Raw genomic sequence first — 56013 nt, forward strand, 5'->3', positions numbered from 1 at the left:
ATCTTCATAAACGTTCACGCGGAAGAGGGAGGTATGACATCGACTGCGCTGTCGAGTGCGATGACGCTGTACGGTGCGCGGACACTCACCCTCTCGCAGGCGGCAACTCAGGCCGGACTCAGCGAGGCGTCGTTCGTCCGACAGCTCGAACGCCGTGGCATCGAGGTGCCCGAAGCCGAGCGCCCGACGGCCGCCACGAACGAGCCGGTTGCTCGCGCCGACTAACACACGCTTTTTATCGGAGTCTGTTCCGTCCCTACGTCTCCGGCGGAACGAGATGTACCGCGTCGCCGTGTTTGAACGCGAGCACCGTCTCCGCGTCCGCGTCGACGAACGAGGGATTCGGCACCGTGCGCGCCGCGTACGTCTCCGGGTCGAGCACCTGGATCGCGTGGTCGTCTTCGACAGTCACGACGGTCGTCTCACTCGCGTCCTCGCGCGTCCCGAGCCGCGTCGCCTCGGGCGCGGCCCCCGCCTCGAACGAGGACGCGTACGACGCGCCGGTCGCGAGCCGCACGCCACTCAGCCGCCCGGAGACGCCGGTGACGAGCACCGGGCCGTCACCGTCGTTCGGATCGAGTATCTCACCGGGGGCGTACCGCGGGAGCCGCACCGCGAACGTCACCCGATACACCTCGTTGCCGTCGCCGTCCTCGGTGACGAGCGTCGGATACGACTCGTAGCTGCCGCCGAGTTCCGTCGTGATCTGCGTCGCGACGTTCTGTGCCAGTCGGTTCGTCGAGAGCTTCACGTTCGGCCCGTCGGGCGTCTGTTTCACCTCCGTGAGGAACGCCTCGCGGTCGCCGTCGGCCTCTTGATCGGCCACGTAGGACTCGGCGATCTCGACTGCTCGCGTGCGCTCCGTCGAGGTGAGCTCGCGGTCGTCGGCACGCACCTGGACGACCCCGGCGTAGTACCCGCCGGCGATCCGGCCACAGCGCGTACAGGTTCCGCGGGAGATCTTCACCGGAACGGTCACCTCGGCGTCGCGAAGCGTTCCGCGAACCACCCCCGAGAACCGGCAGTGCATCCGGATCGTGTTCTCGTCGACCTGCTCGGGCTCGACGCCCCACTCGACGGCGTCGGCCGCGACGTGGACGCCGAGGGCGCCCGCGACCTCGTCGACCGCGACGTCGGTGTAGTCGCGCGCACCCACGTCCCACCACGAGTCGCCGCGGTGAACCGCGCCACAGCCGGCACAGACGAGGACCTCGATCCGGTCGGGCGCGTCGACGAGCGAGAAGTCCGCGAAGTAACAGTCGTCACACAACAGCGCGTCTCGGCCGCTCGGCTCGCCGGGGAGGGGGTCGCGACGCTCGGGGACGGCGTCGCCACACCGCGGGCAGAACTCGCGCGACTCGCTCATACCACCTCGTACGGCGGTGTCGCGTTTAAGCGGCCCGACCCGGCGCGGGGCGGTCGGACTGGCAGCTGGACTGCACGAGCCTCCGAAATCGTTTTTCGCTCGGGCCGTGAATGCGTCTCTATGAGCGGGAGCCCAGACGACGACCGACTCGAAGAACTGCGCGAACAGAAGCTGCAGGAGCTCCAGGACCGCGCCGGCGGCGACGGCGATGCCGGCGCCGAGGCCCGCCAAGAGGCCCAACAGCGCGCGGAGGCCCAACAGGAGGCGGTGTTGAAACAGTACCTCACCGACGGCGCCCGCCAGCGGCTCAACGCCGTCGAGATGTCGAAGCCCGACTTCGCAAAGCAGGTGAAACAACAGGTGGCGTCGCTGGCCCAGAGCGGCCGCGTCCAGGGACGCATCGACGAAGACCAGATGCGCGACCTGCTCAAGGAGCTGCAACCCGAACAACAAAGCTTCGACATCCGGCGGCGGTAGATGGAGCTCGCGCTGCTGTACAGTGGCGGGAAAGACTCCTCGCTGGCTGCCGTCTTACTCGACCGATTTTACGACGTTCGGTGTGTCACCGGGAGTTTCGGGCTCACCGACGACTGGGAGCACGCGGCGCGCGCCGCAGACGCCCTCGGGTTCCCCTTCGACCGCGTCGACCTCGATCCGGACGTCGCCACGGAGGCGGCCGCGACGATGGTCGCCGACGGCTATCCACGCAACGGGATCCAGCGCGTCCACGAGCACGCACTCGAGACGATCGCCGACCGGGACGTCGACGCGATCGCCGACGGCACCCGACGCGACGACCGCGTCCCGACGGTCTCGCGCGCGCAGGCACAGAGCCTCGAAGACCGCCACGGCGTCGACTACCTCTCGCCGCTGTCCGGGTTCGGCCGACACGCGGTCGACCGACTCGTCGAGGCGACCTTCGAGGTCGAACAAGGGCCGAGCGAGGAGGTGCCGAAAGCAGACTACGAGGACGAGCTGCGGACGCTCATCGCCGACACACACGGCGTAGAGGCCATCGAGGAGGTCTTTCCGGCACACGACCAGACGTACGTGCGCGGCCGCAACGACTGACCGCGTCCAGCGAGCGTCCCGAGTCCGATTGCGGTGCACGCGAGCAGTCTCGTGGGACGCGTTCAGCGGCTTCCCGACGTGCCGGAACGCCCGCGTAGTGTTTTATCACCGGCCGCCGAAGTGTACGTATGACATCCGACCGCGTCGTCGACCTGTTACAGGCCGCGTACATGGACGAGCTAGAAACAGTCATGAACTACCAGACGAACGCCATCGTCCTCGACGGCGTCCGCGCCGAAGAAATCAAAGAGAGCCTTCAGGCAGACATCCAAGAGGAGCTCGGGCACGCCGAACAGCTCGGCCAACGGCTCAAGCAGCTCGACGCGCGCCCGCCGGGCTCCGCGGAGTTCGTCGCCCGCCAGGAGTCGCTGCAGCCGCCGGCGGACTCGACCGACGTGTTGGCCGTCATCGAGGGCGTGTTAGACGCCGAAGAAGACGCGATCGCGACCTACCGCGAACTGGTCGACGTCGCCGACGACGCCGGCGACCCGGTCACCGAAGACCTCGCCGTGATGTTGCTCTCCGACGAGGAGGCCCACCGAACCGAGTTCCGGGGCTTCGCGAAGGAGTACCGAGCCGACTGAGGCGGCCACACGCCGCCGAAAGGATGGTTTCAAGCGGGCGCTCGGCGAATCGCCGTGCATGTACGATCGACTCAAAGGCTTTCGCGACTTCTACCCCGGCGAGCAGTCAGCTCGGCGGGAGGTGACCGACACGGTCGAGCGAGCCGCGGCGCGCTACGGCTTTCGGGAGGTGGCGACGCCCGCGCTCGAACGGACCGAGATGTACGTCGACAAGTCCGGGGAGGCCATCGTCGACGAGCTGTACGCCTTCGAGGACAACGGCGGGCGGGAAGTTGCGCTCACCCCCGAGCTGACGCCGACGGTCGCCCGGATGGTCGTCGCCCGCGGTCAGGAACTCTCGAAGCCGATCAAGTGGGTCTCGACCCGGCCGTTCTGGCGCTACGAACAGGTCCAACAGGGTCGGTTCCGCGAGTTCTACCAGACGAACATCGACGTCTTCGGCTCCGCGGCGCCCGAAGCCGACGCCGAGGTGCTCGCGGTCGCCGCCGACGCGCTCACCGACCTCGGGCTCACCGCAGACGACTTCGAGTTCCGGGTCTCACACCGAGACATCCTCGGTGGGCTCGTGCGGGCGCTCGCCGCCGACCCCGACGCCGTCGACACGCCGGCCGCGATCCGCGCCGTCGACAAGCGGGCGAAAGTCGACGAAGGCGAGTACTTCGGGCTGCTCTCGGACGCCGGGCTCTCGCGGTCGACCGCCCGCGAGTTCGACGAGCTGATCGCGGGCGTCGAGACCGTCAACGACCTCGACGCGGTCGCTGCGGCCGGCGGCGACGACGTCGCCGACGCGGTCGTGAACCTCCAGAACGTGCTCGCGGCCGCGGCCGACTTCGGCGCGGGCGACTACTGTACGGTTTCGCTCACGACCGCACGCGGCCTCGATTACTACACCGGGGTCGTCTTCGAGTGTTTCGACTCGACGGGCACGGTGTCCCGCTCCGTCTTCGGTGGCGGCCGCTACGACGACCTCATCGAGAGCTTCGGCGGGCAGCCGACGCCGGCGGTCGGCGTCGCGCCTGGCCACGCCACGCTCGCGTTGTTGTGTCAGCGTGCCGGCGTCTGGCCCGAGGAGGCGCTCTCGACGGACTACTACGTGCTCTCGGTGGGTGACACCCGCGAGACGGCCGCGCGGATCGCCCAGGACCTCCGGGCGATCGACGACGAGGTCGTCGTCGAGACCGACGTCGCCGACCGGTCGTTCGGCGCACAGCTCGGGTACGCCGACTCGATCAACGCCGAGACTGTCGTGATCGTGGGCGAGCGCGACCTCGCAAACGGCGAGGTGACGGTCAAAGACATGGCGAGTGGTGCGGAGACGACCGCCCCGGTCGAGACGTTCCCGCCGGCGATCGGGCGGCCGACGTACGACGACTTCGCGTGAGGCTGCTGGGGGCACACGGCGTGCCCGGCGCGGCTTTTTTTACGGAGCCGTCGACACCCCGATCCGATGGCACCCACGCTGACGCTCGCTGCGGCTTCGAGCCCGATCGTTCGTCCGCTGGTGGTGGCAATGTCCCCGATCGAGATCGGGCTTCGAGTGCTCGCCGGGGTCCTGTTGATCCTGATCAACGCGTACTTCGTCGCCGTGGAGTTCGGCCTCACGCGACTCAGGCAGTATCCGGCCTCGGAGATCGACACGCCGGCACTAGAGCGCGCCTGGGAGATGACTGACGACCTCGAGTTCTACCTGACCACCTGTCAGGTGTGGATATCCGGGACGAGCATCGCCCTCGGCGTCGTCGCAGAGCCCGGGCTCGCCGCGTTGTTCGAGCCGTTGTTCGCGAACACCGCGCTCGCGTCTGCGGGTGCTGGCTCGGTGCTCGGCTTCGCGCTCATCAACATGGCACACCTCACTCACGGCGAGCAGACGCCGACGTACCTCGGCGTGGAGCGCTCGAAGCAGGTCGTCGCGTACGGTGCCCGGCCGCTGTACTGGTTCGCGTGGCTCATCTCGCCGCTGATTCGCGTCGGCGACTGGGTCGCGAAGGCGACGCTCCGGCTGTTCGGCGTCGAGATGACGGGCTCGTGGACCGAGACCGAAACGGACGTCCTAGAGTCGCGTGCCGAGTTGCGGACCCGGCTCGGATCGATGATGGAGGACGTCGAGCTCCCCGAGGAGCGTCGCGAAGAGGTGTTGAACGCCCTCGACGTCGACGAGCGGCCCGTCGCCGAGATCGCGACGCCGGCGGCGGACGTCGTCGCGCTGTCGACGGCCGTCTCCGTCGAGACGAACCTCGACCGGATCCGCGGCACCCCACACAGCCGGTTCCCGCTCGTCGGCGACAACCTCGGCGACGTCGAGGGGATCGTGTACGCTCCCTCGATCGTGTCTAACTTCGAAGCGCTCACCGCCGGCGACGTGACGTTCACCGAGATCGCCGCGCCGCCGATGACGCTCTCTCCCGAGGTGAGCGTCAGCGACGCCTACGACCAGTTTCAAGCACAGGCACAGGAGCTGGCGCTCGTGGTCGAGGACGGCACTGTCGTCGGGTTGGTCACCGCCACCGACGCGCTCGAGGCGGTGATGGGGCAGCTCGAAGACCCGCTCGATGCGGACGGGTCGTGATCGCGTCGGACCGGCGGCTGTCGTGTAGGCCCGTGCAGTAATCGAGACGCGAGACTACCCCCAGTTCCACCGAGCGTGGAGTCGGCGAACCGAGAGGTCGAGCCAGAATCCAATGAACCCGATGACCAGCATGATCGCGGGGATCTCCGCGTAGGCGAACCGGTCGCGGGCGTCCAAGATCAGGTACCCCAATCCGGTGTTTACTCCAAGCATCTCCGCGGGGACGAGGATGATCCAAAGAATACCGATCGACAGGCGGATCCCCGTCAGCATGTCTGGGATCACCGCAGGGACGATAACGCGGCGGAGCAAGGCGCGGGTGTCGCCGCCGAGCGACTCGCCGACCGTGATCCAGTCGTCGTCGATAGTCGCGATGCCGTGAGCCGTGTTCAATACGATAGGCCAGAGCCCAGCCACGAACATCACGAACACCGCCGACTGAGTCCCGACGCCAAAGACGATGATAGCGATGGGGAACCACGCAAGCGGCGAGATCATGCGCATGAACTGGAACAGCACCGTGGTCGCGCGCTCGGCCGTCTCGAAGTAACCGACGAGGACTCCCACCGGAAGCCCGACGATCAGACAGAACCCAAGCGCGACCGCAAACCGATAGACACTGACGAGGACGTGGTCGTAGAATGCGGTCGAGACGACCAACTCCGAGAGGACGGTGAACGCTGCCGCCGGCGCGAAGTTCGTGATGATACCGCTGCCGAACGCCGTCACCGCCCACCAGACAGCGAAGCCGCCGAGGAGCCCAACCGCCGGTAGCAGGCGGCCAGCGTCCCCAACCAGCTTAGAACTGTATCGTTTCTCGTCTTTCGTAGCCATCGTCCTCGGGAACGTCGAATACTGTCGGTCCACCGGCCGCTTCCAGCGCCGTCCGAACGGGGTCGTACGCGACGAGGTTGTCGGCGACCTCGCTCGGGTCCAACTCGTCGAGGAAGGCATCTTCTCCCTCCACGCGCGTCTCGCGCATACGCCGCACCAACTCCTCCGTGTACGACGGGTACGGGTACGGATAGAAGCCGATGCGGTCGCTGTCCCACCCCTCGTTCTGGATCGCACCCGACTCGCGGTACGGCTCGTGCTCGTCGTAGTGGGTGAGCGCGCGATCGATCGGCTCCGGGCCCTGTGGGAGGAGGCCGCTCCCCTCAGAGGAGAGCGTTTGTGCGGCCGCAGAGCGGTTCTCACGGAGGTACTGCTGGGCGTCGACGAGTCCGCTCATCACGTCAGTCGTCCACTCGGGGTGTGCCTCCACCAGCTCTTCACGCATCACGACGACACAACAGGCGTGCTCACGCCAGACGTCGCCAGTGAATCGGAGGACCTTCCCACCAGCCTCCAGCTCGCCGATCGCGTTGAACGGCTCGGCGACGATGTATCCCTCGATAGAGCCGTTCTCGAGCGCTGCAGGCATGTCCGGCGGCGGCGTCACGACGAGGTTGACCTCATCGGCGGCGACCTCCTCGGCCGACGAGTCCGTCCGGGGTGTGAGCCCGGCCGCACGGAGTCCGAGCTGGAGGATGACGTTGTGGATCGAGTACCAGAATGGGACAGCGACGGTGCCACCGCCGAGGTCCGACCACTCATCGACGTCTTGGCTGACCGTCAGCGCAGAACCGTCGGTGTGGTCCCATGCGACAACCTGCACGTTCGCATCCAGTTCGTCGCCGTAGCGCATCCACACGGTCATCGGCATGAGGAAATGCGCAATGTTGACCTCGCCGGCGAGGAACGCCTCCGCGAGGTCCGACCAGCCGCGGAACAACGTCGGCTCTGCGGCGTCGACACCGTGGTCTGTGAAGTGGTCATTAGCGTACCCCGTCAGCAAGGGTGCTGCGTCCGTGATTGGCAGGTAGCCGATCTCCGCAGTCGGGGGGCCGTCGTTGTTGTCGCCGAGACACCCCGCAGTAGCGCCGACACCAGCCGCCGCGAGCGACGCGAGCCCAGACTCCTTCATGAACGCGCGTCGGGAGAGCCCACTCGTGCGGGCTTTCTCTGAGGGGGTACGCCAGCCCGAGCCGCCGACGAGCGTTCTCACGCTCGCAGCGACGTCGGGGTCGATATCGCCGTGGTCCGTGTGATGGTCGTGTGTCATTCGAATCCAACTGCCTCCAGGCGTTCGAAGGTCGCCGTCCGCTCCGCGAGGAACGCCTCGTCGTCTCGCGAGCGCGTGTCGCTGCCGACCCGCTCGACGTGTTCGATACCCGCGGGGATCGGCCCCATGATCGCGACGCGGTCGCCGAGGTACACCGCCTCGTCGATGTCGTGCGTGACGAACACGGTAGTGACGCCGAGCTCGTCGACGATCCGCAACAGCTCGTCCTGTAGCTCCATCTTCGTCAGCTGGTCGAGCGCCGAGAACGGCTCGTCGAGGAGCAGCACCTCCGGCTCGTTTGCGAGCGTCCGCGCGAGTGACGCGCGCTGTGCCATCCCACCGGAAAGATCTGCGGGGTCTGCAGCCTCGAAGCCGTCGAGCCCGACAAGTTCGAGTAGTTCGTCGACGTGCTCGGTGTCGGGTTCCTCGCCGCGGAGCCGCGGACCGATCGCGGCGTTCTCACGCACCGAGAGCCACGGGTAGAGGAGCGGGTCCTGAAAGACGACGCCCCACCGGTAGTCGGGGCCCGTCACCGCCTCGCCGTCGATCTCGACGCGGCCGTCGGTCGGGGCTTCGAGTCCCGCGAGCAGGTGCAACAGCGTCGTCTTTCCGCAGCCGGACGGTCCGAGGAGACAACAAACTTCGCCAGGGTCGACTGAGAGGTCGAGCCCGTCGAAGACGAGCGTCTCGTCGTACCGCTTCGTGAGGCCGTCGGCGACGATCGAGGCCGCGTCGTCGGCGCGGTGGTTCGCGTCGTTGACATCGGCCACGGACGCAGCGCCGGACCGAGCGTCGGGCTCGTCTCCACTGTCGTCGGTCGTCGCGCGGGACTCGAGCGACATCGGTCAGTCGGCCGTCGCCTCGGGCTCGTCGGTCTCGGATTCGGACTCGTCGTTCGGGAGCACACCCTCGTCTTCGAGCTCTTCTGCGGTCCCGATGTCGGCGTCGTCCGGGACGAACCCCTTCTCACGCATCCAGGTCGTGGTCGCGTCGATCCGTTCTTCGTCGGGGGCGCGCACGGGCAGGAACTCGCGGAGCTCGAACTCCTCGCGGAGCCGCTCGAAATTCACGTCGTCGAAGGCCGGCTTGTCCGCAGCCTCTGTTTCGAGCAGTTCGACGTATCGGTCGGTGTATCCCTCGAGGTCGTCGTTGATGTCGGCGACCGCGTGATTCAGTGCCGTGAGGAACCCCTCTAGCTTCTCTGGGTCGGGCTGCTCGCGCGTCGTGATGGCGGCGCGGCACGGCCCCTCGAACACTTCCTTCAGCTCCTCGTCGTAGCGACCGAGCGTGACGAACGGCTCCAACACCGCGATGGAGTCGACCTCGCCGTCTTTGACCGCGTCGAAGCGCTCTTCGGCCTCACCGACGTGTTCAAGGACGATGTCGTCGTCATCGAACCCCGCCGTCTCCAGCATCTCCCGCATCGAGTAGAACGAGGTGGCGTACTTGTTGATCCCCATCGGTCGACCCTTGAGGTCGTCAACGGTCTCGGCCTCGTCGGTAGCCCGCACGAAGACGACGCGGTCCCACTCGCTGTAGGAGCCGACGATGTCGCGGTCGGTCTCAGACGCCTCCTGAACCGCGTTCCACTCGCAGACGCCGTGGGTGCTACCCTCTTCGTCGAGGTCATCCCACCAGTCGGCGTCCTGTGCGTTCTCACCCTCGAAGTCCTGCGTCCCGGGAGCGAAGTACGAGAGGTCCGCCTCGACTCCTTCCTTCTCGAAGTAGTCGTTCTCTTCTGCCACGTCTTGTACCAGTTTCCACGTGAAGTACTCGTGAGAGACGGTCAGGTCTGACATCGAACATTCGTTGGGCGTCTCGGAGCGTATACCCCCGGAAACCAACAAGCATGAGCGGTGCAACCACCTTCGGGCAAGCGTTGCGGCTACCAAACACGTTCGACACTCTGCTCAAAATCACAGCAGCGTCGAACCGGCGGGAGTACGCCACCGTTCTGTGGCCAGCCGCGACCGACCGCGCTGTCGACAGAGCTAGCCGCAAGAATTGTCGGCACCCCGGTGACACGGCGGCGACGTTGCCTCAGGCGGGATCGAGACGGTCGAGCAGCGTGCGGGTCGCGTCGTCGTCGAACGCCAGCGGGCGTCGCCACCACGGGCCCTTCCCGGAGTCGCTCGACAGTGCGGTCACCATGCGGTTCGCCGTCGCGCCGGCGCTCGGGTCACTCAGCGGCACGACCCGGTCGAGACACCCCGATTCGGTCGGGTCACCGGCGACGACGACGCGTGCGTCGAAGGGATCACGTTTGAGGTGGGCGTTGGTGGGGACGCGGTCGGCGGCGGCCTCGCGTGTCGGGGTCTCGAGCACCTGCTCGACGCGGATGGCGGCGACGAGGTACGCGCCCCACGTGGGTGCGAGGTCGTCGTCGACGGCGATCCCGCGTTCGGACAGCCACTCGCCACCACGGTCGTCGGCGCCGTCGTCGCCGACGCGCGTCGTGCCCGGTCCACGCCAGTCGTGTGGTCGGAGCGTGAGGGTGGCATAAAAGAGCAGCCAGTCGCCGGGCGCGAGCGTCGCGATCCGGCCGGCTTTCACCGCGTAGGGGTCGCCGTATGTCGCACTCTCGCGGCCGTGGATGCCGGGAAACTCGGGGTCCGCGTGGACGGGTGTCGGCCGAAGGCCGTCCGGCACGTCGAACGAGAGCGACAGGTCGTCGTACGTCGGGAGTGGCTCGTCGGTCGGAAACCGGTCGCGCGGGAGGGTCGCCGCAGACTCGGGGATCGGCACGTACGCGAAGGTGCCGTCCGGGTACACCGGGCCGCGGAAGCCCGGCTCGTTCGTGTTGGCGGCGACGTTGACGGCGACGGCGCGAACCACGGTGGCGGGGCTACTGGTCGGGTGCCGACTCGGGCGGGTGGCTGGAGGTCGACTCGGACGGCTGGTCTGGTGTGGACTTCGGGTCCGTCGCGGTCGGTGGGGTTCGGTCGCGGCCGAACTCGTCGAACGGCTCGAGGTCGTCGGGGAGGTCGTACTCGATCTCGCGGTCGTCGTCGCGGTCGGGGAGGCGGCCGTCCTCTAACTCGTCGGCGACCGACTCCCAGCCGGGCTTGACGCGCACGCTCCGTGCGGGGGTGCCGACGACGACGTGGTGAGCGGGGACGTCTCCTTGAACGACCGAGCGCGCACCGACGACGCTGTTCTCGCCGATCCGACAGCCGGCCCGCACCATCGCGTCGTAGGTGACGCGGGCGTCGTCTTCGATGACGGTGTGAAAGGTGCGCACTGCGGTCTGATCGACCAGGTCGTGGTCGTGGCTGTAGACGTGGACGCCGTCCGAGAGCGAGACGCGGTCGCCGATGGTGAGCGTGCCGCGGTCGTCGAGGTGGACGTCGTCGTGGATCACGACGTTGTCGCCGACCTCGATGTTGTGACCGTAGGTGACCGAGATGCCTTTGAAAAAGCGACAGTCGTCGCCACAGGACGCAAAGAGGTGTTCCGCGAGCATCTGGCGGAACCGCAGCGCAAACTCGACGTTGTCGGCCATAGGCGTGGCGTCGAACTGCCGCCAGAGCCACTGGAGGTGTTTCGAACGCTGGAAGCGGTCTTCGTCTTTTTCGGCGTAGTACTCCGACTCGACGGTGGCGTTACACGGGTCGTATCCCTGGAGTCGGACCCGCTCGGCTTTCGAGACCGACTCGCCGTTTTGCCAGGCCTCGTAGCGGTCGCGGTCGCCGTGGAGGTCGATAAGCGTGTCCCGAACGACGGCACAGGTGTCCTCGTCCGACGCGAGTCGTGCGTCCACCTCGTCGATGAACCCCTGTACCGCCGCATCCGCCCCCTCGGGGAGGGACACGTGTCGCTTTGTCATTGGCCGCCGTTCGACTGGCAGGGTGAAATGGGTTCGGTTGTGCACAGTCCGTGCCCGAGGGCGGTCGAGTGGGCGGTTGACGGGTCCCCATCGACCGAGACCGACCGGGCCCGATAAGTGTGCGCGCGCGCAACAAGTGGTTATGCAGTACCGGGAACTCGGGTCTTCGGGGGTCGAAGTGTCTGAGATCGGCTTCGGCGCGTGGGTCGTCGGCACCGACTGGTGGGGCGACCGCACGACGGCGCAGGCCGTCGGGATGGTCGGAGACGCGCTCGACGCCGGGGTCACCTACATCGACACCGGCGACGTGTACGGCCACGGCGACAGCGAGCGGGTCATCGGCGAGGCGATAGACGGCCGTCGGGAAGCCGTCACCCTCTCGACGAAGATCGGCTACGACTTCTACGACAACCCGCAGGCGGGCCACGGCGAACTGCCCAAAGAACTCACCGAGTCGTACCTTCGAGAGGCGCTCGAGGCTTCACTCGACCGACTCGGCACCGACTACGTCGACGTGCTCCAGTTGCACAACGCGAACGTCGCCGAGGTCGACGCCGAGGTGCGCGATCTCCTCCGCGAGTGGAAAGCCGAGGGACGGGTTCGGGCGCTCGGGTGGGCGCTCGGGCCCTCCATCGGGTGGCTGGCCGAAGGTGATGCGGCCGTCGAGTACGACGAGTTCGACGCGGTCCAGACCGTGTTCAACCTCTTCGAACAGGAGCCTGGCCGGCACTTTATCGACACGATCCGCGAGACCGGCTCTGACACCGCCGTCATCGCGCGGGTCCCGCACTCTTCGGGGCTGTTGAACGAGCAGGTGACGTCCGATACGGTCCTCGAAGACGGCGACCACCGCGCACACCGGCCAAAAGAGTGGTACGAGACCGGATGGGAGAAGGTCGAGGCGATTCGGTTCCTCGAGTCGCCCGACCACGCCGAGGGGTCGCGGACGATGGCGCAGGCGGCGATCCGCTGGCTGCTCGCTCACGACGAGGTCGCCTCCGTGACGCCGACGTTCCGCGACGCCGACGACATCGCCGCCTGGAGTGCCGCGAGCGACGTTCCGGCGCTCTCCGAGGCCGAGTACGACCGGCTCGAGGCGCTGTACGCCGACAACTTCGGGATCGACCGCGACGACGGGATGGACGTGCTCCGCACCTCCGTCGACGGCGAAGACATCGTCGCTGCCGGGCTCGACAAGCGCGCCGCCTCGTACTGAGGCGCTGTGGGTTTTCGGGCGTCATCGGTGTCGCTCGGTTGATCTCGCCCGGTTGGTGTCGCCCGGTTGGTGTCGCCTCCCAACGCGGTTCGTTCAATCCGCGTCGATCCGACAGCCGTCGGTGTAGTCGACGTCGCGAATCGTCTCGATTGGGTCGTCGCCACACACCGGACACGCCGGGTTCTTCTGATATGGGACCGTCTCGACGGTCGTGTCCATCGCGTCATAAAACAGGAGTCGGCCGACGAGCGGCTCGCCGGTCTCGAGCAGGAGCTTGACCGCTTCGGTCGCCTGGATACAGCCGAGGGTACCGGGGAGCACGCCGAGGACGCCGGTCGTCGCACAGTCGGGGACCGTCCCGGGCTCGGGGGCCTCGGGAAAGAGACACCGGTAACAGGGGCCGTCGGGGACGAGTGTCGTCGCCTGTCCTTCGAACTTGTAGATCGCGCCGTGGACGACCGGTACGTCGGCGAGCCGGGCGGCGTCGTTGATGACGTACCGGGTCCGGAAGGTGTCGGTGCAGTCGACGACGACGTCGTGGCCGTCGATCAGCTCGGGAGCGTCGTCGACGTCGAGACGCGTCTCGCAGGCGTCGACGGTCACGTCGGGGTTGAGTCGCTCGACGAACGCGCTCGCCGACGCGACCTTTGGCTCGCCGACGTCTGCGTCGGCGTGGATCACCTGTCGCTGGAGGTTCGAGCGCTCGACGACGTCGTCGTCGACGATCGTGAGCTCGCCGACGCCGGCCGCCGCGAGGTACTGGATGACCGGGGCGCCGAGTCCGCCCGCGCCGACAACGAGCGCACGACTCTCGAGGAGGCGCGCCTGGCCGTCCGGCCCGACCTCCTCCATGATGATGTGTCTGGAGTAGCGGTCGAGCTGCGTCGAGTCGAGCGAGAGTGACATACGTTCGCGTCCGCCCGCGACCGGTATAACGACTTCCCCGCCGAGTCACGGTGAACTCCCACGGGAGTGGCGCGCGCCTCTCACTCACACCGTGTGGCGCGCGCCTCGTGAGGTCGCCGCAGGCGGCCTCGCGAGCGCGTGCGAGGGATGAGCGAGTCGCCGCAGGCGACGAGTGAATCGGCTGGGGAGGGTGTGGCGGTAATCGGTGTCCGGGTGTCTCGAACTCGTGTTCGTTACAGAACCACCAGGCACGTACAGAATCGGCTGGGGAGGGTGTGGCGGTAATCGGTGTCCGGGTGTCGTGCAGTCGTGTTCGTTACAGAACCACCAGGCACGTACAGAATCGGCTGGGGAGGGCGTGGCTACGTGGTGCTCGAGTGTCGCAGAATCGTCGTTGCACACCCACTGAGAGACCGTCCGGACTCTGCTGTGGGCGGACGGCTGCTGTGTGACTGCGGCCCGTCGAGTCGACTTGGCGTTGGACGGACGAGTGAAAAACCCCAGCGAGTCGACGTTATTTCCCTTGCCGATCGCTGCTGCCGACGGACGGCCGGGTCTTTTCGGTGCCTTTGCCGCGGGTCCGCTGGCCGCGGCCCTTGGTGCCGGCGGAGGTGAGCCCGCGGAAGGCCCGGCCCTTGTGGTCGTCGTCACAGATCCACGCGAGGTCGTCGTCGGCTTCGATCGCGGGGTGAGCGGGGTCGACGAGGATCACTTCGTGCCACTTCTGTGAGCCGTCTTCGCCGACCCAGTAGGAGTTGAGCACGCGGAGGTTGCGGTACTTTCTGGAGGCGCGTTCTTCGGCGATGCGCTGGATGGACTTCCGCCGCGAGAGGCGGTTGACGCCCTGGCGCTTCGAGCGGCGACCCGCGGTGAAGCGCTGTTTGCGCGACCCGCCCTTTCGGACGCTCACGCGGGCGACGATCACGCCCTGTTTCGCCTTGTAGCCCAGCTCGCGGGCCTTGTCGAGGCGGGTCGGACGGTCGATCCGCTCGATGGCGCCCTCGGTGCGCCACGCCTGTTTGCGCTGCCACTGGAGCTCTGCGAGTTTCCCCTCCTTGGGGGACTGCCACGCCTGCTTGATGTGTGAGTAGAAGCTTCGTGTCATGGGTGCCTGCGGACGCTTGCGATTCGGCCGGTCCCCGGCCACATGTCGTCTCGTCCCGAGCGAGCGTGTCACGCTCGTCCGGCGGCGAGTGCCCACTGGCGGTCCACACCAGCGAGTTACTCGTACTGGTGTCGGTTCGATCATAAGCGCTTCGTTCTTCGATGCACGCCCAGCCGTCATCACACACCGAACCGTTGGGACACCGTGACGCACACCTCTCATCTACACTGCAGTGACGCACACCTCTCATCCACACTGCAGTGACGCACACCTCTCATCCACACTGCAGTGGCGCGCGCCTCGCGAGGTCGCCGCAGGCGGCCTCGCGGGCGCGTGCGAGGGATGAGCGAGTCGCCAGCGGCGACGAGTGAATCGGCTGGGGAGGACGTGGTCCAACTGGTGTCCGGGTGTGGCGCGGTCATTTCGATCACACGGCTACCCCCGTATGCGAGCGAATCGGCTGGGGAGGACGTGGTCCAACTGGTGTCCGGATGTCGCAGCGATGTCGTGGTCACACGCTTCGGGGGCCGATTCGGTATGTATTTCGGAGTGGCCGTGTGACCGGGACGACCGCGCGACAGCCGGGTACTACTTCGCCACACCCTCCCCAGCCGATTCGCTCTCGTACGCGTATGGTGTGCGCGTGACCAAGACGACCGCGCGACAGCCGGGCACTACTTCGCCACACCCTCCCCAGCCGATTCGCTCGGTGGCTTCGCCACCTCGCTCATCCCTCGCGCGCGCTCGCGGGCACGCCTTCGGCGACCCACGAGGCGCGCGCCACGGGATCTGACGAGGCGCACGCGAGTCGGTAGCACGAGGCGTACTGCTAGAGGCCGAGGCCGGCCCGAGCGGCTGCCAGGTCGACGTCGAGTGAGACGACGTACGTGGTGAACGCCCAGAACGCCGCGATCTCGAGGGCGGTGACGACGACCGTCACGAGGTCGGCCCGGTCGCTGCTCACCGGAACGCCGAACGGCAGCGAGTACTCCGTGTCCGAGAGCGGGTGAAACAACGCGATGCCGCGGCGGCTCCCGACGAGGTCGAGCACGTAGTGCGTCGTCACCCCGACCCAGACGAACTGGAGGTTGTCGAAGACGATCGGGTACGCGAGAAACACCCCCAACACGGGGAGGCTGTGGAGGGTCTTTCGGTGCCGACCGAAGGCGGTGTCGACGTCCGGAAACAACGCACCCAACACGATCGGAACGGCGATCTGTGCGATCTTTCGGACCGTGTCGACGTCGAGACTCGGCTCCAAGACGACGCCCAGCCCGAGCGCGAGCAACACCGCGTTCAACACGTGGCCGCGTTTGTTCATACTGCCGACTCGCCAGCCCGCGACTCAAAAGACTCGGATCGCAGCCGAGACGCTCACGAACAACGAGACGCTCACGAACAACGAGACGCTCGATCCGCGCCGAAAGAGCCAGGTGACCACCACCACAGGGAGTCACATGGAGTACGAGGAGCCGAAGTTTTTCCACGTAATGCAGTACGGGGCCGCCGCCGACCGCGACGTCATCGACATGGTGAGTGGGAACCCGGACTGGGAGCCGCCGGGCGCGCTACGGGAGGCGCTCGCGGCGTACGCCGACTTCCCGACCGCAGAGTTCCAGTACCCGCCGAGCGAGGGGATCCCGGCGTTACGAGAGGCGATCGCGGCCCGTCGGAACGTAGACGAAGACCGCGTCGTCGTCACGAACGGGACGGGTGAGGCGAACTACCTCGGGATGGCCAGAGCCCTCGACCGCGACGCCGGCGACGAGGTGTTGTTGATGGACCCCGTGTATCCGTACTACCTCGGCAAGACCGCACTCCTCGACGGGACGCCGACGCTTGTCCCGACCGAACGCGACGGCGATCTTGACGTGGAGGCGGTCAGAGAGGCCGCGAGCGCGGAGACCGCGCTGATCGTGTTGAACACCCCGAACAATCCGACGGGGGCCGTCTACGACCTCGAGGCGGTACGGGCGGTCGTCGAAATCGCCGCGTCGGTCGACGCGCTCGTGCTCGTCGATGAGGTGTACGACCACTTCGACTTCTCCGGGACGTTCGAGTCGGCGCTCGCGATCGACTCCGACCGCGTCGTCGTCACCAGCGGGTTCTCGAAGTCGATGGCGATAACCGGGTTTCGAGTCGGCTACACCGTCCTCCCGGAGCCCCACGTCCGCGCCGCGAAGACCCGTCACATGCTGGTGAACGTCGCCGGCTCGCGCCCGGCACAACACGCCGTCGCCGAGGCGCTGCGCTCGACGGACGCCAGCTACTACCAGACGGCGCGCGACCAGCTCGCGGACCGCATCGACGCGTTCACCGGCGCGCTCGACGCCGCAGGCGCGGAGTACTCCCGACCGGACGGCGGCTTCTACGTCCTCGCGCGCTTCGACGGCTTCCCCGGCACCATGGAGAACGTCAAACGGTTGATAGACGAGGCAGGTGTCGCCGGGATGCCCGGCGAGACGTTCGGGACCGCCCGCGACGACTGGATCCGGTTCGCGCTCGTCACGCCGCGCTCGCTCGAGGCCGCAGAGCGGCTCGCCGACTACTTCGCGGAGACGAAGGCGACCGCGAGCGAGTGAGAGTCACTCGACCGTCTCGACGCCGGTGACCTCGAAACGGGCCCCGCCAGTCCGACTCGCCGTCACGTCTATCTCCCACCCGTGTGCGGTGGCGATCTCCGCGGCGATGTTGAGACCGAAGCCGGTGCCGTCGCTCGCGGTCGTGTACCCGGTGTCGAACACGCGGTCGCGTGCGTCGGGCGGAATGCCCGCGCCGTCGTCGGCCACGTAGAACCCAGCACCCCCGTCGTCTCCACCCCGCGTCGCGGTGTAGAACGGCTCGATCGTGCCGACGGTGACGACGACGTCGTCTCCACCGTGTCGGATGGCGTTGCTGAAGAGGTTCTCGAGCAGCTGTTTCACCCGGCCGGGCGTCCCGACGATCGACCGGTCGACGTCGAGACGAAGCGTCGCCGTCGGCGTCTGCACGGACGACCAACACGTCTGCGCGAGCGCCTCGAGGTCGATCGGCTCCGTCGTCGAGACGGTCTCACCCTCGCGGGCGAGCGTCAGCAGGTCCGCGATCAGGTCGAGACTCCGGTCGATCGCGTCCGCGGCCGTCTCGAGGTCCGCACTCGCACACGACGCGCTCGCGAGTTCGATCCGTCCCTGGGCTACGTTGAGCGGATTCCGAAGGTCGTGTGAGACGACCTCGACGAACCGCTCGAGCCGTTCTTCGCGGCGTTCTGCTTCGCGAACCGCTCGACGCGACGCCACCACGGCCGCGATCCGTCGCGTGAGCCGAGTCACGTCGGCCTCGAGATCGGTGTCGCGTCCGGCGTACACGACGTCGGTGAGTCCCTCGGGGATGGCCGCGTCGGCCGTCTCCTCGCCGGCCGGGTCGCCGAGGCCGTCGGCCAGGGTGCCGAAGCCAACGACCGGCAGGTCCTCGTCGGTCGCGCGGACGAGCGTGCTGAGATCGTCCGGATGCCACGCGGCTTCGTCCGTCTCCCGCGCACTCCGGGAAGCGGCCACGACGACGCAGTCGTACGCGCGTCCACGAAGCAACTCGACGCCCTCGGTCGCCGTCGTTGCAGTATCGACGACGAAGCCGTCTGGTCCCCTCGCGAGCGCCGTCGCGACCGGTTGGGGGTCGGAGCCGGCAAAGAGGACTGTCGTGGTGTCTCCGTGGCCGTCCATCGTGAGCGAGGGTACGTGTTGAATATCCCCCCGGCCGTGATAAATGCGAGGACGTCGGAACACGTCGTCTCCACGGCGGCCGCGGGAGCTACCCGAAGTTCTCGACTTTCGCCGCGTCCGGATCGCCGCCGCCGCGCTCGATGGCCGCCGTGGCGTCCTCGACGAAGTCGGCGAAGCCGTAGACGAACACGCCCTCGTCGTCACCACCCGACACGGCCGCCGCCACGGGGGCGTCGAGCGGTTCGTCCGCACCGAGGAGGACGACGTCGACGCCGGCGTCGCGAAGCGCAGAGAGCCGGGTCTCGTGGGCGGGCGTTCCGTCTCGGTACACGATGGCCGCCTCGCCGCCGTCGGCGACCGTCCGTTCGGCGATCGCGACCGCGGGGCCCACGCCCGGCCCGCCGGCCAGGATCACGGTTCGCGACTCGTCGTCGTAGTGCTGGTCGCCGTACGGCCCGGCGAGCGAGAGCGCCGTGCCGGGGTCGACGTCACCGAGGAACTGTGAGAAGTCACCGCCGTCTTCGGGGTCGATCGCGACGGTCACCTCGACCGTCTCGTCGACGGTCGGCGAGGACAGCGTGTAGAACCGGGAGACGGGTTCACCGTCGATCTCGGTGCCGAGCCGCACGAACTGGCCCGGCTCGGCCGAAAACCCCGTCGGCGCGTCGAACCGAATCGCGTACGTGTCCGGGCCGACCGTCTCGACCGTCGTCACGGAGACTGTGGTGTCCATGGTGGTGTTCGGGCCTTCACACACTAAACGTGTTTCCGTCGCCTGGGCACCGTCGTCGGTGCCGGCCGCGGCCGTCGCGTGAATTCGACGACTGTCGAATATTGGGTGCGACACGCGGCTGCGACGGGCGCCAGTGCGGTGGACGTTTGTCCACTCTATATTCTTTATACTCGACTCTGTCGGAGATATTTCGACAATACTTGCGAAAAATAATACGGATGTGAAGTAATTGTCGAGTGTCCCCTTCCAGAAGCCTTTTGATGAGTCCGAGTGAAGCGCCCACACAGAATGGCAGCGGACTTCAACTGGGCCGTCGGTGGGGAGGCTGGCGACGGCATCGACTCGACGGGCAAGATCTTCGCGCAGGCCCTCTCGCGGTCGGGTCGGCACGTGTTCACGTCGAAGGACTTCGCCTCGCGGATCCGCGGCGGATACACCGCGTACAAGGTGCGAACCTCCGTCGACAAGGTACAGAGCGTCGTAGACAGACTCGACGTCCTCATCGCGCTCACGCCGCGGACGATAGACGAGAACCTCGACGAGCTCCACGACGAGTCCGTCGTCATCTACGACGGCGAGCGAACGACGATGCAGAACGTCGAGATCCCCGGCGAGATGACCGGCGTCGACGTGCCGCTCAAACGGCTCGCCGAGGACGCCGGCGGGGCGATCATGCGCAACGTCGTCGCGCTCGGCGCGGCGTGTGCGGTCGCCGACTTCCCGATCGAGAACCTCGACTCCGCGTTAGAAAAGCGGTTCGGCGACAAAGGCCAGAAGCTCGTCGACAACAACAAGGAGGCGGCCCGCGCCGGACGTGCGTACGTCGACGAGGAGTACGACCACGAGTTCCCCTACGAGCTGGAGACGACGGACGAGGACTACGTCCTGCTCAACGGCGACGAGGCGATCGGGATGGGCGCCATCGCCGCCGGCTGTCGGTTCTACGCGGGCTACCCGATCACGCCCGCGACCGACGTGATGACGTACCTCACCGGCCGGATCGAACAGTACGGCGGCCACGTGGTGCAGGCCGAAGACGAGCTGTCGGCGGTCAACATGGCGCTCGGGGCCGCCCGCGGTGGCGCCCGGGCGATGACCGCGACCTCCGGACCGGGCATCGACCTCATGACCGAGACGTTCGGCCTCGTCGCGACGAGCGAGACGCCGCTCGTGATCTGTAACGTGATGCGGTCTGGGCCGTCGACCGGAATGCCGACGAAACAGGAGCAGGGGGATCTGAACCACATGCTGTACGGCGGCCACGGGGAGGTCCCCCGGTTCGTCCTCGCGCCGACCACGATCGACGAGTGTTTCTGGAAGACGGTCGAGGCGTTCAACCTCGCCGAGAAGTACCAGCTGCCCGTCTACCTCACGGCGGACCTCTCGCTCGCGGTCACAGAACAGACGTTCTCACCGGAGACGTTCGACATGGACGCCGTCGAGGTCGACCGCGGGTTCGTCGTCGACGAGTCGACCGTGAGCGACCACCAGACCGAAGACGGTGGCTTCAAACCACACGCGCTCACCGACGACGGCATCTCCCCGCGGGCGTTCCCCGGCACGGCCGACGGCGCGCACATGTCGACCGGCCTCGAACACGACGAGCAGGGTCGACGAACCGAAGACACCGAGATGCGAGTCGAACAGGTCGACAAGCGAAACCGCAAGGTGAAGACGGCAGAGACGCGCGAAGACTGGAGTCCCCGCGAGTTCGGTGATCCCGACGCGGACACGCTCGTGATCACGTGGGGCTCGAACGAGGGGGCGCTCGTCGAGGCGCTCGACATCCTCGGCGAGTCGGGTATCGATGTCCGTGTGATCGCGGTGCCGTACGTCTTTCCCCGGCCGGACCTGTCGGCGGCGATCGAGGCGGCAGAGACCGTCCTCGTCGTCGAGTGTAACGAGACCGGCCAGTTCGCGAACCTGATCGAGCGCGACGCGCTGACCCGCGTCGAGCGGGTGAACAAGTACACCGGCGTGCGGTTCAAGGCGGACGAACTCGCAGCGGAGATACGGTCGACCCTCACGGGGGTCGTGGAGGCGTAACCATGAGCTCAGAGATACGATTCACCGACTTCAAATCCGACAAGCAGCCGACGTGGTGTCCCGGGTGCGGCGACTTCGGGACGATGAACGGCATGATGAAGGCGCTCGCGGAGACGGGCAACGACCCGGACAACACGTTCGTCGTCGCCGGGATCGGCTGTTCCGGAAAGATAGGCACCTACATGCACAGCTACGCGCTCCACGGCGTCCACGGCCGGGCGCTGCCGGTCGGTACCGGCGTGAAACTCGCGCGTCCGGACATCGAGGTGATGGTCGCCGGCGGCGACGGCGACGGCTACTCGATCGGCGCGGGCCACTTCGTCCACGCGGTTCGCCGGAACGTCGACATGACGTACGTCGTGATGGACAACCGCATCTACGGACTCACCAAAGGGCAGGCGTCACCGACCTCGCGCGACGACTTCGAGACGTCGACTACCCCCGAGGGACCCAAACAACCGCCGGTCAACCCGCACGCGCTCGCGCTCGCGTCGGGCGCGACGTTCATCGCGCAGTCGTTCTCCTCGGACGCGCTGCGCCACCAAGAGATCGTTCAGCGGGCGGTCGAACACGACGGATTCGGCTTCGTGAACGTCTACTCCCCGTGTGTGACGTTCAACGACGTCGACACGTACGACTACTTCCGCGACTCGCTCGTCGACCTCGCCGAGACCGACCACGACCCCACCGACCGCGACGCCGCAAAAGACGTCATCCTCGACTCCGAAAAGGAGTACCAGGGCGTCGTCTACCAGGACGAGTCGTCGGTACCGTACACCGAACAGCACAGCATGGACGCCGACATGTCGGACGTCCCGGCGGGGGCACCGGAGAACGCGACCGACCTCGTCCGCGAGTTCTACTGAGGACGGTCGGGCCGCCACATCGGCGGCAGCTGTCCAGTTGTCCGTGCCAACATCCCGACCTCCGCGATCCGTCAAAATCGGGCGGCTCACTCGCCGTATCGACCCATTTCGGCAAACCTAATTAGCCGGGTCGATACGGATCATACATGCCTGATCGCTACGACGTCGCCGTCGCCGGCGCCGGTCCAGCGGGCGCCCAGTGTGCTCGTGACCTCGCCGCCCGCGGGTACGACGTCGTCGTCCTCGAGACCGAGGCCGAAGCCGACTTTCCACGACAGAGCAACAAGTCGACGGCGGGGACGTTCCCGTCGATGATGTCGGCGTTCGGGGTTCCCGACGACGTCGTGATGTCGTACACGGACACCGTGGTGTTGGAGTCGCCGAACGACTACTACGAGTCGTACCAGCCCGGCGCCGTCCTCGAGTTCGCCGAGTTCAAGCGCTTCCTCGTCGAGGACGGTCGCGAGAAGGGTGCGGAGTATCGGTTCGACGCACGCGTGTCGCGGCCGGTGCTCGACGACGACGGCGTCATCGAGGGCGTCCGCTACGCCGGCGACGAGACGGTGTACGCCGACGTCGTCGTCGACGCGACCGGGCCGGCCGCCCCGATAGCGAGCGCACTCGACGTCGTCGACCTCGAGCGGGAGAACCAGGCAATCGGCATCGAGTACGAGCTCGAAGGGGTCGACCTCGACCACCCGGACTACGCGGACTTAGACCGAGCGATGATGCTCCGGCTCGACCACGAGATCGCCCCCGGCGGCTACTCGTGGGTGTTCGCCACCGGCCCGGATACCGCGAAGGTCGGCGTGTGTTACATCCAGAATGACCGACACCAAGAGACCGCAAAGGCGGGTCAGACGATAGACGGCTACCTCGAGGGATGGCTCGACCGTGACCCTCGATTCGCCGACGCCGAGCGGCTCGAGGGGAAGGTCCACCGCGGCTCCGCCCACATCCAGCGACCGGGGGCGATGCACGCCGACGGCTTCCTCGCGATCGGTGACACCGTCCCCACGATCGACCCGCTGTGGGGCGAGGGGATACACAAGGGGATGAAGTCTGCGCGCGCGGCCGCGAAGACGATCGACCGCTGTTTCACCCACGCCGACCGGCCACGAGACGCCGACCACCTCGAGCTGTACGACCAGCTCTGGCACGAGGAGGTCGCCCCGCGCATGAACGCGCGGTTGTTGCTCACCGAGCTGTTGTATCTCGCGCCCAACGAGCGATACGACACGCTGATGCGCGACCTCCGAGAGACGTCCGACGACCTGCTCGCTCGTGCCAACCGCGGCGAGAAGCGCGCGATGGCGAAGCTGTTACACCTCGACGACCTCCCGCTGCTCGCGAAGTACGCCCGCCAGCGGTTCGCGTCTGCGTGAGTGAGTCGGGTCAGCACACGCAGACGCCGCGCGTGAGGACGCGTTCTGGAACGACCCTGTACGTGTGGACAGCGGCTTTGTGGCGAACACGACACCCAGACGCCAGTTTGCCACGTCCTCGCTCATACGCATGTGGCGGTGGGAGGACGAACAGCACGACCTCTCGACACCCAGACGCCAGTTGGGCCAGACCCTCCCGGGCCAATTCGCTCGCATATGGGAGTGACCGTGTGACCGAGACGCCCGCGCGACACCCGGACACCAATTCGCCACACCCTCCCCAGCCGATTCGCTCGGTGGCTTCGCCACCTCGCTCATCCCTCGCACGCGCCCGCGAGGCCGCCTGCGGCGACCTCGCGAGGCGCGCGCCACCGCAGGATGTGTCTCAGTGGGCCGGTGTCGCTCGAAGGATGGTCGCCGGTGTCGGGGGGGGGAGGCGGTCACGAGATGGACCGGTGGCGGCAGCGGCGGCGCTGAGGTGCGAGCGAAAACGACGGGGTCGGAAGCGTCGCGTCGGCTAGCGCTCGTCTATCGGGACGAACTCCGCTGACTCCGGACCAGTGTACCGCGCACGGGGACGGATGAGCCGGTTGTCCGCGCGGTACTCGTTGACGTGAGCGACCCACCCGCCGACGCGGCTCATCGCGAAGATGGGCGTGTACAGGTCTATCGGGATGCCCATCGTCTCGTACACCGAGCCGGAGTAGAAGTCGACGTTCGGGGCGATCCCCTGGTCTGTGAGCCCCTCGTCGGTGAGGTACGACTCGATCGCAGCAGTGTACCGGAGCCACCGGTCGTCGCCGGAGGCGGCCGCGAGGTCGTCGAGCTTCTCCGATAAGATCTGTGCACGCGGGTCTTTCACCTCGTACACGCGGTGGCCGAAGCCAGGGATCCGACGCCCCTCGTCGGTGGCCGCCTGGACCCACTCGGTCGGGTCTTTTCCGGACTCGTCGACCTCGTACAGCATCTCCATCACGTCCTGATTGGCGCCGCCGTGAAGCGAGCCCGAGAGCGCCCCGATGCCGCCGGTGACGGCCGCGTAGACGTCGGCCATCGTCGAGCCGACGACGAGCGCGGTGAACGTCGAGGCGTTCAGCCCGTGGTCGGCGTGCAGCGTCAGCGCCATATCGAACGTCTCTTCGCGCACGTCGTCGGGCGCCGTGCCGGTGAGCATCCGGAGGAAGTCGCCGGCGTGTGAGTGCGACGGGTCCGGTTCGAGCGGTGACGCACCCCGTCGAGCCCGGTCGAACGCCGCGAGGATGGTGGGGATCTTCGCGGTGATCCGGGCGCCCTCGGCGAGCACGTCGCCGTCGGTCGCGTCGGCCGCAGTGTCGTCGTACGCAGAGAGCATCGACACCGCGGTGCGGAGGGCGGCCATCGGCTCCTCGTCGGCGTCGGCGAGCCGGCGAACGGTCGCGAGCACGTTCTCGTCGACGGCCCGCTCGGCCGCGAGCGCGTCGGCGAACGAGTCGAGTTCGGCGCGCGTCGGTAGCGCGCCGTGCCACAGCAGATACAGGACCTCCTCGTAGGTCGCGCCGCGCGCCAGCGCCTCGATGTCGTGCCCGCGGTAGACGAGCCTGCCAGCCTCCCCGTCGACGTGACTGAGCTTCGACTCGGCGACGAGGACGCCCTCCAGCCCGCGTTTCAACTCGTTCGACATGCGCTACTCTTCCGACCACCGTCAAAAAAGCGTTATCTTTCGACAAGGACCGAGTACGACGATCGTGGAACCCGGCCGTACCGACTGTCGGAGGGTGCTCAGCGGGCCGGAACGACCGTGATCGTCTGGGTGCGGTCGATGGCGTCCTCGAGCTCCTCGGCGATAGCCGACCCACGTGAGACCTGCACCTCCCCGCCACGGCCCACCGTCGCGGTGAAGAGGTACTCGCCGTTCGCGCGCACCTCGACCGTCTCGCCGACGCCCCCATCGACGTCCAAGACGACGTGTCGTGAGGTGATCTCTGGCTGCACTACCGACCCGCGGTCGTCGCCGACCTGCGCGGTCCGTCCGTCGCCGCGCGGTCCGCCCGTAGAGCGGCTCGACGCACGTCCCTCGCTCGGGTTTTCGCCGTGCGTACGAACGTCGATCTCGATACCGAGCCGGTTCTCGATGTCGTTGATCCGACCGCCGCCTTTGCCGATCACCGTCCCGATGTCACCCTCTTCGACGTAGACGACCGCCTCGTCGTCGCCGCGGAGTGCCACGTCGACGTGGCCGTGGGCGACGGACCGGATTTCGCGTTCGATCTCCTGTTTCGCGATCCGACCGACGCCGGACTCCGTCTGCTCGCCGTCCTCGTCGCCGAGCGGGACCGTCACCACCTGCCGATTGAACGTGTAGATCTCGAACTCGGGGCGGCCGGTCTCGAAGCTCGACACCTGGATCACCGGCCGCGCGAGGTCCTCGGCGGTGAGTCCCGCGGGCACTTTCACCTCCGTGGTGACGTCGTACACCGTGTGGACCTCGCCGGCGTCGATGTACACCACCGTGTCGACGATCTGCGGGATCATGCCGAGTTCGACCCGGCCGACGAGCCGCTGGAGCGCGTCGATGGCACGCGAGGCGTGGACGACCCCGACCATCCCGACGCCGGCCATCCGCATGTCCGCGAACACCTCGAAGTCGCGCGTCTTGCGGACCTCGTCGTAGATCGTGTAGTCGGGTCGGACCAAAAGCAGCGAGTCGGCGGTGTTCTCCATCGCGCCACCGAGTGCGCCGTACTGGGTGATTTCGGGGCCGACTTGAAGATCACGCGGCTTCTCCATCGTCTTCACCGCGTAGTCGCTCTCGTTCAAGAACTCCGCGACCGCCTGTGCGAACGTCGACTTCCCGGCTCCGGGCGAGCCGGAGATGAGCACCCCGCGCTGTTGTTCGAGGAACCGCTCCCGCAGGTCGTCGGCGAACTCGTAGTCGTCGAGCGTCGTCTTGGCGATGGGCCGTACCGCGGTGATCTCGACGCCGTCGGCGAAGGGCGGTCGTGCCACCGCGATCCGGTAGTTGCGGTACTGGACGATGTCCATGCCGTCGTCGGAGAGCTCGATGAACCCGTCTGCCGACTGCCGTGCGAGGTCGACGATCGCGTTCGCCAGCTCGGTCATCCGTTCTTCGGACGTCTCCGTCTCCTCGATGACGACGTAGTGCATCTCGCCGAGCGAGCCGCGTTTCGCCCGCGGCTTCGTCCCCGTCTTGAGGTGTAGCGACATTGTCTCGTCGGTGAAGTACTCCGCGATCGGGAGCTCGTCGACGACGCCACGCGCGACCGGCTCGACGAACTCGACGTCGATCCCCTTCGCACGGGCGACCTCCGCCTGGACGACGTCACTCGAGAGCAGCGTCGCGTCCTGCGTGTCGGCCACGTCGCGAATCAGCGCGTCGACGTCGCCCTCGGCGGCGTGTGACCGGGCGTCACCGCTCGGTCGTTCGCCGACGTACCGCAGGTCGATGGTGCCGTCGTCGTGAAACGCGGCGAGTCGCTTGAGCTCCTCGAGGCCGTCCCAGCCGGACTCGAGCCCGTCGTTGGCCTGCGACTCCAGCTCGCCGACGACGGCCTCGGGGACGACGACCGTCACCGCCTCGTAGGTGCCGTCCTCGACGCGTTCGGACACGCGGCCGTCGACGACCGCACTGGTGTCCGGGACTACGTTCATACGAACACTGCGGGCGGGAACCGTATAAGCGTGTTCGACCGCCCCGCGTCTCACTCTCGCGACCGTGTCGCCGGCGCAGTCGCCTGGTCTGTGTCACCCGAGACCGCGTCCGTCACCGTCTCGACGACGTCGACGTCGCGGGCCCGGTACGCCTCGATCAGCCGGTAGGAGACGACGTAGCTCGGCACGGCGGCGACGACCGCGAGGATCACGTTTCCGACGAGCAACCGGAGGAGGATCGGCGGCCCCGCCGACAACGAGACCTCGGCCGGAGTGACGCCGGGGACGGGCCCGAGGAGCGCGACGCCGAGGGTGAAGCTGGCGGCGTACACCCCCCACTTCACCGCCGGATTGAACACGACGACGGACGCGAGCAGCGCGGCGTGGTTGATTCGGCGAAACGCCCATCCGAGCGCGACGAACGCGATCAGTCCGGTCCCGAGCGTCGGCAACATCGTGATGAACACGCCGAGTGAGAAGCTCCCGGCGGTCTCACGGGTCGTGTGCTCGCCCGCGAACGACCCGTGGATCGCCGCCTTCGCCCGAGCGACCCACGCCTTCGTTCGCCGACGTATCATTACGGAGCGTACGCGGCCCCCGCGAAAATAGCTGTCGGCGACGTGCCGACTCGGGACCGCCCGCCTCGCGTCAGTCGTCGGCCGCCGCCGGCGTCCGGTCCTGCCGGTGCGCACGGGCGTACGCGACGAAGTTGTCGAAGAGCGGCTTCGCCGCACACGCGGCCTCGAACGCCTCGGGAGTGACGTTCGCGAGCACGTCGTCGACCCGTGGGTCGCCGAGCCGGTCGCGTTTCCCCTCCGTCACCTCGCGGGCCGTCTCGAGGTCGTACTCCGGGTGGAACTGGACGCCCCAACAGTGGCCGTCGCGAAACGCGTGGACGCCGTACTCGTTCTCTGCGAGGAGCTCGGCACTCGGCGGCAGGTCCACGACCGCGTCGCCGTGGGTCGTGAACACCGTGAACGACTCGGGAACGTCCTCGAACAGCTCGTCGCCGTGGTGGTGAACCGTGTTGTAGCCGATCTCGAAGTCGTCCATCCCGGTGACGCGCCCGCCGAGCGCCTCTGCGAGCACCTGATGGCCGTAACAGACGCCCAAGATCGGGACGTCGGCGGCGGCTGCCTCGGCGACGTAGTCGACGAGCGGGGGGATCCACGCCTCATCCCAGTACACCGACGAGCGCGACCCGGTGACGACGACCCCGTCGAAGTCGGTGTGCTCGGGGAGGTGTCCACCCGTGGCGTCGTACTCGGCGAGGTCGGCGTCGAGTTCGCGCCGAAAGTTTCGTCGGGTGCTCTCGCCCTCGTGGGCGGCGTTCAACAGCGCGAAACGGAGGCGGCTCATGTGTTCACGTGGAGGGGTGACGGGCTCAAAACCGTTGTGGCCCGACGGTCGCGGGTGCGGTCCCCCGGGGGGCGGCGCGCTACGGCCGATCGCTCGCGTGCGTCGCCAGCCAGCCGGCGAGACGGTCGTTGACCGCCGCGGACGCCTCGACGCCGACGAGGTGACGCGCGCCCGCAACGACGTACTGCTCCCCCCGAGGCAGTCCGTCGGCGAGCGTCTCCGCGGCTGTCCGTGGACACACCGTGTCGTCAGCGCCGACCACGACGAGCGCGGGCGGCAGTACCTCGTGTAGTCGGTCGACGAGGTCGAACCCCTCGATAGCCGCGCGCTGGGCCGCGAACGCCTCGGGGTCGGCGTCCTCCGCGAGTCGCCACTCGACGATCGGCGCGAGCGCGTCCGGGTGTGCCTCCCGAAAGTCCGCAGAGAGCAGTCCCGTGAGCGACCCCTCGACCGCCGCCGGATCCGCCGGATCGGCCCACACGCCGTCGGGGTTGTACGCGTCGCCGGCCGGCGGCGTCCCAACGAGCGCCAGGCTCGCTGGGCGTGACGAGGCCAGCGCGTACGCGAGCGCGACCATCCCGCCCAGCCCGTAGCCGACGAGGTGGGCGTTCCGGACGCCCGCGTCCGTACACACCGCGTCGAGGTCAGCCGCGAGCGTCTCGACGGTGTACGGCCCGGGCGGGGCATCTGACGCGCCGACGCCCCGCGTCTCTGGCGTGACGACCGTGTACGGGCCCGCGAGCGCGGCGTGCTGCCAGCCGAACTGCCAGGCGCCGAACCCGACGTCGCCACAGAACACGACCGCCTCGTCGTCGCCTCCCGACCCCTCGTCGACCTCGTAGCGGAGCGAGACGTCACCGTTCGTCGCTCGGGGCACGGGCGGAGGTCACGCCTCGCTGAGCGTGCGTAACACGTCTGGGGCGTCCGCGAGCGCGTCGTCGAGCGCGTCGACGTCCGGGCCGCCGCCCTGTGCGAAGTCCGGCGGTCCGCCGCCGCCGCCACCGACGCGCTCGGCGAGCGCAGCGACGACGGCACCGGCGTCGACGCCCACCGCGTCGGGGACCCCGACCACGACGCTCGCCGAGCCGTCGAGACCGCTGCCGAGCACCGCGACGCGGCCGTCCTCGACGTGAGCGTTCGCCGTCGCTCGCAGCTCTGCGGCGTCACCGTCGATCCGCTGGACGACGGCACTGAACCCGTCGACCTCGACCGGCTCGGCCGCCGCGCCCGACGCACGCGCCTCAGCCAGCTCCGTCTTGAGCGCCTCGATCTCTTTTCCACGAGCTTTCCACTCCTCGAAGAACCGTTCTGCGGTCGCGGGCACGTCGAAGGGGTCCACGTCGAGTGCGTCGGCTGCGTCGGCCAGCGCGTCGACGGTCCGCTGTGTCGCCTCGACGGCGGCCGCACCGGCTGCGAACACGATCCGTTCGACGCCGTCTTGGACCGGCTCGGTCGTGGTGACGCGTATCGCACCGATGTCGCCGGTGCGGTCGACGTGCGTACCCGCACACGCCTGCACGTCGACCTCGCCGACGTGGATCAGTCGGATGCTCGTCCCCGGCGGCACGCCGCCCTGGTACAGGTCGAAGCCGTACTCGGCCTCGGCGGCGTTTCGCTCGGGCCACTCCTGTGACACCGGGAGGTTCTCGCGGACGAGCTCGTTGGCGACCCGTTCGATCTCGTGGGCCTGTTCACGGCTGATACGGTCGTAGTGGCGGACGTCGAGCCGCGAGGAGTCGATTCCCTTCTGTGCGCCGGCCTGTCTGACGTGGTCGCCGAGCACCTCACGGGCGGCGTGGCCGATCACGTGCGTGGCGGTGTGGTGAGCCCGGAGTCGGTCGCGGCGCTCGGCGTCGACCTGGCCGCGGACGATCTCGCCTTTGCCCGGGTCGGCGTCGGTGCGATGGAGCACGACCCCGTCGACCGACTGGACGTCGGTCACCTCCGCGGTCGTCTCGCCGTGGACGAGCTGTCCGTGGTCGGCCGGCTGGCCGCCGCCCTCCGGGTAGAACATCGTCTGGTCCAAGACGACGTCGTACCCCTCGTCGGCCTCGAAGACGTCGAGGACGACCGCTTCGAACTCCGTGCGACCTTGGTCGTCGTAAAACAGCTGTTCCGTCTCGGGGAGGTCGGTGAATCGGTCGTCGCGTGTTGCGGCCGTGTCGCCGTCGTCCGTCTCCTCGTGCCGGTCGGCGACGAGCGCGTAGAAGTCGTCCGGCACCGCGACGCTCGCGCCGCGTTCGGCGGCGATCGTCTCGACCATGTCCGGTTGGATCCCGTGAGAGTCGTACAGCTCCAACAACGCGTCCGTCGGGATCGGTTCGCCGGCGTCGGCGTACTCGTCGGCGAGCGCTTCGACGCGTCTCGCGCCGCGCTCTAGCGTCTCGCGGTACTTCGTCTCCTCCGTGCGGACCATCTCGCGGATCGTGTCGCGGTTCTCGTAGCCCAGTCGCTCGGCCTGCATGTCGACGAGCTCGTCGAGCGGGGCGTCGACGCCGACCTCCTCGACGAGCCGTTTCGTCCGTCGAAGCACCATCCGCGCGAGGTACCCCGTGCCGACGTTCGACGGCACGATCCCGTCGCCGAACATGTACGCGAGCGTTCGCGAGTGGTCGGCGATCGCGTAGATCGCTTCGAGCGGCTCCATCAGCTCGCGAAGCCGGTCGACGTCGACGTCGAGTCGGTCGGCGATGTCGCCGCGGGCGGCCTCCACGTCGTCGACGTCGTCGATGTCGAGTCGTCCGGCGAGTGTCGCCGCACGCTGGACCAGCGCCTCCTCCTCGTCGGTGTGCGACAGCTCCGCGTTCGACTTCAGCAGCTCGATCGCGTCGGGGTAGATTGCCTCGTACACCGTCGGCGTCCCCTGGCTCATCCACGTCCACCGCTCTAACCCGTAGCCGGTGTCGACGATGTACGTGTCCATGAACGAGTACGTGTTCCCGTCTTTCATCTCGTACGCGCCGTCGGGGTCCTGTTCCATACACATGAAGACGAGCGTGGCCAGCTCGGCGCCGCGGTAGATGACCTCGATCGCCGGTCCGGCGTTGCCGCCGCCGACCCACGGGTCCTCGATGTAGGTGATCTCGGAGAGGTCCGCTCCGAGCGCCTCGAAGAGTCCGTCACAGTACGCGACGGTCTCGTCTTTCCAGTACACCTCGCCCTCGTAGGCGTACGCTTCTTCGGCGTCTGCGCGCGTGTTGAACGCGTGGTGAGCCATCATCTCGAACGCCATCGTGTGTCGACCCGTCTTGCCGACGTTGTCGATGTCCTGCATCCGGATACACGGCTGTGAGATCGCGAGCGGGTTCGCCGGCGGCGGCGTCTCACCGGAGGTGACGAGCGGCTGGAAGTCGTAAATAGACGCCTGGGTCAACAACACGTCGTCACGCCACCGGTTCGCGGCGACCGGATACGGCTCGATCCGCTCGTGCTCGTGCGACTCGAAGTACGAGAGGAACGCCTCGCGCATCTCAGAGAGCGTGTACGCCTCCTCGAAGCCCGGGTTGTCGATGAACGTGTAGTCCGCACACGGCGGTTCACCGCACAGCTCGCGGTCGGCGTCGCGCGTCCAGAAGTGCGCCCCGCAGGAGGGACACTCCTTTCGCTCGAATCCCTCCTCTTCGAAGTAGTCGAGGCGGTACTCCGCGTCGAGATCGCTCATTACCATGTTCTGACCCGTGTTCGTCTAAAAGGGTTCCGGGGCGGGCTCACGGCCGTCGGTGTACGGGTCACCGCGGCCGGTCCACGGCCGGCGACGACCCCGCGCCGTGGTTCGAAACGGCCTTACGCCGCCGGTCCGCTCTCTGTGGTATGGTCGAGAACGTCGTGTATCCCGCCTACTTCGACGCCGACCGGTCGCGCACCGAGGGCCGTCGCGTCCCGACGGGACTCGCGGTCGCCGAGCCGACCGTCGACGAGATCGCGAAGGCCGTCCAGCAGGTCGGCTACGACGCGGTGATCGACCGAGAGACGACGTACTCCCGCGAGCACACGCCCCGGGGGTCGGTCGTGGTGAAGGGGACCGACGACACCAGCAAGAACGACCTCGTACAGGCGGTCGCCGCGTACCTCGGGGTCATTCGCGAGTGACGATGCAGCGCGTCGGAACCGTCGTGCGAACCGCGGGCGGGCTCGCCATCGCCCGTGCGTCCCCCGGAGCGGATCCGCCGCCCATCGGCGCCGGCGTCGTCGACGAGTCGCTCTCGCGAGTGGGTCGGGTCGTCGACGTCTTCGGTCCCGTCGACCACCCGTACGTCGCCGTCACCCCAGACGACGCGCTCACGACGCTCGTCGGCGCGTCGCTGTACACGCGGTGACGTCTGTACACGCGGTGACACCCGTGCGGCCGCGACGCGCTCACTCCTCGACGGCGAAGTCCGCAAGCGTCTTGTCGGACCGCACGAGCCGCTCACAGACCACGAGCTTCTCCAGGCGGTCGAGTCGATCCCACGCCAGGTCCGCGGGCGGCTCGGCTTCGAACGCCGCGAACTGCTCGTAGACGGCCTCGTTGAGGAAGCGCTCGAACGAGGAACACACGGGACACTGAAGCGACAGCGATGCGACGTCGAACGACCGGCACACCGTGTGGTCGCGACACGCGAGACACCGATACGTTCGCGTTCGGCTCATACGAAACCGACGAGCCGGACGAACGAGTATCTGCGGATCGGCGGACCGCGCTCAAAAGAGCGCCGCGGCCGCCGCCTCGGCCGTCTCGATGACGGGCCCGAAGCCGGGCAAGAGCAGCACCGTCGCGACCGCCGCGAACATCACCGCCGCGTATAGGGCCGTCGGGCGGCTGTCGATGACCTCCAGTGCGCCCGGCGTCGCCGGGTCGTCGAGGAACATCGCGCGGACGACGCGGCTGTAGTAGTACAGCGAGAGCACGCTGTTGACGGCACCGATCGCCGCGAGCCAGACGAAGCCGTTGTCGATCGCACCCAAGAACAGGAAGTACTTCGAAAAGAAGCCCGCGAACGGCGGGAGCCCGGCGAGCGAGAACATGAACACGGCCATCGCCGTCGACGCGAGCGGCGCGCGGCGCGCGAGCCCGCCGTAGTCGGCGAAGGTTCGCCCGACGCCCCACCGCTCGACCATCGAGACGAAGAGGAACGCACCGGTGTTCATGAAGCCGTAGACGAGCAGGTGCGCCATCGCGGCACCCATCACCGCGTGGTTGCCGCTGCCGCCCGCAGAGAGCGCCGCCAGCCCGATGAGCGCGTAGCCCGCGTGACCGATAGACGAGTACGCGAGCATCCGTTTGACCTCCTCTTGAACGGCCGCCGCGAAGTTCCCGAGCGTCATCGTCACCGCGGCGAGCACGCCGAACGCGAGCACCCAGTCGACGTTCGCCGCAAGCGACGCGCCGATCGGGAACGCCTCCGTGAAGACGCGGAAGGCGACCACGAACCCGGCCGCCTTCGACGCCGACGAGAGGAACGCACTCACGGGTGCGGGCGCACCCTCGTACGCCTCCGGCGCCCAGAAGTGGAACGGCACGGAGGCGGTCTTGAACGCGACGCCGCCGATGATCATTACGATGCCAACACCAGCGATGCCGGCGAGATCGCCGACCGAGCCGATGCCCGCGGCGACCCCCGAGAGCACGAGCGACCCGGTCGCCGCGTACACCAGCGAGATGCCGAAGAGGAACACCGCAGAAGAGAGCGCGCCGACGAGGAAGTACTTCAACCCGGCCTCGACGCTTCCGCGGTTCGACTTCGAGAACGCGACGAGCGCGTACGACGGCAGCGACACCATCTCCAAGGCGACGAACACGACCGCGAACGAGTTCGCGACCGCGAGAAGCGACATCCCCGTCGCCGCGAACAGGGTGAGCGAGTAGAACGCCGCCGGATGCGCGTGGTCGTCGAAGTAGTCGTGAGCGGCCACGACCACGAGTGCGGTCACCGACGCGAAGATCGCGGTGAAAAACAGCGACATGGTGTCGACTTTCACCGCGTCTGCGAACAGCGTGACCGCCCCACCGGTGTCGGCGTGACCGACGCCGGCGACGACGAACCACACGGTGACCGCGAGCGACGCCAGCGCACCGACGGTCCCGACGGTCGCAAGCACGGTGTTCGACCGCTCGTTCGGTCGGATCGTATCGACTAACAACAGCGCGAGCCCCGCGAGCCCCAACAGGAGTGCCGGCGAGAGCGACGCCCACGCCGGGAGCGCCTCATACATTGGCGCTCACCCCCTCGACGACCGGCATCGTCGCGTCGCGTATCATCTCGAAGACGAGGTCGGGAGCGACGCCGAGCACGATGATCGCCACGAGCAGCACCGCGAGCGGCGCGACGTCGTGGAACGGCGCACTGCCGACCTCGTAGTCGGTCTCGAGCCGGAAGGGGCCGAACAGCGTCTTCTGCATCGCCGACAGCAGGTAGCCGGCGACGATGACGATGCCGAACATCGCGAGCGCCGTGAAAACCGGCGCGTACGGGAGCGACGGGGCCCCGAACGAGCCGACGAAGATGAAGAACTCACCCGCGAAGCCGGCCATAAGCGGCAGGCCCATGTACCCGAACGCACCGGCGACGAGGATGCCGACGGTGACCGGCATGCGGTCTGCCATCCCGGCCATGTCGCCGACCATCCGCGTGTGCGTCGCGTTGTACACGACCCCGACAGCCATGAACATCAGCCCGGAGATGAGCCCGTGAGCCACCATCTGGAACGTCGCGCCGCCGACGCCGTACTCGGTGAAGACGACGAGCCCCAAGATGACGTACCCCATCGACGAGACGGACGAGTACGCGACGATGCGCTTGAGGTCCTTCTGTGCGAGCGCCAACATCGCCCCGTAGATCACGCTTATCACGGCGATCGCGGCTATCGGGACCGCCAACGCGGCGGCCTGGTCTGGTAACATCGTGAAGTTGTACCGCAACAGCGCGTACGTCCCCATCTTCAACAGGACGCCGGCGAGCAGCACCGACACCGGCGTCGGCGCCTCGACGTGAGCGTCCGGCAGCCACGTGTGGACGGGGACGACCGGCACCTTCACCGCGAAGCCGGCGAACATCGCGAGGAACGCCCCCATCGCGATCGTTCCGGGAGCGATCCCGAACCACGTCGAGAGCTCGCCCGCCGCGATGGCGGCCGTGATGGCCGGAAGGCCGAACGAGTCCACCGACTCACCGAGCGCGAACGTGAGCGCGGTGAACCCGATGAACATCAGGAGTGAGGCCGCGTTCGTGTACACGAAGAACTTGATCGCGGCGTACTTCCGGCGCGGCCCGCCCCAGATGCCGATGAGGAAGTACATCGGCACGAGGACGGCCTCCCAGAAGATGAACCAGACGAAGAAGTCGAGCGCGGTGAACACGCCGAGGAGGTTGGCCTCCATGAACAGCATCAGGCCGTAAAACTGGCTCTGGCGCTCGTCGATTGGCGTCCACGCGCTCAGGATGGCGAGCGGCACGAGGAACGTGGTGAGGACCACGAGCGGGAGGCTGATTCCATCGAGCCCGACGAACCACGACACCGTGCGGCCGCCGACCTCGATCCACTCGACCCGTGACTCGAAGGCGATCGTCCCGCCGGTGAGCGCGTTACCAGCGCCGTCGAACTGCGACCACGCGTAGAGCGCGCCCGCGAACGGGACGAGACTCACCGCGGCCGCGAGCCGACCGGCCCACGCGTCGGGCGCGACGAGCACGACCAGCGCGGCGAGGAACGTGAACCCGATGAGCGCCTCGAGTATCACAGGAACCACCCCCCGTCGAGGCCGAGCACGACCAACAACGCGAGCAGCCCCAGCGTGAGCATGGCGGCGTACTCAGAGACCAGTCCGGTCTGAATCCGACGCACTCGACTCCCGCCAGCGAGGCTCACCGACGAGACGCCGTTGACGACGCCGTCGATGATCCCCTGGTCGACGGTGTCGGCACCGCCGGCGACGTCTTCGATTCGATACGCGAGCCAGACCTGCAGTTCGTCGAGGTAGTAGTTGTTGTACAGCACGTCTTTGATCCCGCCGAGTTTGGCCGTGTGCTCCGTCGGCGACGGAACGTTGTAGAGCCGCCACGCCACCAGCAGACCGGTCAACGCCAAGCCGAGCGAGACGGCCGCGCCGACGAGCACCGTGGCGACCTCGCCGCCGACGACGTACCCGCTGCTGTACGGACCGATGTCGGCGTAGTGGTGCGAGGAAAGTCCCTCGATGCCGCCCCACTCGTTGTCCAGCCAGCGGTGAAGCAGGTCGATCCCCTCCACTCCGAGGACCTTCTGGACCGGCACCATGTTGATGAAGCCGGTGACGACGGCGAGCGAACCGAGGACCGTAAGCGGCCCTTTCACGTTCCAGCGAACGAGTTCGGGGTCGCGGGCCGTCTCGGAGCGAGGCTCGCCGTGGAAGGTCAAAAACACCATCCGGAAGGTGTAGAAGGCGGTGACGGGGACCGCGAGCAGCCCCATCAGGTAGCCACCGAACAGCAGCGGCTCGCCGGGCGCGTGGACGAGCGCCTCGTAGAGGATCTCGTCTTTCGACCAGAAGCCGGCGAACGGGAAGATCCCGGCGAGTGCGAGCGACCCGGCCAGGAAGGTGTAGTAGGTGACGGGGAGCTTCGAGCGCAGCCCGCCCATGTCCCACATGTCCTCGTTGTGGTGCATCGCGATGATCACGGATCCCGCACCGAGGAACAACAGCGCCTTGAAAAAGGCGTGGGTGGTGAGGTGGAACACCGCGGCCACGTACCCGCCCGCGCCGAGCGCGAGCATCATGTATCCGTACTGTGAGATGGTCGAGTACGCGAGCACCTGTTTTAGCTCGTCTTTCACCACGCCCATCGTCGCCGCGAACAGTGCGGTGAAGCCGCCGACGAAAGCGATGACCGCGAGCGTCGTCGGCGTCAGCGCGTAGAAGCCGTACATCCGCGCGACGAGGTAGACGCCCGCCGCGACCATCGTGGCCGCGTGGATCAGCGCAGAGACGGGCGTCGGACCCTCCATTGCGTCGGGCAGCCAGGTGTGCAGCGGGAACTGTGCGGACTTCCCGACGACCCCACCGAGCACGAGTAACCCGACGACGGTGAACCACGTCTGTGCGTCGAGGCTGCCAGGCGTCCACACGGCCTCACCGGACCCGTTGAGCGCCGCCTCGGCGAGCGCCGGGAACGATCCCTCGCCCGCGAACGCCGCCGTGCCGAACGTCGCGAACACCGCGACCACGCCGACCAAGAAGAAGTAGTCACCGAAGCGGGTGACCAAGAACGCCTTCTTCGCGGCCGACGGCGGGCCGGGCTCGCGGAAGTGGAAGCCGATGAGCAGGTACGAACAGAGCCCGACCAGCTCGAAGAACATGAACGCCATGAGCAGGTTGTCGGCGACGACGAACCCGAGCATGGAGGCGGTAAAGAGCCCGAGCCCGGCGTAGTACCGCGGCAGGCCGACCTCGCCCTCGTCGTTCATGTATCCAAGCGAGAAGACGTGCACCAAGAGCGCGACGAGCGACACGATGACCAGCATGAGCGCCGACAGCGGGTCGATGAGCGCGCCGAACGTGAGCGTGAACTGCTCGCCGGCGGCCCACACGTACAGCGTCTCGTTGTACGCCTCTCCGCCGGCGACCCTGACGGCGAGCAGCAGCGACAACAGCAGTGCGCCGCCAGTCGCGGCGATGCCCGAGAGCGCGCCGCCTCTCGGGAGGTACTGTCCCGCGCCGAGCGCGACGAGGAACGAGACGAACGGTAACAACACGACCGCCGGTACGTATGCGTCGAACATCTTACCACCTCATCTCCGCTGGAACCGTCACGTCGATGTCCCCGAAGTTACGATACAACACGAGGATGATCCCGATCCCGACCGCGACCTCGGCGGCCGCGAGCGCGATCACGAACAGCGCGAACACCTGGCCGGTGAGGTCACCGTAGTACAGCGCGAACGCGACGAAGTTGACGTTCGCCGCGTTCATCATGAGCTCGACGCTCATCAGAAAGTAGAGCGCGTCACGCCGGGTGAGCACGCCGAACAGCCCGACACAGAACAGCCCCGCAGCGAGCAACAGGTACCACGCGACCGGGATCACTACCGCTCACCCCCGTCGGTGAGCGCCTCGCCGATCGCCGCGACGACCGACCCGTCGTCCTCGCGACGCGCCAGGTAGATCGCGCCGTCGACGGCGACGTCGAGCGCCACGGCGACGATCAGAAACGCTGCCAGAAAGCCCTCCGACGGGATCGACGCGGCCTCGTCGAGGTTGAACAGCGCGTAGCCGACGTTGTGGACGACCGACGCGTCCGCCGGAAAGCCGGCGGCGTCGCCGAAGCCGGCCGAGAGCGTCGTCGCAGCCAGCACGGCGAACAGGCCGGCCACCGCGACGGCGGGTAGCAGTCGTCCGGACGGTCCGTCGGTACTCATCCGCTCGTCACCTCCGCGTCGTCGGCTCGGTCGGATCGCGTGAGCATCACGGCGAACGTGACGAGAATCAACACCCCGCCGACGTAGACGAGGATCTGCATGGCGGCGAGAAACTCCGCCTGCAACATCACGTAGTGCACCGCAACGCTCGTCAGGGCACCGCCCAGAAGCAGCGCGGCGTGAAACACGTCACGCGCGAGGACGACCCCGAGGCTGAACGCCAGCGTCACCGCGGCGAACAGCGCGAACGCGATGGTGTCGTAAACCATTGTGTACTTCTCCACTCAGCGGCCCTTTGAAGATTTCGAGATGGGGCCGGCGCAGTACCGCCCGAATACGGGTACCTCAGTGCGAGGCTGTCGTCACTGGTAGTCGAGTTCGCCGTCGCCCTCGCCGATCCACGCGCCACGGTCGGGGTTGCGAGACTCCAGCGGGTCGATCCCCTTGTACCACGGGACGTTCTTCAGTTGTTCTTTGTTGTAGACGAAGTCGTCTTTGGTGTCCGCCGTGAACTCGAAGTTCTGGGTCAACAAGATCGCGTCGACGGGACACACCTCCTCACACAGCCGACAGTAGATACACTGGCCGATGTGGAGGTTGTACTGTTCGCCGTTCCGTTGGTCGTCTTGGACGATCTGAATCGTGTCGTTCGGGCAGACGTTCTCACACTGTCGACACCAGATACACCGCTCCTGGCTGAACTTGTGGACGCCCCGGAAGCGCGGACTCACGTCCGGCGCCTCTTCGGGGTACTTCACCGTGAACGTGTTACCGTCCAGTGCGTGTTTCATCGTCGTCGCCATCGATTTCATGAGTCCGATCATATTACGCGATCACCCCCACGATTACGGCCGTGAGCACCAGGTTCGCAAACGACAACACCAACATCCCCTTCCAGCCGATCTCGATCAGCTGGTCGATGCGGACCCGCGGCAGCGCCGAGCGGGCCCACTGGGTGAAGAGGAAGAAGCCCCAGATCTTGGCCACGAACCAGAGGAACCCGATGCTCTCCGGGCCGGGGCCAGACGCGCCGCCGAGGAACGTCACCGCGAGGATCGCGCCGCCAAGGAAGATGTGCACGAACTCGCCCAAGTAGAACAACACGAAGTACGCCGAGGAGTACTCGGTCTGATATCCGGCGACGATCTCCGTGGGCGCCTCCGGGATGTCGAACGGGTTGCGCCCGATCTCCGCCATGTTCGCGGTGAGGAACAGGACGAACGCGAACGGGTTCACGAACGCGAACCAGCTCGGCACCTCGACGCCACCGACGCTGAACAGCACCGCGCTCTGTGCGGCGACGATCTCGCTCATCTGGAGCGTTCCCGCGAAGATCACGACGGACATCGCGGTGACGATGAGCGGGATCTCGTACGCGAGGTTCTGTGCCACCGCGCGGAGCCCACCGAGCATGGAGTACTTGTTGTTCGACGCGTACCCTGCCATCACCAGCGAGACCGAGGCGATGGAGGCGAACGCGAACACCAGCGCCAGCCCGACCTCGGGGTCCGCGAGCTGAAAGTTCACCGGCCCGAGCCGCCCCATCGGGATGACGGCGAAGCCGAGCAACGCCGACGCCGGTAGCACGGTCGGTGCGAGGTCCCACGTCGGGCGGTCGACACCCTCGGGAACGATGAGCTCTTTGGCGAGCAGCTGCACCGCCGATGCCGGGATGATGAGCAGCCCAAACGGGCCGACCCGGTCGACGGCGATCCGGTCGGTGAACGCGGCCGTGATCTTGCGTTTTGCCCACGGACCGGCGACGCCGGTGAACGCGAGCACGATGTTGCCGACGATCGCCGCCGCGACGAGCGCGGCGACGATCTCACCGAGTACGCCAGGGAGCCCGAACGTCTCCGTGAGGAACTCGGGGAACAGCTGGACGGAGGCGGTCCCCATCAGCGGTCCACCTCACCCAACACGATGTCGAGGCTTCCGAGCGCCGCGATCACGTCCGGGATGTACTCGCCGTTGGCCATCTCCGGCAGCGTCTGCAGGTTCGAAAAGCACGGCGAGCGGATCTTGAACCGCGCCGGCTTGTCGGTACCGTCCGACCGCATGTAGATCCCGAGCTCGCCTTTCGCCGCTTCCACGGCACGGTAGATCTCGGCGTCGTCGTCCGGGCGGAGCGTCCGCGGCACGTTCGCCTGGATCGTGCGCTCGTCTTCTGGCCAATCCTCGAGGAGATCGACGCACTGACCGATGATCTTCGCGGACTCTTCGACCTCCTGCATGCGCACGAGCAGCCGACTGTAGTTGTCACAGCCGTCCTCGGTCACGACGTCCCAGTCGAGCTCGTCGTAGTAGCCGTACGGGTCGTCACGACGCAGGTCGTAGTCGACGCCGGAGCCGCGCGCGACCGGACCGGTCGCGCCGTAGTTCTTCGCGACCTCCGGCGGGAGGATGCCGGTGTCGACCGTCCGCATCTGGAATATCTCGTTCGAGGTGACGAGGTTGTGGTACTCCTCGACGGAGCCGGGCAGCTGGTCCAGGAAGTCCCGGGTCTTCGAGAAGAACTCCTCGCGGGGCTCGGGGAGGTCCCAGACGACGCCGCCGAGCCGGAAGTAGTTGAACATCAGCCGCTGGCCCGTCAGGTCCTCTAGGAGGTCCTGGACGCGCTCGCGGTCGTTGATCGCGTACATGAACGTCGCGGTGAAGTCGCCGTTCACGTCGAGTGCGAACGTCGCCAGCGCGAGCATGTGTGCGGCGATACGACACATCTCTGCGCCCATCGTGCGGATCACCTGCGCGTACTCCGGCACCTCGATGTCCGCGAGGTCCTCGGCCGCGCGCGCGTATGCCCACTCGTTGAGCAGGCCCGCAGAGATGTAGTCCCAGCGGTCGGGGTACGGCATGATCTGGTGCCGGTAGGTGCCCGACTGTGCCATCTGCTCTTCACAGCGGTGGAGGTAGCCGATGTCCGGCTCGACGTCGACGACCTGCTCGCCGTCGAGCACCGTCTTCAGGTGGAGCACCCCGTGCGTCGCCGGGTGGTGCGGCCCGATGTTCAAGAACATCGTGTCCGACTCGGCGTCGCGGTGGTGATCTTGAAGCGGGTTCGCGTGCTCCGGCAGCGTCGCGATCTGTGGACGCTCTTGGTCGTAGCTCATCGAGAGCGGGTGTCCCTGCCACGTCTCGGGCAGCAGGATCCGCCGGAGGTCGGGGTGGTCGTCGTACTCGATGCCGATCAGGTCGTACGCCTCGCGCTCGTGCCAGTCGGCCGTGCGAAAGACGGCATCGGCAGACTCCGAAACCGGATCGTCTTTGTCGGCCGGCACGACGACGCTCACCTCTTGGGTCGGGTCGTCGAACTTCTTCAGGTGGTAGATCGACTCGTAGCGGTTCTCGTACTCCTGAGCGGTGACGAGCGAGAGGTGGTCGTAGCCGGCCTCCGTCTTGAGCGTCGAGAGCGTCTCCTGGACCGCATCCGGTCGGATCACGAATCCCGGGGCGTTCAGGTGGTCGTCGCGGTCGACGACGAGGTCGCCGAGCAGCGCCGCCAGCTCGTCCGGCGTCGGCTCGACGGCCGCGTCCGTCTCGGGGGTGTCTGGTGCTTCGAGGCTCATGGCGAATCGGCGAAGTTGTACCGCATGACGAGTTCGTCGTCGTCGATCTGGTCGGCGAGCTTCTCGACGAGTTCGTCACGGTCGAGGTCGGAGAACTGTTCTAACTCGTACGGCTTTACCGTCACCGGCGCGGCCTCGCCATTGGCGACGCGCTCTTGCAGCTTCGCGACGCCGTAGACGAGCGCCTCCGGCCGGGGTGGACAGCCCGGGACGTGGATGTCGATGGGGATGACCTCTTCGGCGCCCTTGATGACGTTGTATCCCTGCTGGAACGGGCCGCCGGAGATGGTACACGAGCCCATCCCGACGACGAACTTTGGCTCCGGCATCTGGTCGTACACCCGCTTCATCCGCGGGGCGAACTTCGAGACGATCGTTCCCGGAACGATCATCACGTCGGCCTGTCGGGGCGAGGCGCGGGGGACGCCGCTACCGAAGCGGTCGAGGTCGTGTTTCACCGCGTACGTGTGCATCATCTCGATGCTACAGCAGGCGATGCCGAACTGGAGCATGAACATCGACGAGCCGCGACACCAGTTCAGGAACTTATCGAACTTGGTGAGGATGAACGGCGAGGAGCCGAACGCCTCCCGCAGTCGGGAGTTGAATCGGTCGCCCTGACCGCTCATACGGCTGTCGCGGGTCTCCGTGACCACGCTCGATTCGTCGGTGATGAAGGGTTGATCGCTGCTCATGTGTTGATCTCACGCTCGGTCTTTCTGCGGGACGCACGGGGGCTGCGGGCCCACTGCACCGCGCCCGTCCGCCACGCCCAGACGAGTCCGATAGCGAGGATGCCGACGAACGCCAGCATCGGCCACAGCAGGTCCATCATCGGCACACCCGCTGCGACGGCCGGGCGGAAGATGACAGCCCACGGGAACAGCAACACGGTCTCGATGTCGAAGACGACGAACAACAACGCGACCATGTAGTACTGGATGTTGAACCGGATCCGCGTCCCTCCGGTGGGGGTCTCGCCGGACTCGTAGGTCGTACTCTTGCCGGTCTCAGGCACACTCGGGCGGAGCAACGCCGAGACCGTCATCATCCCGATCGGGATGAGGAGGCCGACGGCCGCCAAGGCGCCGATCGCTATCCAATCGCTCATGTAGGTCTCCGTAACACGACGAGATTCGAACTGCCCCCTGATAAGCGTTGAGTTGTGCAGAGCCCGGCCGTATGCGGTCGTCTCCGGCTGCGAGACGCGCCGACGGGCGACGCCCGCCGGTCGCTCACGCAGACCCGTCGCGGAAGGCGTCGACGCCGTCGTCGTGGAGCGACGCCGACGTCGCCGCGACGTCGGAGACGAGGGCGTCGTGATACTCCACCAACTGGTCCTCGAGCCACCCGTGTTCGCGCGCGAGTATCTGTGCCGCCGACAGCCCGGCGTTGAACGACTTTCCGGCGTCGACGGCGACGATCGGTGCTCCGGTGGGCATCCCGATGACGGAGTCGACGGACTTCTCTTGAACCGGGACGCCGATGACGGGGATCGGATACGCGATCGACGCCGTCATGTTCGGGAGGTCCGCCGACTTGCCGCCCGCCCCCGCGACGATGACGTCGATCCCGCGGTCGGCGGCCGTCTCGCCGTACGCGACCATGAGTTCGGGCGTCCGATGTGCAGAGACGACGTAGCTCTCGTAGGTGAATCGGGCGTCGGGTGGCGCCTCGAAGTCGGTCTGTTCGGCGAAGCCGAGCGTCGAGAGCGCCTCGACGGCACCCGCCATCGTCTCGAGGTCCGAGTCGGAGCCCATGACGATCCCGACGTCGGGAGTCGTCGCCGGGTCGACGTCGGCGGCCGCCTCGGTCTCGAGCCGCTCGATGAGGTCGTGTATCGAGGTCACGGGTGCGGCAAGGACACACGAGGAGTAAGTGGTTGCGGCTTCGAGCGGACACGGACGCGTCGCTCGAAGGATATCGTATGAGTGGTGGACGGCCGAGGTGGCCCGGCGTTCCGACCCGGGGTATCCCGGTTGCCTCCTCCACCCCGCGACCCGACGAGCGACGGGCGTCCGGCGGTGGGCTGCTCGCTTCCGCGCCTGACCCGGTATCGCCGGCGAACCGCGACGGACCGCTCCTTCGAGCGGGCGCCGCGGACCGCTGTCCCCGGCGGACGAGGCTTCCACGTTGGCTCTCGGGGCCCGCGCCGGTCCGACCGGACGCGCCCGGTGTTCGGTCCCCGCTGAAGACTGCCTCACGGGTGACGAGCGGGGCCTAACCGCCCGACCTAGTCCACATACACCTACCCTGGTAGCACATAAGGGCCTTTCGTTCGGCTGTGAACGTCGGGCGACGGTACCCGCCGGAGGCGTGTCCGTCGGCCGCTCGTCACGCGAGAGACGTTCGTGCGTAGACGCCGGCACACCCGGCGAGCAGCAGCGAGACGGCCGTCACCGCGGGCGCGTGCCACTGGAGCCAGCGGTACTCGCCGAAGACCGTCGTCGGCTCGACGCTGAGCGTCCAGAGGACGGCCAGAAGCGTCGTCACCGCACCCAACACGACGAGGACGCCCGTGAGCACCTCGGGGTCGACGTTCCCCTGCTCGACGGAGGCGAACACCACCGCGCTCACGAGCGCGAACAGCGCCACGCCGCCCGCGCCCACGGGGCCCGCGGCGTAGTAGGCGGTGAGCTGTGCGTCGAACCCCGAGACGAGCGCGTACGGCGCCGCCAGCAACAGGCCACAGAGGAGCCCGGCGGCGACGCCCGCCTGCCGAGCACGGTCGCGAACGGTCATACACGAGACTCTCCAAGCGGCGGCCTAAAAGGACCGGATCCCGGCCGTGAGTCCGCAGCGTTTTGCTCTCCGGGCACCGAAGACGGGATATGACACTCGACGTGGAGACGCCCGAGCCACCCGAGCTGGAGTCCGTCGACCCGAACGAGTACGAAGACGCCGAGGTGGGCGGCGACGAGTACCACCGCAGCGACATAGAGACGTTCCTCGCCGAGGGCGCCTGGGAGGAAGCGTTCGAGCAGTGGGCCGCCGACAGCGACATGGCGCCGTCGACCTGGCGGATCGTCGAGGACCTCGAGCTGATCGCGCGGTTCGACTTCTTTTGGGACGCCTTTGCCGACCGGGTCGGCTACCACGCGCCGGGGATCCCCGAAGACTGGAAGGAACGAGACTACCACGACGGGCTCGACTCCTGGAGCGTCGTCTCCGCGATCAACGCGGGACTGACCGAACTCGGCCAGATCGTCTGTGACGTCCTCAAAGCCGACTACGTCGACTGGGAGTCGGCGTACGAGGCACCCGACGACCTCCCGGACTTCGACGACTGACCGTGCGGTCCGAATCGTTCGCCCCGCCGGCGATCCCCGCGTTCGACGACGAGGCCGCGAGTGCCGCACAGGCACGACAGGATGCCCTCGCGAAGCCGCCCGGGAGCCTCGGCCGGCTAGAGGACCTCGCCGTCGCGATCGCTGGGCTCACCGGGAAGCGTCGACCGACGGTGTCGTCGCCGACCGTCGTCGTCGCTGCCGCGGATCACGGCGTGGTCGACCGCGGCGTGTCGGCGTACCCACCAGACGTCACCCGCGCGATGCTCGGCGCCTTCGCCCGCGAGGAGGCGGCGGTGTCGGCGATCGCAGACGTAGTCGGAGCCGACGTCGTCGTCGTCGACGCCGGCGTCGACGGGGATCCGGTCGGGTCTCCCGAGGGTGCCGCGTCGGTGGTCGACGAGCGGGTCGGTCGTGGAACCGCCGACCTCGCCGCGGACCCGGCGATGACGCGTCCCGACGCGGTCGCCGCGCTCGAGGCGGGGGTGCGAACCGCCCGGACCAAACTCGCAGACGCTGACCTCGTTGCGCTCGGTGAGATGGGTATCGGTAACACGACCGCAGCCGCCGCCATGACGGCGGCGGTGACCGGCGCGGATCCGGCGCGTGTCACCGGCTCCGGCACCGGTGTCGGCGCGGAGGGTCGAGCACGCAAGGTGGCGGTCGTCGAGCGGGCCCTCGGCCGGGCTGACCTCGCGGCGCCCGGCGCGCGCGACCCGGTCGCGGTGCTTCGGCACGTCGGCGGCTACGAGCTCGGCCTGCTCGCCGGTGTCGCCCTCGGCTGCGCGGCGGATCGGACACCCGTCGTCGTCGACGGCGTGGTCTCCGGTGCGGCCGCGCTCCTCGCCGATGCGCTCGCCGGGGCGGTCCGACCGTACCTTCTCCCGTCGCACGCGGGTGCCGAGCCGGGGCACGCGATCCAGTTGGGGGCGCTCGATCTCGACCCCCTGTTCGATCACGACCTCCGGCTGGGAGAGGGGTCTGGCGCGGCGCTGGCGATCGCGACGTACCGGGCAGCGTGTGCGACACACGATCGGATGGCGACGCTCGCCGACCTCACGGCCGCCGACCGCACGACCGACGGCTGAGCGACCGTCGCCGGTGGTCGGCGCTCTGTCCGAGGTGACCCAGGCCTGCCGGCCGGTCCGTCGTATTCAAATACGCGGGCGGGAACACTCAAGCATATGGAGCAGATCGACGACCAGTACACGCCCGCGGACGTCGAAGCCGCGGTCGACGACTACTGGGACGAGTCGGACGCCTACGAGGCGGCGGTCGAAGCGCACGCCGACGACCCGCCGTTCTTTTTCGTCGACGGCCCACCGTACACCTCGGGACAGATGCACCTCGGGACGGCCTGGAACAAGACCCTCAAAGACGCCGTCATCCGGCACAAGCGGATGACCGGCCATCGGGTCACCGACCGCCCCGGCTACGACATGCACGGGCTCCCGATCGAGGTGAAAGTCGAAGAGGAGCTCGGCTTCGAGAACAAACGCGACATCGAGGCGTACGGGATGGAGGCGTTCATCGAGCGCTGTACCGAGTTCGCCGAGCGAAACCGGGCCGCGATGGACGAGGACTTCAAGTCGATCGGCGTCTGGATGGACTGGGACGACCCCTACGAGACGATCGCACCGACGTACATGGAAGCCGCCTGGTGGGCGTTCTCGAACGTGACCGACGCGGGCCTCGTCGAACAGGGAAAGCGGTCGATCGCGCAGTGTCCGCGGTGTGAGACCGGGCTCGCGAACAACGAGGTGGAGTACGAGGACGTCGAAGACCCCTCGATCTACGTCAAATTCCCGCTTACAGAGCGCGAAGGCAGCCTCGTGATCTGGACGACCACGCCGTGGACGATCCCGGCCAACACCTTCGTCGCCGTCGACGAGGACCTCACCTACGCCGCGGTCCGTGCCGAGCGGGACGGCGACGAAGAGCTGCTGTACGTCGCCGCGTCCTGCGTCGAAGACGTCCTCGCTGCGGGTCGGTACGACGACTACACCGTCGAGGCCGAGCACGCCGGTGACGAACTCGTCGGCTGGGCGTACGACCACCCGCTCGCAGACCACGTCGCCGAGTACCCGGACGGAGATGGAGCGGGACGGGTGTACGCCGCCGACTACGTCGAGGCCGACCGCACCGGACTCGTCCACTCGGCACCGGGCCACGGCGAAGAGGACTTCAGACGGGGTCGTGAGCTCGGGCTCGAGGTTCACTGTCCGGTGAAACCGAACGGCGCGTTCACCGAGGCGGCCGGCGAGTACGCTGGGACGTTCGTTCGCGACGCCAACGACGCGATCGTCGAGGACCTGGTCGACGACGGCCACATGCTGGCCAACGAGACGCTGACACACAGCTACGGGCACTGTTGGCGGTGTGATACGGGGATCGTCCAGCTCGTCACAGACCAGTGGTTCATCTCGATAACCGACGTCAAAGACGAGCTACTCGCAAACATGGAGACCTCGGAGTGGCACCCCTCGTGGGCCCGAGACAACCGCTTCCGTGACTTCATCGAGGACGCCCCCGACTGGAACGTCTCACGACAGCGCTACTGGGGGATTCCCATCCCGATCTGGGTGCCCGAAGACGCGGAGCCGGGCCACCTCGACGACGACATGATCGTGATCGGGACCCGCGAGGAGCTGGCGTCGCGCGTCGAGGAGTCGATCGACCCGGAGACGATCGACTTACACCGGCCGTCCGTCGACGACCTGACCATCGTCGAAGACGGAATGACGTACCGCCGGGTTGAGGACGTCTTCGACGTGTGGCTCGACTCGTCGGTCGCGAGCTGGGGTACGCTCGGGTACCCGTCTTCCGAGACGGACTTCGAGGAGCTGTGGCCCGCAGACCTGATCATCGAGGCGCACGACCAGACCCGCGGCTGGTTCTGGTCCCAGCTCGGGATGGGGACCGCAGCGGTCGGCGAGGTCCCCTACGAGGAGGTGATCATGCACGGCTTCGCCAACGACGAGGACGGCCGGAAGATGTCGAAGTCCGTCGGCAACATCGTCACGCCCGAGGAGGCGATAGAGCGGGCCGGACGCGACCCGCTCCGAACGTATCTCCTCAGCCACGATCAACAGGGCGTCGACCTCGCGTTCGAGTGGGACGGCCTCGGTGAGATCCAGGGCAAGCTCAACATCCTCTGGAACGTCTTCCGGTTCCCCCAGGAGTACATGACGCTCGACGGCTACGATCCCGCGACGGCGAGTCTCGACGACGGCGAGCTGGCGCTCGTCGACGAGTGGGTCCTCTCCCGGCTGCAGTCGGTCGAACGGACGGTGACCGACGCGTGGAGCGAGTACCGGATCAGCGACGCGGTCACCACCCTGCTCTCGTTCGTCACCCAGGACGTCTCGCGCTTTTATATCAAGGCGGTGCGCGACCGCATGTGGGAGGAGGCCGACTCGGCCTCGAAACGCGGGGCCTACGCGACGCTGTCGGTCGTCCTCGACGAGGTGATCCGGCTGCTCGCACCGATCGCGCCGTACCTCACCGAGCGGATGTACCAGACGCTCGACGGCGAGTCGACCACCGTCCACGCGCTGTCGTACCCCGAGCCCGACGACGACCTGCACAATCGCGAGCTCGAACGCGACATCGCCGTCCTCCGCGACGTCGAAGAGGCGGCCGCGAACGCTCGCCAGCAGGCCGGACGGAAGCTTCGGTGGCCCGTGCCGCGGGTGATAGTCGAGACTGACGACGAGGCGGTCGCCGGCGCGGTCGATCGACTCGAAGCGCTCCTCGCGGACCGGGTGAACGCCCGGTCGGTGACCGCGACGGACCGATTCGACGAGCTCGTCGAGCGCGCACGGCCACAGATGGCCGCGATCGGGCCCGCGTTCGGTGCCGACGCCCAGGCGGTGATGACGGCCGTCGAGGGGGCCACCCGCGAGGGGGTCGAGAGCGGGCTCGTCGTCGACGGCGAGACCGTCGAGCTCGACGACGAGATGGTCACCTACGTCGCCGAACCCCCCGAGTCCGTCACGGGCGTCGACTTCGACGGCGGCACCGTCTACGTCGACACATCGCTGACGCCCGCCATCGAGTCGGAGGGGTACGCCCGGGACGTGATCCGCCGCGTCCAGGAGATGCGAAAAGAGCTCGATCTCGACGTCGAGGCGGCCATTCGACTCGGGGTCGACGCCGACGATGAGACGGTCGCCAGCGCGGTCGACGACCACGCCGACCTCGTCGCCGGCGAGGTCAGAGCGGCGGTGTGGCTCGACGACGCCGACGCCGCGGACGGGCTCGTTGAGACGTGGACCATCGAGGGCGAGACGGTCACGATCGGGATCGAACTCGCCGAGTGAGCCGCGGCCGGCGAGCGTGGTCGTTCGTCGGGGATCGTCGAACGCGACGACTGCGGGCGACCGGAGACCGACCGACGAGCGTCACTTCAAGCGCTCTTGGAGCACCGACGGGTGTGCTGCGGTGACGCCGTCGACGGCGAGTAGCTGGTCGTTGATCACGTCGCCGAGCTCGTCGCCGTCTTCGGCGCGGACTTCGGCCATCAGCATGTGGTCGCCAGACGAGGTGTACAACGCCTCCACGGCGTCGAGTCCTTTGAGCGCGCGGGTCGCCGCGACGTACTGTCCCGAGTCGACGTCCATGCCGACCATCGCGATCGACCGCGTCGAGAGCTTCTTCGGGTCGACGTCGGCGGAGTAGCCGACGATGACGCCCTCTTCTTCGAGCTTACGCACGTACTTTCGAACCGTCGGCTTCGAGACGTCGGCTCGGTCTGCGATCTCCCCACACGACGCCTGGGCGTCCTCTTCTAACACTGAGAGGATGCGCTCTTCCGTCGATACAGTGCTCATACGTGTACGTTGTCACCAATGAAAAAATACCTTGCGAACCCGAAAAGCCACCGGGCGAACACGAAATCGTCGTCGGTCGGTCGTCGACCGAGGGCGCGTCGACCGTCGAGCCGGCCTACTCGTGTTTCGCGAGGAACTCGTCGTGTGAGCGCTCCCACTCGTAGTCGTCGTCCCAGTAGCGCTCGGCCAGCGGCTCTTGTGGCATCTCGCCGATCTGCCGCTTCTCCTGACCGTACGAGGGGCGGTCCTCGTCGACGTAGTAGCGGCCGGTGAGCACCGTGCCGTCGTACAGCGCCTCCTCGGTCTCACGCATCATCGCGGCGGCCTCGACGCGGTCGGTCACGTCGAAGTCGTAGTCGTCGGAGTCTTGGACGTCGACGTACGGCACGTACTGACGGGCGTCCTTGTTCCAGGTCGGACACTGCGTCAGGAAGTCGACGTGAGCGAACCCGTCGTGTTCGATCGCTTCGATCAGGATCTCTTTCGCCTGATTTGGATTCACCGCGGCCGTGCGGGCGACGTACGACGCGCCGGCGTTAAGCGCCATCGAGAGCGGCTTGAGCGGCTCCTTCGCGCTACCGTGTGGCTGCGTCTTCGATTTGTGGCCCTTCGGGCTGGTCGGGGAGGTCTGCCCCTTCGTGAGCCCGAATATCTCGTTGTTGAACACGATGTACGTCATATCGTGGTTCTCCCGGGCCGTGTGGATGAAGTGGTTCCCACCGATGCCGTACCCGTCACCGTCGCCGCCGGCGGCGATCACTTCGACGCCGGGGTTCGCGAGCTTCGCGGCCCGCGCCACGGGCAGCGATCGCCCGTGGATCGTGTGGAACCCGTACGTGTCGAGGTAGCTGTTCAGCTTACCCGAACAGCCGATGCCGGTGCACAAGAGCGTCTCTTCGGGCGTCCGTCCGACCTCGGGAAGCGCCTGTTTCAGCGCCTTCAGGACGCTGAAGTCGCCACAGCCGGGACACCAGGTCGCCTGCGGTTCGACGCTCGGGGTGTACTCGTCGCGGTCGATCTCGCGGTCGTCGCCGATCGCTGAAAACGTACTCATGATTAATCACCTGCCGCGGGGACGAAGGTCGTCTGGTGGTCGGGCGCGTCGCCGTCGCCTTCGATGATGGCCGCCTCGAAGCCGTCGACGATCTCGCTCGGCTCGAAGGGGTTACCGTTGTACTTCAGCAGGCTCGAGAGCTTCTCGCCGTAGCGGCCGAGGTTCTTCTGTATGAGCCCACGGAACTGTCCGGAGGCGGTCATCTCGACGACCAACGCCTCGTCGACGCTCTCGACGAACCGCGACACCTCCTCGGTCGGGAACGGGTGCATGTCAGAGACGCCGAACGACTTCACCGAGACACCGGCGTCGTTCAGTCGGTCGACCGCCTCCTCGACGGTCCCCTGCTGGCTTCCGAAGGTGAGGATACCGTACTCGGCGTCGGCCGGACCGGCGTACGAGCTCGTGTCCTCGGTGTCGAGGTCGGCGCGGATCGCCTCGAGCTTCTCGAGGCGACGGTCGATCTGCGCGACGCGGTTGTCTGCCGACTCGCTGATGTGTCCGGTGGGGTCGTGTTCGTTCCCCGTCGCGAGGAACCGCCCACCCTTCTGGCCGGGGATCGACCGCGGCGTCACGCCGTCGTCGACGTCGTGTTGGAAGCGGTGGAACTTCCCGTCGGCCGAGTGGGGTTGTTCGGCGAGTTGGTCCTCCGAGAGCGTCTTGCCGAGCGTCGGGTTCGGCTCGCGGTCGAAGTGGCTCTTCGGGACGTTCGTCAGCTCGCCGCCGAGCTTCTGGTCGTACAACAGGATCGTCGGGATCTGGTACTCGTAGGCGAGCCGGAAGGCGAGTCGCGACTGCTCGTACGCCTCGGCGACGGTGCCGGGCGCGAGCACGACGCGCTGTGAGTCGCCCTGTGAGGTGTACAGGACGTGCTCGAGGTCGGACTGCTCAGGCTTCGTCGGCATCCCGGTCGAGGGGCCGGCGCGCATGGCTTCGATGAGGACGACGGGCGTCTCCGTCATCTCTGCCAGCCCGAGCGGCTCGGACATCAGTGCGAAGCCGCCGCCGGAGGAACCCGACATCGCCTTCGCACCCGCGTGTGCGGCACCGACGGCGAGTGCGGCCGCAGCGATCTCGTCTTCGACCTGCTCTGAGATTCCGCCGAGGTCGGGGAGGACCTGGCTCATGATGGTGAACACCTCGGTCCACGGCGTCATGGGATAGCCGGCGATGAACCGGCATCCCTCGTCGATGGCGCCGTAGGCGATGGCGTCGGAGCCAGAAAGAAGCACCTGCGTCTCGTCGTGCTCGCCGGTCGGCACGGAGACGTCGTGGGCGTCGACGTCGTACTCCTCGCGGACCTGCTCGTAGGCGGTCTCGAGGATCTCGAGGTTCGGATCGAGGATCTTCTCCGGCATCGCGTCGCGCATCAGGTCTTCGACGTGTGCGAGCTCCATGCCGATGAGCGCGCAGGTCGCGCCGACGCCGGCGGTGTTGCGCATCACCTCTCGACCCATATCGCGGGCGAGCCCACGGAGGTCGAGGGGGTAGACGTGCCAGCCGTTCTCTTCGACGCGCTCGTCAAAGTTCGGAATCTCGTCGGTGTCTAACAGCCCTTCGTCGTAGACGATGACGCCGCCCTCGCGGAGTTCATCGAGGTTCTCCGAGAGCGGTTTGATCTCTTCGTTCCCGTATATGGCTCCCTCCTGCGGGTTGCGGGCGAAGGAGTCGCCGAGCGCGAGCAGGAAGTTGTAGCCGTCGCCACGTGACCGTACGGGATCCGCCGCCGCGCGGATCTCCGTGTACGTGTGGCCACCGCGGATCCGGGACGGATAGTGCCGGTGTGTGAACACGTTCAGCCCCGACCGCATCAGGGCCTTCGCGAAGTTCTGGCTGGTCGAGGCGATTCCGTCGCCGGAGCCGCCCGAAATCCGCCAGATGAGTTCGTCGTCAGTCATAGTGTGGATCCTGGCCCGGTAAGGCCCAGTGGGTCGAACTTGTTCCGGTCACCTCTTATGGCTTGCTATGGATTCACATGAAACGATCGTGAATGACTCGCTTCGCAGACGACACGAGTCGACGGTGGAGACGGCTCGAGTCGAAGACAGAGTGGCCCGACTCGAGGTCGCGAGCGACTTGAGCGCCACGCGTGGCAGCGAAGTTCGCGACCGCGGTAGTTCGAGCCGTTTTAGCCGCTCGGCCGCCGAGAGTTAGCATGCTCACCTTCGTCGGACTCGGCCTCTACGACGAGCGCTCGCTCACCATCGAGGCGCGGGACGCGCTGCAGGCGGCGGACCGCGTCTTCGCCGAGTGGTACACGAGCCGGCTCGTCGGCGCAGATATCTCGACGCTCGAGCGAGCACACGGACTCGACGTCGAGGTCCGCGACCGGGCCGGGGTCGAACGCGACCCGGAGCCGATCCTCGCGGCCGCCGAGACGGGCGACGTCGCCTTCGTCACCGCCGGCGACACGATGATCTCGACGACGCACGCGGACCTCCGGCTGCGCGCGATCGACCGGGGGATCGACACGCGGGTCGTCCACGGCGTCACCGTACAGTCGGCCGCCTCGAGCCTGACGGGCCTGCAGAACTACCGGTTCGGGAAGGCCGTGACGCTCCCGTTTCCGTACGCACACGGCGGCGGAGACGTGCCGGGCAGCGTGATCGAGACGGTCGAGGCCAACCGTGACCGTGGCCTCCACACCCTCGTCTACCTCGACATCAAGGTCGGGACCGGTCCCCGCGGTCCCGACCCAGACCACGAGGCGTACATGCGTGCGAGTCACGCCGCCGAACTCCTCGCCGAGCCCTTCGGAGACCGGCTCGGCGTCGTCGTTGCCCGCGCCGGCGCACCGGATCCGGTCGTCGCCGCCGACCGGCTCTCTGCGCTCGCAGCGCGTGACTTCGGCGACCCGCTGCACACGCTCGTGCTGCCGGGTGACCTCCACCACGTAGAGGCTGACGCGCTCGTCGGGCTCGCAGACGCGCCACCTGCGCTCGTCGCGGACGCGGAGTGAAAGGTAGTGGTCAGGACAGTAGACACGGCGAGAGTGTACGAGGCGGGTCGACCGACAAACCATCACGATTAATTATCATGGGGGTCGTTAGCAGGGAGCATGAAGAGCGTACCCGCCGGCGACGCCCGCGTCGCCGACCTGATGAACACCGACCTCGTGACGATCGCTCCCGACGCGACGGCCGCGGCAGCGGCCGAGCGGATGCTCGAGACGAGCGTCGGCTCGATACTAGCTGTCGACGACGCCGGCCGGCTCGAGGGACTGCTCACGAGTCACGACTTCGTCACACTCGTTCGCGAGAACGACCCGGACGACGAGACTCCCGTAGAGGCCTGTCTGACGAGGGACGTCGTGACGGTCTCACCGACGGACCCGATCACAGCACTCGGGGAGGCACACCTCGAGTATACGCATATTCCCGTGGTCGACGACGACGACGTCGTCGTCGGGATGGTGTCGACGACGGACCTCACCGAACAGTTCGTCGTGCGACGGTGACCACGGCGTGAGCGGGCGTCACGGGTCGTGGGCCCGTTGCTCGTAGGTCTCTCCGGCCGCGATCAGGAACCCCGTGATGGCGGTGACGAGTGCGATGCTGCCGATGGCCACCACGGCCACCGAGAAGAGCTCGTTGGGGAGCACCCGCGCGGAGGTCAGAAGCGACACCGCGGTGACGAAGCCGATGAGCGCGAGCAGGCGACCGAGTCGGGCGACGTCGAGGCCGCGCTCACTCGACATAGCGTTTGAGTTCGGCGAGCACGCCGTCGTACTCGTCCTCGCGGGCCGTGTTCCCGAGCGAGTGAATCGACTGACACACCCACGCGCCGGCGGTGAAGTTCAACAGCGCGACGAACGAGACGAGGCCGAGCTGTGACTCGATGGTCAGCCCGATGGCAAACCCAGAGAGCAGCGTCACGGCCATCATCGCGTGGGTGAGAAGCGATCGCGTCCCGAAGTCGGCGAGGCCAGCGGCGGCGGTCGACATAGTGCGTACGTAGGCTCGCACCGGTAAAGGTGATTCGGCGGCGCGGGCGTGCGGCCGGCGCGTGCTGTCCGTTGCAGGAACCAGAAAACACAACACCCACTGATCCGACATCAATGGTATGGACGTAGACGACCGGACCCGCGTCCGGGACGTGATGTCGACGCCGCTCGAGACGATCGACGGGGACGAGCCCATTCGCGCGGCCGCAGCGCGGATGACCGACGCGGGTATCAGCGCGCTCGTCGTCGCCGCCGCCGGCGGCTGTATCGTCACCCAGAGTGACCTCATCGCGGCGGTCGCCGAGGGACGAGACACAACGGAGACGCCCGTCAGCGAGGTGATGACGGAGAACGTCGAAACCGTCACGCCGGACCTCCTGATGGAAGAGGTCGCGGCGATGATGACGATGTACGACGTCAAACACCTCCCGGTCGTTGACGACGACTACGTCGGGATGATCTCTTCGACCGACGTGGC

At 67.4% G+C, this 56013-nt stretch carries 56 protein-coding genes and 1 other RNA gene (1 of these 57 cut by a window edge); 19 read left to right on the forward strand and 38 right to left on the reverse strand.

The genetic code is table 11. The features are described from left to right. Positions 1-33: 33 nt before the first annotated feature. Entirely contained in the window at positions 34-225 is a 192-nt protein-coding gene (locus ACNTAO_RS10890) for a DUF7317 family protein (RefSeq protein WP_435162033.1), read from the forward strand. A 31-nt stretch (positions 226-256) separates the two neighbouring features. On the opposite strand, the gene ACNTAO_RS10895 is transcribed toward ACNTAO_RS10890, so the two are convergent. Then, entirely contained in the window at positions 257-1366 is a 1110-nt protein-coding gene (locus ACNTAO_RS10895) for a 60S ribosomal export protein NMD3 (protein WP_435162034.1), read from the reverse strand. Between the two features lie 120 nt (positions 1367-1486). Here ACNTAO_RS10895 and ACNTAO_RS10900 point away from each other — a divergent pair, with 120 nt between their 5' ends. The 5 genes from ACNTAO_RS10900 to ACNTAO_RS10920 all read left to right on the forward strand — a co-directional run bounded on the left by ACNTAO_RS10900 (position 1487) and on the right by ACNTAO_RS10920 (position 5587). Beyond that, positions 1487-1843, forward strand: coding sequence for a DNA-binding protein (locus ACNTAO_RS10900; protein WP_435162035.1), 357 nt, complete (start codon positions 1487-1489; stop codon positions 1841-1843). Further along, positions 1844-2437 (forward strand): DUF7411 family protein, encoded by a 594-nt coding sequence (locus ACNTAO_RS10905; protein ID WP_435162036.1) that lies wholly within the window; start codon positions 1844-1846, stop codon positions 2435-2437. It abuts the gene before it with no gap. Between the two features lie 128 nt (positions 2438-2565). Beyond that, positions 2566-3021, forward strand: a complete 456-nt coding sequence (locus ACNTAO_RS10910; RefSeq protein WP_435162037.1) for a ferritin-like domain-containing protein — start codon at positions 2566-2568, stop codon at positions 3019-3021. A gap of 58 nt (positions 3022-3079) precedes the next feature. Next, entirely contained in the window at positions 3080-4402 is a 1323-nt protein-coding gene (hisS, locus tag ACNTAO_RS10915; protein WP_435162038.1) for a histidine--tRNA ligase, read from the forward strand. A gap of 129 nt (positions 4403-4531) precedes the next feature. Beyond that, a complete protein-coding gene (locus ACNTAO_RS10920) occupies positions 4532-5587 on the forward strand; it encodes a CNNM domain-containing protein (protein ID WP_435162144.1) in 1056 nt (351 codons plus the stop codon). 54 nt (positions 5588-5641) lie between these two features. Here the strand turns inward: ACNTAO_RS10920 and ACNTAO_RS10925 are convergent, their stop codons facing one another. The 6 genes from ACNTAO_RS10925 to ACNTAO_RS10950 form a co-directional block, all read right to left on the reverse strand. Next, complete coding sequence (locus tag ACNTAO_RS10925; RefSeq protein WP_435162039.1) at positions 5642-6421, reverse strand: ABC transporter permease; 780 nt, start codon at positions 6419-6421, stop codon at positions 5642-5644. Beyond that, complete coding sequence (locus ACNTAO_RS10930) at positions 6387-7691, reverse strand: ABC transporter substrate-binding protein (protein WP_435162040.1); 1305 nt, start codon at positions 7689-7691, stop codon at positions 6387-6389. The genes ACNTAO_RS10925 and ACNTAO_RS10930 overlap by 35 nt, the downstream gene beginning before the upstream one ends. Beyond that, entirely contained in the window at positions 7688-8533 is an 846-nt protein-coding gene (locus tag ACNTAO_RS10935) for an ABC transporter ATP-binding protein (RefSeq protein WP_435162041.1), read from the reverse strand. Before ACNTAO_RS10935 ends, ACNTAO_RS10930 begins: the two co-directional genes overlap by 4 nt. A 3-nt stretch (positions 8534-8536) precedes the next feature. Beyond that, positions 8537-9490: an ABC transporter substrate-binding protein gene (locus ACNTAO_RS10940; RefSeq protein WP_435162042.1), complete on the reverse strand. Its 954-nt coding sequence runs from the start codon at positions 9488-9490 to the stop codon at positions 8537-8539. 241 nt (positions 9491-9731) lie between these two features. After that, the gene (locus ACNTAO_RS10945; RefSeq protein ID WP_435162043.1) at positions 9732-10526 is read right to left on the reverse strand and encodes an Nmad3 family putative nucleotide modification protein; all 795 of its coding nucleotides are present in this window, start codon (positions 10524-10526) and stop codon (positions 9732-9734) included. A 10-nt stretch (positions 10527-10536) separates the two neighbouring features. Further along, a complete protein-coding gene (locus ACNTAO_RS10950) occupies positions 10537-11517 on the reverse strand; it encodes an acyltransferase (protein WP_435162044.1) in 981 nt (326 codons plus the stop codon). Positions 11518-11659: 142 nt separating this feature from the next. On the opposite strand from ACNTAO_RS10950, the gene ACNTAO_RS10955 reads away from it, so the two are divergent. Next, on the forward strand, positions 11660-12733 hold the full coding sequence (locus ACNTAO_RS10955) for an aldo/keto reductase (protein ID WP_435162045.1): 1074 nt from the start codon (positions 11660-11662) through the stop codon (positions 12731-12733). A gap of 93 nt (positions 12734-12826) precedes the next feature. On the opposite strand, the gene ubaA is transcribed toward ACNTAO_RS10955, so the two are convergent. The 3 genes from ubaA to ACNTAO_RS10970 form a co-directional block, all read right to left on the reverse strand. Next, positions 12827-13639: an SAMP-activating enzyme E1 gene (gene ubaA / locus ACNTAO_RS10960; protein WP_435162046.1), complete on the reverse strand. Its 813-nt coding sequence runs from the start codon at positions 13637-13639 to the stop codon at positions 12827-12829. Positions 13640-14153: 514 nt separating this feature from the next. Then, a complete protein-coding gene (locus ACNTAO_RS10965) occupies positions 14154-14744 on the reverse strand; it encodes a 50S ribosomal protein L15e (RefSeq protein WP_435162047.1) in 591 nt (196 codons plus the stop codon). A gap of 829 nt (positions 14745-15573) precedes the next feature. Then, positions 15574-16065 carry a metal-dependent hydrolase gene (locus ACNTAO_RS10970; RefSeq protein WP_435162048.1) on the reverse strand — a complete coding sequence of 164 codons (492 nt, stop codon included), beginning with the start codon at positions 16063-16065 and terminating at the stop codon, positions 15574-15576. A gap of 136 nt (positions 16066-16201) precedes the next feature. Here ACNTAO_RS10970 and ACNTAO_RS10975 point away from each other — a divergent pair, with 136 nt between their 5' ends. Further along, complete coding sequence (locus ACNTAO_RS10975) at positions 16202-17326, forward strand: pyridoxal phosphate-dependent aminotransferase (RefSeq protein WP_435162145.1); 1125 nt, start codon at positions 16202-16204, stop codon at positions 17324-17326. Between the two features lie 3 nt (positions 17327-17329). On the opposite strand, the gene ACNTAO_RS10980 is transcribed toward ACNTAO_RS10975, so the two are convergent. Together ACNTAO_RS10980 and ACNTAO_RS10985 are read right to left on the reverse strand one after the other, a co-directional pair. After that, positions 17330-18445 (reverse strand): sensor histidine kinase, encoded by a 1116-nt coding sequence (locus tag ACNTAO_RS10980; protein WP_435162049.1) that lies wholly within the window; start codon positions 18443-18445, stop codon positions 17330-17332. A gap of 88 nt (positions 18446-18533) precedes the next feature. After that, positions 18534-19178: an FAD-dependent oxidoreductase gene (locus ACNTAO_RS10985; protein WP_435162050.1), complete on the reverse strand. Its 645-nt coding sequence runs from the start codon at positions 19176-19178 to the stop codon at positions 18534-18536. Between the two features lie 288 nt (positions 19179-19466). Here ACNTAO_RS10985 and ACNTAO_RS10990 point away from each other — a divergent pair, with 288 nt between their 5' ends. The 3 genes from ACNTAO_RS10990 to ACNTAO_RS11000 all read left to right on the forward strand — a co-directional run bounded on the left by ACNTAO_RS10990 (position 19467) and on the right by ACNTAO_RS11000 (position 23475). After that, positions 19467-21224, forward strand: coding sequence for a 2-oxoacid:acceptor oxidoreductase subunit alpha (locus ACNTAO_RS10990; protein ID WP_435162051.1), 1758 nt, complete (start codon positions 19467-19469; stop codon positions 21222-21224). Between the two features lie 2 nt (positions 21225-21226). After that, positions 21227-22090, forward strand: a complete 864-nt coding sequence (locus ACNTAO_RS10995; RefSeq protein ID WP_435162052.1) for a 2-oxoacid:ferredoxin oxidoreductase subunit beta — start codon at positions 21227-21229, stop codon at positions 22088-22090. A gap of 146 nt (positions 22091-22236) precedes the next feature. Beyond that, positions 22237-23475 (forward strand): digeranylgeranylglycerophospholipid reductase, encoded by a 1239-nt coding sequence (locus ACNTAO_RS11000; protein WP_435162053.1) that lies wholly within the window; start codon positions 22237-22239, stop codon positions 23473-23475. A 517-nt stretch (positions 23476-23992) separates the two neighbouring features. Here ACNTAO_RS11000 and citZ read toward each other — a convergent pair. The 6 genes from citZ to alaS all read right to left on the reverse strand — a co-directional run bounded on the left by citZ (position 23993) and on the right by alaS (position 32143). After that, positions 23993-25135: a citrate synthase gene (gene citZ, locus ACNTAO_RS11005; RefSeq protein ID WP_435162054.1), complete on the reverse strand. Its 1143-nt coding sequence runs from the start codon at positions 25133-25135 to the stop codon at positions 23993-23995. A 98-nt stretch (positions 25136-25233) separates the two neighbouring features. Beyond that, entirely contained in the window at positions 25234-27123 is a 1890-nt protein-coding gene (locus ACNTAO_RS11010) for a PINc/VapC family ATPase (protein ID WP_435162055.1), read from the reverse strand. A 50-nt stretch (positions 27124-27173) separates the two neighbouring features. Further along, positions 27174-27701, reverse strand: a complete 528-nt coding sequence (locus ACNTAO_RS11015; RefSeq protein WP_435162056.1) for a DUF2062 domain-containing protein — start codon at positions 27699-27701, stop codon at positions 27174-27176. 70 nt (positions 27702-27771) lie between these two features. Continuing rightward, positions 27772-28482 carry a type 1 glutamine amidotransferase gene (locus ACNTAO_RS11020; RefSeq protein ID WP_435162057.1) on the reverse strand — a complete coding sequence of 237 codons (711 nt, stop codon included), beginning with the start codon at positions 28480-28482 and terminating at the stop codon, positions 27772-27774. A 79-nt stretch (positions 28483-28561) separates the two neighbouring features. Beyond that, positions 28562-29359 (reverse strand): alpha/beta fold hydrolase, encoded by a 798-nt coding sequence (locus ACNTAO_RS11025; protein WP_435162058.1) that lies wholly within the window; start codon positions 29357-29359, stop codon positions 28562-28564. A gap of 9 nt (positions 29360-29368) precedes the next feature. Next, entirely contained in the window at positions 29369-32143 is a 2775-nt protein-coding gene (gene alaS / locus ACNTAO_RS11030) for an alanine--tRNA ligase (protein WP_435162059.1), read from the reverse strand. A 149-nt stretch (positions 32144-32292) separates the two neighbouring features. Here alaS and srp19 point away from each other — a divergent pair, with 149 nt between their 5' ends. Continuing rightward, complete coding sequence (gene srp19, locus ACNTAO_RS11035) at positions 32293-32571, forward strand: signal recognition particle subunit SRP19 (RefSeq protein WP_435162060.1); 279 nt, start codon at positions 32293-32295, stop codon at positions 32569-32571. A 2-nt stretch (positions 32572-32573) separates the two neighbouring features. Continuing rightward, positions 32574-32798, forward strand: a complete 225-nt coding sequence (locus tag ACNTAO_RS11040) for an H/ACA ribonucleoprotein complex subunit GAR1 (protein WP_435162061.1) — start codon at positions 32574-32576, stop codon at positions 32796-32798. Positions 32799-32838: 40 nt separating this feature from the next. Here ACNTAO_RS11040 and ACNTAO_RS11045 read toward each other — a convergent pair whose 3' ends face one another. The 15 genes from ACNTAO_RS11045 to ACNTAO_RS11115 all read right to left on the reverse strand — a co-directional run bounded on the left by ACNTAO_RS11045 (position 32839) and on the right by ACNTAO_RS11115 (position 45161). Beyond that, on the reverse strand, positions 32839-33111 hold the full coding sequence (locus ACNTAO_RS11045; protein ID WP_435162062.1) for a hypothetical protein: 273 nt from the start codon (positions 33109-33111) through the stop codon (positions 32839-32841). Positions 33112-33162: 51 nt separating this feature from the next. Then, positions 33163-34674, reverse strand: a complete 1512-nt coding sequence (locus ACNTAO_RS11050; protein WP_435162063.1) for an NADH-quinone oxidoreductase subunit N — start codon at positions 34672-34674, stop codon at positions 33163-33165. Then, a complete protein-coding gene (locus tag ACNTAO_RS11055) occupies positions 34667-36199 on the reverse strand; it encodes a complex I subunit 4 family protein (protein ID WP_435162064.1) in 1533 nt (510 codons plus the stop codon). The genes ACNTAO_RS11050 and ACNTAO_RS11055 overlap by 8 nt, the downstream gene beginning before the upstream one ends. Next, positions 36196-38217 (reverse strand): NADH-quinone oxidoreductase subunit L, encoded by a 2022-nt coding sequence (nuoL, locus tag ACNTAO_RS11060; RefSeq protein ID WP_435162065.1) that lies wholly within the window; start codon positions 38215-38217, stop codon positions 36196-36198. The genes ACNTAO_RS11055 and nuoL overlap by 4 nt, the downstream gene beginning before the upstream one ends. Position 38218: 1 nt before the next feature. Next, positions 38219-38521: an NADH-quinone oxidoreductase subunit NuoK gene (nuoK, locus tag ACNTAO_RS11065; RefSeq protein WP_435162066.1), complete on the reverse strand. Its 303-nt coding sequence runs from the start codon at positions 38519-38521 to the stop codon at positions 38219-38221. After that, a complete protein-coding gene (locus ACNTAO_RS11070) occupies positions 38521-38853 on the reverse strand; it encodes a hypothetical protein (protein ID WP_435162067.1) in 333 nt (110 codons plus the stop codon). The genes nuoK and ACNTAO_RS11070 overlap by 1 nt, the downstream gene beginning before the upstream one ends. After that, complete coding sequence (locus ACNTAO_RS11075; RefSeq protein WP_435162068.1) at positions 38850-39122, reverse strand: NADH-quinone oxidoreductase subunit J; 273 nt, start codon at positions 39120-39122, stop codon at positions 38850-38852. Before ACNTAO_RS11075 ends, ACNTAO_RS11070 begins: the two co-directional genes overlap by 4 nt. Positions 39123-39215: 93 nt before the next feature. Then, complete coding sequence (locus tag ACNTAO_RS11080; RefSeq protein ID WP_435162069.1) at positions 39216-39677, reverse strand: NuoI/complex I 23 kDa subunit family protein; 462 nt, start codon at positions 39675-39677, stop codon at positions 39216-39218. Between the two features lies 1 nt (position 39678). After that, on the reverse strand, positions 39679-40752 hold the full coding sequence (locus tag ACNTAO_RS11085; RefSeq protein ID WP_435162070.1) for a complex I subunit 1/NuoH family protein: 1074 nt from the start codon (positions 40750-40752) through the stop codon (positions 39679-39681). Beyond that, positions 40752-42419, reverse strand: a complete 1668-nt coding sequence (locus ACNTAO_RS11090; RefSeq protein WP_435162071.1) for an NADH-quinone oxidoreductase subunit D — start codon at positions 42417-42419, stop codon at positions 40752-40754. The genes ACNTAO_RS11085 and ACNTAO_RS11090 overlap by 1 nt, the downstream gene beginning before the upstream one ends. Beyond that, complete coding sequence (locus ACNTAO_RS11095; RefSeq protein ID WP_435162072.1) at positions 42416-43114, reverse strand: NADH-quinone oxidoreductase subunit B; 699 nt, start codon at positions 43112-43114, stop codon at positions 42416-42418. Before ACNTAO_RS11095 ends, ACNTAO_RS11090 begins: the two co-directional genes overlap by 4 nt. After that, positions 43111-43530 (reverse strand): NADH-quinone oxidoreductase subunit A, encoded by a 420-nt coding sequence (locus ACNTAO_RS11100; protein WP_435162073.1) that lies wholly within the window; start codon positions 43528-43530, stop codon positions 43111-43113. The genes ACNTAO_RS11095 and ACNTAO_RS11100 overlap by 4 nt, the downstream gene beginning before the upstream one ends. A gap of 124 nt (positions 43531-43654) precedes the next feature. Further along, entirely contained in the window at positions 43655-44269 is a 615-nt protein-coding gene (gene purE, locus ACNTAO_RS11105; protein ID WP_435162074.1) for a 5-(carboxyamino)imidazole ribonucleotide mutase, read from the reverse strand. 82 nt (positions 44270-44351) lie between these two features. Then, an RNA gene (gene ffs / locus ACNTAO_RS11110) (signal recognition particle sRNA) lies at positions 44352-44663 on the reverse strand. A gap of 90 nt (positions 44664-44753) precedes the next feature. Beyond that, positions 44754-45161 carry a DUF7548 family protein gene (locus ACNTAO_RS11115; protein WP_435162075.1) on the reverse strand — a complete coding sequence of 136 codons (408 nt, stop codon included), beginning with the start codon at positions 45159-45161 and terminating at the stop codon, positions 44754-44756. Between the two features lie 89 nt (positions 45162-45250). Here ACNTAO_RS11115 and ACNTAO_RS11120 point away from each other — a divergent pair, with 89 nt between their 5' ends. The 3 genes from ACNTAO_RS11120 to ileS all read left to right on the forward strand — a co-directional run bounded on the left by ACNTAO_RS11120 (position 45251) and on the right by ileS (position 50028). Further along, positions 45251-45709 carry a DUF7992 family protein gene (locus ACNTAO_RS11120; RefSeq protein ID WP_435162076.1) on the forward strand — a complete coding sequence of 153 codons (459 nt, stop codon included), beginning with the start codon at positions 45251-45253 and terminating at the stop codon, positions 45707-45709. Between the two features lie 2 nt (positions 45710-45711). Continuing rightward, positions 45712-46794 (forward strand): nicotinate-nucleotide--dimethylbenzimidazole phosphoribosyltransferase, encoded by a 1083-nt coding sequence (gene cobT, locus ACNTAO_RS11125; RefSeq protein ID WP_435162077.1) that lies wholly within the window; start codon positions 45712-45714, stop codon positions 46792-46794. A 96-nt stretch (positions 46795-46890) separates the two neighbouring features. Further along, positions 46891-50028 carry an isoleucine--tRNA ligase gene (ileS, locus tag ACNTAO_RS11130; RefSeq protein ID WP_435162078.1) on the forward strand — a complete coding sequence of 1046 codons (3138 nt, stop codon included), beginning with the start codon at positions 46891-46893 and terminating at the stop codon, positions 50026-50028. 81 nt (positions 50029-50109) lie between these two features. Here ileS and lrpA1 read toward each other — a convergent pair whose 3' ends face one another. From lrpA1 to ACNTAO_RS11145, 3 genes are all read right to left on the reverse strand, one after another. Continuing rightward, positions 50110-50538, reverse strand: a complete 429-nt coding sequence (gene lrpA1, locus ACNTAO_RS11135) for an HTH-type transcriptional regulator LrpA1 (protein ID WP_435162079.1) — start codon at positions 50536-50538, stop codon at positions 50110-50112. A 115-nt stretch (positions 50539-50653) separates the two neighbouring features. Then, positions 50654-51592: a thiamine pyrophosphate-dependent enzyme gene (locus ACNTAO_RS11140; RefSeq protein ID WP_435162080.1), complete on the reverse strand. Its 939-nt coding sequence runs from the start codon at positions 51590-51592 to the stop codon at positions 50654-50656. Between the two features lie 2 nt (positions 51593-51594). After that, a complete protein-coding gene (locus tag ACNTAO_RS11145; RefSeq protein WP_435162081.1) occupies positions 51595-53490 on the reverse strand; it encodes a 2-oxoacid:acceptor oxidoreductase subunit alpha in 1896 nt (631 codons plus the stop codon). Between the two features lie 257 nt (positions 53491-53747). Between ACNTAO_RS11145 and dph5 the strand changes: the two genes are divergently transcribed. Further along, the gene (gene dph5 / locus ACNTAO_RS11150; protein WP_435162082.1) at positions 53748-54551 is read left to right on the forward strand and encodes a diphthine synthase; all 804 of its coding nucleotides are present in this window, start codon (positions 53748-53750) and stop codon (positions 54549-54551) included. Between the two features lie 99 nt (positions 54552-54650). Next, positions 54651-55049 (forward strand): CBS domain-containing protein, encoded by a 399-nt coding sequence (locus ACNTAO_RS11155; protein WP_435162083.1) that lies wholly within the window; start codon positions 54651-54653, stop codon positions 55047-55049. An 18-nt stretch (positions 55050-55067) separates the two neighbouring features. On the opposite strand, the gene ACNTAO_RS11160 is transcribed toward ACNTAO_RS11155, so the two are convergent. Together ACNTAO_RS11160 and ACNTAO_RS11165 are read right to left on the reverse strand one after the other, a co-directional pair. After that, positions 55068-55289 carry a hypothetical protein gene (locus tag ACNTAO_RS11160; RefSeq protein WP_435162084.1) on the reverse strand — a complete coding sequence of 74 codons (222 nt, stop codon included), beginning with the start codon at positions 55287-55289 and terminating at the stop codon, positions 55068-55070. Then, positions 55279-55536, reverse strand: coding sequence for a hypothetical protein (locus tag ACNTAO_RS11165; RefSeq protein WP_435162085.1), 258 nt, complete (start codon positions 55534-55536; stop codon positions 55279-55281). The genes ACNTAO_RS11160 and ACNTAO_RS11165 overlap by 11 nt, the downstream gene beginning before the upstream one ends. Before the next feature lie 118 nt (positions 55537-55654). Here ACNTAO_RS11165 and ACNTAO_RS11170 point away from each other — a divergent pair, with 118 nt between their 5' ends. After that, positions 55655-56013 carry the 5' portion of a CBS domain-containing protein gene (locus ACNTAO_RS11170; RefSeq protein ID WP_435162086.1) on the forward strand. The gene runs 16 nt beyond the window's last position, so the window shows 359 of its 375 coding nt (coding positions 1-359); its start codon is at positions 55655-55657; its stop codon lies off the right edge, out of view.

It is taken from the genome of Halorubrum zhoui (assembly GCF_051194155.1).
Taxonomy (GTDB): Archaea; Halobacteriota; Halobacteria; order Halobacteriales; family Haloferacaceae; genus Halorubrum.

Bases quoted from the DNA above. Each gene is read 5' to 3' on its own strand.
- ACNTAO_RS11045 (WP_435162062.1), bottom strand. From the start codon at position 33,111: ATGAGCCGAACGCGAACGTATCGGTGTCTCGCGTGTCGCGACCACACG.
- ACNTAO_RS11040 (WP_435162061.1), top strand. From the start codon at position 32,574: ATGCAGCGCGTCGGAACCGTCGTGCGAACCGCGGGCGGGCTCGCCATC.
- ACNTAO_RS11160 (WP_435162084.1), bottom strand. From the start codon at position 55,289: ATGTCGAGTGAGCGCGGCCTCGACGTCGCCCGACTCGGTCGCCTGCTC.
- ACNTAO_RS11095 (WP_435162072.1), bottom strand. From the start codon at position 43,114: ATGAGCAGCGATCAACCCTTCATCACCGACGAATCGAGCGTGGTCACG.
- ACNTAO_RS11020 (WP_435162057.1), bottom strand. From the start codon at position 28,482: ATGAGCCGCCTCCGTTTCGCGCTGTTGAACGCCGCCCACGAGGGCGAG.
- ileS (WP_435162078.1), top strand. From the start codon at position 46,891: ATGGAGCAGATCGACGACCAGTACACGCCCGCGGACGTCGAAGCCGCG.
- nuoL (WP_435162065.1), bottom strand. From the start codon at position 38,217: ATGTTCGACGCATACGTACCGGCGGTCGTGTTGTTACCGTTCGTCTCG.
- ACNTAO_RS10935 (WP_435162041.1), bottom strand. From the start codon at position 8,533: ATGTCGCTCGAGTCCCGCGCGACGACCGACGACAGTGGAGACGAGCCC.
- ACNTAO_RS10950 (WP_435162044.1), bottom strand. From the start codon at position 11,517: ATGACAAAGCGACACGTGTCCCTCCCCGAGGGGGCGGATGCGGCGGTA.
- ACNTAO_RS10930 (WP_435162040.1), bottom strand. From the start codon at position 7,691: ATGACACACGACCATCACACGGACCACGGCGATATCGACCCCGACGTC.
- ACNTAO_RS10955 (WP_435162045.1), top strand. From the start codon at position 11,660: ATGCAGTACCGGGAACTCGGGTCTTCGGGGGTCGAAGTGTCTGAGATC.
- ACNTAO_RS10965 (WP_435162047.1), bottom strand. From the start codon at position 14,744: ATGACACGAAGCTTCTACTCACACATCAAGCAGGCGTGGCAGTCCCCC.
- ACNTAO_RS10900 (WP_435162035.1), top strand. From the start codon at position 1,487: ATGAGCGGGAGCCCAGACGACGACCGACTCGAAGAACTGCGCGAACAG.
- ACNTAO_RS11070 (WP_435162067.1), bottom strand. From the start codon at position 38,853: ATGAGTACCGACGGACCGTCCGGACGACTGCTACCCGCCGTCGCGGTG.
- ACNTAO_RS11100 (WP_435162073.1), bottom strand. From the start codon at position 43,530: ATGAGCGATTGGATAGCGATCGGCGCCTTGGCGGCCGTCGGCCTCCTC.
- ACNTAO_RS10995 (WP_435162052.1), top strand. From the start codon at position 21,227: ATGAGCTCAGAGATACGATTCACCGACTTCAAATCCGACAAGCAGCCG.
- ACNTAO_RS10890 (WP_435162033.1), top strand. From the start codon at position 34: ATGACATCGACTGCGCTGTCGAGTGCGATGACGCTGTACGGTGCGCGG.
- ACNTAO_RS11120 (WP_435162076.1), top strand. From the start codon at position 45,251: ATGACACTCGACGTGGAGACGCCCGAGCCACCCGAGCTGGAGTCCGTC.
- alaS (WP_435162059.1), bottom strand. From the start codon at position 32,143: ATGAGCGATCTCGACGCGGAGTACCGCCTCGACTACTTCGAAGAGGAG.
- ACNTAO_RS10985 (WP_435162050.1), bottom strand. From the start codon at position 19,178: ATGGACACCACAGTCTCCGTGACGACGGTCGAGACGGTCGGCCCGGAC.
- ACNTAO_RS11050 (WP_435162063.1), bottom strand. From the start codon at position 34,674: ATGTATGAGGCGCTCCCGGCGTGGGCGTCGCTCTCGCCGGCACTCCTG.
- ACNTAO_RS10920 (WP_435162144.1), top strand. From the start codon at position 4,532: ATGTCCCCGATCGAGATCGGGCTTCGAGTGCTCGCCGGGGTCCTGTTG.
- ACNTAO_RS10980 (WP_435162049.1), bottom strand. From the start codon at position 18,445: ATGGACGGCCACGGAGACACCACGACAGTCCTCTTTGCCGGCTCCGAC.
- ACNTAO_RS10910 (WP_435162037.1), top strand. From the start codon at position 2,566: ATGACATCCGACCGCGTCGTCGACCTGTTACAGGCCGCGTACATGGAC.
- ACNTAO_RS10990 (WP_435162051.1), top strand. From the start codon at position 19,467: ATGGCAGCGGACTTCAACTGGGCCGTCGGTGGGGAGGCTGGCGACGGC.
- ACNTAO_RS11155 (WP_435162083.1), top strand. From the start codon at position 54,651: ATGAAGAGCGTACCCGCCGGCGACGCCCGCGTCGCCGACCTGATGAAC.
- dph5 (WP_435162082.1), top strand. From the start codon at position 53,748: ATGCTCACCTTCGTCGGACTCGGCCTCTACGACGAGCGCTCGCTCACC.
- ACNTAO_RS10895 (WP_435162034.1), bottom strand. From the start codon at position 1,366: ATGAGCGAGTCGCGCGAGTTCTGCCCGCGGTGTGGCGACGCCGTCCCC.
- ACNTAO_RS11090 (WP_435162071.1), bottom strand. From the start codon at position 42,419: ATGAGCCTCGAAGCACCAGACACCCCCGAGACGGACGCGGCCGTCGAG.
- ACNTAO_RS11000 (WP_435162053.1), top strand. From the start codon at position 22,237: ATGCCTGATCGCTACGACGTCGCCGTCGCCGGCGCCGGTCCAGCGGGC.
- lrpA1 (WP_435162079.1), bottom strand. From the start codon at position 50,538: ATGAGCACTGTATCGACGGAAGAGCGCATCCTCTCAGTGTTAGAAGAG.
- ACNTAO_RS11075 (WP_435162068.1), bottom strand. From the start codon at position 39,122: ATGGTTTACGACACCATCGCGTTCGCGCTGTTCGCCGCGGTGACGCTG.
- hisS (WP_435162038.1), top strand. From the start codon at position 3,080: ATGTACGATCGACTCAAAGGCTTTCGCGACTTCTACCCCGGCGAGCAG.
- ACNTAO_RS11140 (WP_435162080.1), bottom strand. From the start codon at position 51,592: ATGAGTACGTTTTCAGCGATCGGCGACGACCGCGAGATCGACCGCGAC.
- ACNTAO_RS11115 (WP_435162075.1), bottom strand. From the start codon at position 45,161: ATGACCGTTCGCGACCGTGCTCGGCAGGCGGGCGTCGCCGCCGGGCTC.
- ACNTAO_RS11015 (WP_435162056.1), bottom strand. From the start codon at position 27,701: ATGATACGTCGGCGAACGAAGGCGTGGGTCGCTCGGGCGAAGGCGGCG.
- ACNTAO_RS11010 (WP_435162055.1), bottom strand. From the start codon at position 27,123: ATGAACGTAGTCCCGGACACCAGTGCGGTCGTCGACGGCCGCGTGTCC.
- ACNTAO_RS10940 (WP_435162042.1), bottom strand. From the start codon at position 9,490: ATGTCAGACCTGACCGTCTCTCACGAGTACTTCACGTGGAAACTGGTA.
- srp19 (WP_435162060.1), top strand. From the start codon at position 32,293: ATGGTCGAGAACGTCGTGTATCCCGCCTACTTCGACGCCGACCGGTCG.
- ACNTAO_RS10975 (WP_435162145.1), top strand. From the start codon at position 16,202: ATGGAGTACGAGGAGCCGAAGTTTTTCCACGTAATGCAGTACGGGGCC.
- ACNTAO_RS10925 (WP_435162039.1), bottom strand. From the start codon at position 6,421: ATGGCTACGAAAGACGAGAAACGATACAGTTCTAAGCTGGTTGGGGAC.
- ACNTAO_RS11165 (WP_435162085.1), bottom strand. From the start codon at position 55,536: ATGTCGACCGCCGCCGCTGGCCTCGCCGACTTCGGGACGCGATCGCTT.
- ACNTAO_RS10970 (WP_435162048.1), bottom strand. From the start codon at position 16,065: ATGAACAAACGCGGCCACGTGTTGAACGCGGTGTTGCTCGCGCTCGGG.
- ACNTAO_RS11145 (WP_435162081.1), bottom strand. From the start codon at position 53,490: ATGACTGACGACGAACTCATCTGGCGGATTTCGGGCGGCTCCGGCGAC.
- ACNTAO_RS11080 (WP_435162069.1), bottom strand. From the start codon at position 39,677: ATGATCGGACTCATGAAATCGATGGCGACGACGATGAAACACGCACTG.
- ACNTAO_RS11085 (WP_435162070.1), bottom strand. From the start codon at position 40,752: ATGGGGACCGCCTCCGTCCAGCTGTTCCCCGAGTTCCTCACGGAGACG.
- ACNTAO_RS10905 (WP_435162036.1), top strand. From the start codon at position 1,844: ATGGAGCTCGCGCTGCTGTACAGTGGCGGGAAAGACTCCTCGCTGGCT.
- ubaA (WP_435162046.1), bottom strand. From the start codon at position 13,639: ATGTCACTCTCGCTCGACTCGACGCAGCTCGACCGCTACTCCAGACAC.
- citZ (WP_435162054.1), bottom strand. From the start codon at position 25,135: ATGTCGAACGAGTTGAAACGCGGGCTGGAGGGCGTCCTCGTCGCCGAG.